The sequence below is a fragment of the Tabrizicola sp. genome, assembly GCF_030373185.1.
GTDB lineage: Bacteria > Pseudomonadota > Alphaproteobacteria > Rhodobacterales > Rhodobacteraceae > Tabrizicola.
Genome location: NZ_JAUCZH010000008.1, coordinates 165,619 through 220,333 on the forward strand (window position 1 = coordinate 165,619; position 54,715 = coordinate 220,333).

The 54,715-nt window shown below is 63.7% G+C and carries 55 protein-coding genes (1 of these 55 cut by a window edge); 32 read left to right on the forward strand and 23 right to left on the reverse strand.

Going from position 1 to position 54,715, the window contains the following annotated elements; all coding sequences use genetic code 11:
- A protein-coding gene (locus QUV21_RS15995; RefSeq protein WP_300856401.1) for an aldo/keto reductase crosses the window boundary here: on the reverse strand, positions 1–247 show its 5' end (the start). 794 nt of this gene lie to the left of the window's left edge; only the first 247 of its 1,041 coding nucleotides appear in the window; its start codon is at positions 245–247; the stop codon falls past the left edge of the window.
- A gap of 179 nt (positions 248–426) precedes the next feature.
- Between QUV21_RS15995 and QUV21_RS16000 the strand changes: the two genes are divergently transcribed.
- The 3 genes from QUV21_RS16000 (at position 427) to QUV21_RS16010 (ending at position 3,256) form a co-directional block, all read left to right on the forward strand.
- A complete protein-coding gene (locus QUV21_RS16000) occupies positions 427–1,008 on the forward strand; it encodes a hypothetical protein (RefSeq protein WP_366908198.1) in 582 nt (193 codons plus the stop codon).
- Positions 1,009–1,141: 133 nt separating this feature from the next.
- The gene (gene metG, locus QUV21_RS16005) at positions 1,142–2,860 is read left to right on the forward strand and encodes a methionine--tRNA ligase (protein ID WP_300856263.1); all 1,719 of its coding nucleotides are present in this window, start codon (positions 1,142–1,144) and stop codon (positions 2,858–2,860) included.
- 237 nt (positions 2,861–3,097) lie between these two features.
- The gene (locus tag QUV21_RS16010; protein WP_300856264.1) at positions 3,098–3,256 is read left to right on the forward strand and encodes a hypothetical protein; all 159 of its coding nucleotides are present in this window, start codon (positions 3,098–3,100) and stop codon (positions 3,254–3,256) included.
- Between the two features lie 75 nt (positions 3,257–3,331).
- Here QUV21_RS16010 and katG read toward each other — a convergent pair whose 3' ends face one another.
- Positions 3,332–5,500 (reverse strand): catalase/peroxidase HPI, encoded by a 2,169-nt coding sequence (gene katG, locus QUV21_RS16015; RefSeq protein ID WP_300856265.1) that lies wholly within the window; start codon positions 5,498–5,500, stop codon positions 3,332–3,334.
- A gap of 163 nt (positions 5,501–5,663) precedes the next feature.
- Between katG and QUV21_RS16020 the strand changes: the two genes are divergently transcribed.
- The 8 genes from QUV21_RS16020 to QUV21_RS16055 all read left to right on the forward strand — a co-directional run bounded on the left by QUV21_RS16020 (position 5,664) and on the right by QUV21_RS16055 (position 12,773).
- Positions 5,664–6,581 (forward strand): hydrogen peroxide-inducible genes activator, encoded by a 918-nt coding sequence (locus tag QUV21_RS16020; RefSeq protein ID WP_300856266.1) that lies wholly within the window; start codon positions 5,664–5,666, stop codon positions 6,579–6,581.
- A gap of 64 nt (positions 6,582–6,645) precedes the next feature.
- The gene (locus tag QUV21_RS16025; protein ID WP_300856267.1) at positions 6,646–6,990 is read left to right on the forward strand and encodes a hypothetical protein; all 345 of its coding nucleotides are present in this window, start codon (positions 6,646–6,648) and stop codon (positions 6,988–6,990) included.
- 225 nt (positions 6,991–7,215) lie between these two features.
- Positions 7,216–7,701: a copper chaperone PCu(A)C gene (locus QUV21_RS16030; protein WP_300856268.1), complete on the forward strand. Its 486-nt coding sequence runs from the start codon at positions 7,216–7,218 to the stop codon at positions 7,699–7,701.
- Positions 7,702–7,888: 187 nt separating this feature from the next.
- Positions 7,889–8,707 carry a phosphonate ABC transporter ATP-binding protein gene (gene phnC, locus QUV21_RS16035; RefSeq protein WP_300856269.1) on the forward strand — a complete coding sequence of 273 codons (819 nt, stop codon included), beginning with the start codon at positions 7,889–7,891 and terminating at the stop codon, positions 8,705–8,707.
- A gap of 32 nt (positions 8,708–8,739) precedes the next feature.
- Positions 8,740–9,636: a phosphonate ABC transporter substrate-binding protein gene (gene phnD / locus QUV21_RS16040; protein ID WP_300856270.1), complete on the forward strand. Its 897-nt coding sequence runs from the start codon at positions 8,740–8,742 to the stop codon at positions 9,634–9,636.
- 62 nt (positions 9,637–9,698) lie between these two features.
- Entirely contained in the window at positions 9,699–10,577 is an 879-nt protein-coding gene (gene phnE / locus QUV21_RS16045; RefSeq protein ID WP_300856271.1) for a phosphonate ABC transporter, permease protein PhnE, read from the forward strand.
- 3 nt (positions 10,578–10,580) lie between these two features.
- A complete protein-coding gene (gene phnE / locus QUV21_RS16050; RefSeq protein ID WP_300856273.1) occupies positions 10,581–11,903 on the forward strand; it encodes a phosphonate ABC transporter, permease protein PhnE in 1,323 nt (440 codons plus the stop codon).
- 189 nt (positions 11,904–12,092) lie between these two features.
- On the forward strand, positions 12,093–12,773 hold the full coding sequence (locus tag QUV21_RS16055; protein WP_300856274.1) for a chloramphenicol acetyltransferase: 681 nt from the start codon (positions 12,093–12,095) through the stop codon (positions 12,771–12,773).
- Positions 12,774–12,795: 22 nt separating this feature from the next.
- On the opposite strand, the gene phnF is transcribed toward QUV21_RS16055, so the two are convergent.
- Positions 12,796–13,506, reverse strand: coding sequence for a phosphonate metabolism transcriptional regulator PhnF (phnF, locus tag QUV21_RS16060; RefSeq protein WP_300856275.1), 711 nt, complete (start codon positions 13,504–13,506; stop codon positions 12,796–12,798).
- Positions 13,507–13,620: 114 nt separating this feature from the next.
- On the opposite strand from phnF, the gene phnG reads away from it, so the two are divergent.
- The 7 genes from phnG to phnN are packed head-to-tail and all read left to right on the forward strand — an operon-like array spanning position 13,621 to position 18,614.
- Positions 13,621–14,064 (forward strand): phosphonate C-P lyase system protein PhnG, encoded by a 444-nt coding sequence (gene phnG, locus QUV21_RS16065; protein ID WP_300856276.1) that lies wholly within the window; start codon positions 13,621–13,623, stop codon positions 14,062–14,064.
- On the forward strand, positions 14,061–14,642 hold the full coding sequence (gene phnH, locus QUV21_RS16070; RefSeq protein ID WP_300856277.1) for a phosphonate C-P lyase system protein PhnH: 582 nt from the start codon (positions 14,061–14,063) through the stop codon (positions 14,640–14,642). The genes phnG and phnH overlap by 4 nt, the downstream gene beginning before the upstream one ends.
- Positions 14,642–15,727, forward strand: coding sequence for a carbon-phosphorus lyase complex subunit PhnI (locus QUV21_RS16075; RefSeq protein ID WP_300856278.1), 1,086 nt, complete (start codon positions 14,642–14,644; stop codon positions 15,725–15,727). The genes phnH and QUV21_RS16075 overlap by 1 nt, the downstream gene beginning before the upstream one ends.
- Positions 15,724–16,587 carry an alpha-D-ribose 1-methylphosphonate 5-phosphate C-P-lyase PhnJ gene (locus tag QUV21_RS16080; protein WP_300856279.1) on the forward strand — a complete coding sequence of 288 codons (864 nt, stop codon included), beginning with the start codon at positions 15,724–15,726 and terminating at the stop codon, positions 16,585–16,587. The genes QUV21_RS16075 and QUV21_RS16080 overlap by 4 nt, the downstream gene beginning before the upstream one ends.
- Positions 16,584–17,390 (forward strand): phosphonate C-P lyase system protein PhnK, encoded by an 807-nt coding sequence (phnK, locus tag QUV21_RS16085; RefSeq protein ID WP_300856280.1) that lies wholly within the window; start codon positions 16,584–16,586, stop codon positions 17,388–17,390. Before QUV21_RS16080 ends, phnK begins: the two co-directional genes overlap by 4 nt.
- Positions 17,391–17,394: 4 nt before the next feature.
- Positions 17,395–18,093, forward strand: a complete 699-nt coding sequence (gene phnL / locus QUV21_RS16090; RefSeq protein WP_300856282.1) for a phosphonate C-P lyase system protein PhnL — start codon at positions 17,395–17,397, stop codon at positions 18,091–18,093.
- Positions 18,090–18,614 (forward strand): phosphonate metabolism protein/1,5-bisphosphokinase (PRPP-forming) PhnN, encoded by a 525-nt coding sequence (gene phnN / locus QUV21_RS16095; protein ID WP_300856283.1) that lies wholly within the window; start codon positions 18,090–18,092, stop codon positions 18,612–18,614. Before phnL ends, phnN begins: the two co-directional genes overlap by 4 nt.
- On the opposite strand, the gene QUV21_RS16100 is transcribed toward phnN, so the two are convergent.
- On the reverse strand, positions 18,596–19,258 hold the full coding sequence (locus QUV21_RS16100) for a DUF1045 domain-containing protein (RefSeq protein WP_300856284.1): 663 nt from the start codon (positions 19,256–19,258) through the stop codon (positions 18,596–18,598). The two genes, phnN and QUV21_RS16100, sit on opposite strands and share 19 nt — an antisense overlap.
- 95 nt (positions 19,259–19,353) lie before the next feature.
- On the opposite strand from QUV21_RS16100, the gene QUV21_RS16105 reads away from it, so the two are divergent.
- A complete protein-coding gene (locus QUV21_RS16105; RefSeq protein WP_300856286.1) occupies positions 19,354–20,496 on the forward strand; it encodes an alpha-D-ribose 1-methylphosphonate 5-triphosphate diphosphatase in 1,143 nt (380 codons plus the stop codon).
- 236 nt (positions 20,497–20,732) lie between these two features.
- Here the strand turns inward: QUV21_RS16105 and QUV21_RS16110 are convergent, their stop codons facing one another.
- The gene (locus tag QUV21_RS16110) at positions 20,733–21,284 is read right to left on the reverse strand and encodes a hypothetical protein (RefSeq protein ID WP_300856288.1); all 552 of its coding nucleotides are present in this window, start codon (positions 21,282–21,284) and stop codon (positions 20,733–20,735) included.
- Between the two features lie 2 nt (positions 21,285–21,286).
- Positions 21,287–23,239 (reverse strand): DNA topoisomerase IV subunit B, encoded by a 1,953-nt coding sequence (gene parE / locus QUV21_RS16115; RefSeq protein WP_300856289.1) that lies wholly within the window; start codon positions 23,237–23,239, stop codon positions 21,287–21,289.
- A 123-nt stretch (positions 23,240–23,362) separates the two neighbouring features.
- On the opposite strand from parE, the gene QUV21_RS16120 reads away from it, so the two are divergent.
- A complete protein-coding gene (locus tag QUV21_RS16120) occupies positions 23,363–24,250 on the forward strand; it encodes an NAD(P)-dependent oxidoreductase (protein WP_300856291.1) in 888 nt (295 codons plus the stop codon).
- A 341-nt stretch (positions 24,251–24,591) separates the two neighbouring features.
- On the opposite strand, the gene QUV21_RS16125 is transcribed toward QUV21_RS16120, so the two are convergent.
- Positions 24,592–25,251: a glutathione S-transferase family protein gene (locus QUV21_RS16125; RefSeq protein ID WP_300856292.1), complete on the reverse strand. Its 660-nt coding sequence runs from the start codon at positions 25,249–25,251 to the stop codon at positions 24,592–24,594.
- Between the two features lie 148 nt (positions 25,252–25,399).
- Here QUV21_RS16125 and ppk2 point away from each other — a divergent pair, with 148 nt between their 5' ends.
- From ppk2 to QUV21_RS16145, 4 genes are all read left to right on the forward strand, one after another.
- Positions 25,400–26,326 carry a polyphosphate kinase 2 gene (gene ppk2 / locus QUV21_RS16130; protein ID WP_300856293.1) on the forward strand — a complete coding sequence of 309 codons (927 nt, stop codon included), beginning with the start codon at positions 25,400–25,402 and terminating at the stop codon, positions 26,324–26,326.
- A gap of 75 nt (positions 26,327–26,401) precedes the next feature.
- Positions 26,402–27,055: a DUF1007 family protein gene (locus tag QUV21_RS16135; protein ID WP_300856403.1), complete on the forward strand. Its 654-nt coding sequence runs from the start codon at positions 26,402–26,404 to the stop codon at positions 27,053–27,055.
- Positions 27,040–27,984, forward strand: coding sequence for a hypothetical protein (locus QUV21_RS16140; protein ID WP_300856294.1), 945 nt, complete (start codon positions 27,040–27,042; stop codon positions 27,982–27,984). The genes QUV21_RS16135 and QUV21_RS16140 overlap by 16 nt, the downstream gene beginning before the upstream one ends.
- 76 nt (positions 27,985–28,060) lie before the next feature.
- Positions 28,061–29,395 carry an MATE family efflux transporter gene (locus QUV21_RS16145; RefSeq protein WP_300856296.1) on the forward strand — a complete coding sequence of 445 codons (1,335 nt, stop codon included), beginning with the start codon at positions 28,061–28,063 and terminating at the stop codon, positions 29,393–29,395.
- Positions 29,396–29,398: 3 nt separating this feature from the next.
- Here the strand turns inward: QUV21_RS16145 and QUV21_RS16150 are convergent, their stop codons facing one another.
- From QUV21_RS16150 to QUV21_RS16160, 3 genes are all read right to left on the reverse strand, one after another.
- Positions 29,399–31,369, reverse strand: coding sequence for a capsular polysaccharide biosynthesis protein (locus QUV21_RS16150; RefSeq protein WP_300856298.1), 1,971 nt, complete (start codon positions 31,367–31,369; stop codon positions 29,399–29,401).
- Between the two features lie 94 nt (positions 31,370–31,463).
- Positions 31,464–32,576, reverse strand: coding sequence for a polysaccharide biosynthesis/export family protein (locus tag QUV21_RS16155; protein ID WP_300856404.1), 1,113 nt, complete (start codon positions 32,574–32,576; stop codon positions 31,464–31,466).
- A 106-nt stretch (positions 32,577–32,682) separates the two neighbouring features.
- Positions 32,683–33,972 (reverse strand): capsule biosynthesis protein CapA, encoded by a 1,290-nt coding sequence (locus QUV21_RS16160; protein ID WP_300856405.1) that lies wholly within the window; start codon positions 33,970–33,972, stop codon positions 32,683–32,685.
- Positions 33,973–34,120: 148 nt separating this feature from the next.
- On the opposite strand from QUV21_RS16160, the gene QUV21_RS16165 reads away from it, so the two are divergent.
- A complete protein-coding gene (locus QUV21_RS16165; RefSeq protein ID WP_300856299.1) occupies positions 34,121–34,717 on the forward strand; it encodes a riboflavin synthase in 597 nt (198 codons plus the stop codon).
- Positions 34,718–34,919: 202 nt separating this feature from the next.
- Here the strand turns inward: QUV21_RS16165 and QUV21_RS16170 are convergent, their stop codons facing one another.
- From QUV21_RS16170 to QUV21_RS16190, 5 genes are all read right to left on the reverse strand, one after another.
- Positions 34,920–35,429, reverse strand: a complete 510-nt coding sequence (locus QUV21_RS16170) for a CarD family transcriptional regulator (protein WP_300856300.1) — start codon at positions 35,427–35,429, stop codon at positions 34,920–34,922.
- A 292-nt stretch (positions 35,430–35,721) separates the two neighbouring features.
- The gene (gene fdxA / locus QUV21_RS16175) at positions 35,722–36,060 is read right to left on the reverse strand and encodes a ferredoxin FdxA (protein ID WP_300856301.1); all 339 of its coding nucleotides are present in this window, start codon (positions 36,058–36,060) and stop codon (positions 35,722–35,724) included.
- Positions 36,061–36,111: 51 nt separating this feature from the next.
- Positions 36,112–36,354 carry an RNA-binding S4 domain-containing protein gene (locus QUV21_RS16180; protein ID WP_300856302.1) on the reverse strand — a complete coding sequence of 81 codons (243 nt, stop codon included), beginning with the start codon at positions 36,352–36,354 and terminating at the stop codon, positions 36,112–36,114.
- An 84-nt stretch (positions 36,355–36,438) separates the two neighbouring features.
- The gene (locus QUV21_RS16185; protein ID WP_300856303.1) at positions 36,439–39,321 is read right to left on the reverse strand and encodes a helicase-related protein; all 2,883 of its coding nucleotides are present in this window, start codon (positions 39,319–39,321) and stop codon (positions 36,439–36,441) included.
- A gap of 5 nt (positions 39,322–39,326) precedes the next feature.
- On the reverse strand, positions 39,327–39,815 hold the full coding sequence (locus QUV21_RS16190) for a tetratricopeptide repeat protein (protein ID WP_300856304.1): 489 nt from the start codon (positions 39,813–39,815) through the stop codon (positions 39,327–39,329).
- A gap of 139 nt (positions 39,816–39,954) precedes the next feature.
- Between QUV21_RS16190 and QUV21_RS16195 the strand changes: the two genes are divergently transcribed.
- On the forward strand, positions 39,955–40,242 hold the full coding sequence (locus tag QUV21_RS16195; RefSeq protein WP_300856305.1) for an SCP2 sterol-binding domain-containing protein: 288 nt from the start codon (positions 39,955–39,957) through the stop codon (positions 40,240–40,242).
- A complete protein-coding gene (locus tag QUV21_RS16200; protein WP_300856306.1) occupies positions 40,239–41,171 on the forward strand; it encodes an alpha/beta hydrolase in 933 nt (310 codons plus the stop codon). The genes QUV21_RS16195 and QUV21_RS16200 overlap by 4 nt, the downstream gene beginning before the upstream one ends.
- Here the strand turns inward: QUV21_RS16200 and QUV21_RS16205 are convergent.
- The 6 genes from QUV21_RS16205 to cobS all read right to left on the reverse strand — a co-directional run bounded on the left by QUV21_RS16205 (position 41,168) and on the right by cobS (position 45,413).
- A complete protein-coding gene (locus tag QUV21_RS16205; protein ID WP_300856407.1) occupies positions 41,168–41,941 on the reverse strand; it encodes an ion transporter in 774 nt (257 codons plus the stop codon). The genes QUV21_RS16200 and QUV21_RS16205 overlap by 4 nt on opposite strands.
- Before the next feature lie 81 nt (positions 41,942–42,022).
- A complete protein-coding gene (locus QUV21_RS16210) occupies positions 42,023–42,475 on the reverse strand; it encodes an META domain-containing protein (protein ID WP_300856307.1) in 453 nt (150 codons plus the stop codon).
- 39 nt (positions 42,476–42,514) lie between these two features.
- Complete coding sequence (gene nusB / locus QUV21_RS16215; RefSeq protein ID WP_300856308.1) at positions 42,515–42,985, reverse strand: transcription antitermination factor NusB; 471 nt, start codon at positions 42,983–42,985, stop codon at positions 42,515–42,517.
- A complete protein-coding gene (locus QUV21_RS16220) occupies positions 42,982–43,482 on the reverse strand; it encodes a 6,7-dimethyl-8-ribityllumazine synthase (protein WP_300856309.1) in 501 nt (166 codons plus the stop codon). The genes nusB and QUV21_RS16220 overlap by 4 nt, the downstream gene beginning before the upstream one ends.
- Positions 43,483–43,484: 2 nt before the next feature.
- Entirely contained in the window at positions 43,485–44,567 is a 1,083-nt protein-coding gene (ribB, locus tag QUV21_RS16225) for a 3,4-dihydroxy-2-butanone-4-phosphate synthase (RefSeq protein ID WP_300856310.1), read from the reverse strand.
- An 84-nt stretch (positions 44,568–44,651) separates the two neighbouring features.
- Positions 44,652–45,413 carry an adenosylcobinamide-GDP ribazoletransferase gene (gene cobS / locus QUV21_RS16230; RefSeq protein WP_300856312.1) on the reverse strand — a complete coding sequence of 254 codons (762 nt, stop codon included), beginning with the start codon at positions 45,411–45,413 and terminating at the stop codon, positions 44,652–44,654.
- Between the two features lie 78 nt (positions 45,414–45,491).
- Between cobS and cobT the strand changes: the two genes are divergently transcribed.
- On the forward strand, positions 45,492–46,499 hold the full coding sequence (gene cobT, locus QUV21_RS16235; protein ID WP_300856314.1) for a nicotinate-nucleotide--dimethylbenzimidazole phosphoribosyltransferase: 1,008 nt from the start codon (positions 45,492–45,494) through the stop codon (positions 46,497–46,499).
- A gap of 54 nt (positions 46,500–46,553) precedes the next feature.
- Here the strand turns inward: cobT and QUV21_RS16240 are convergent, their stop codons facing one another.
- On the reverse strand, positions 46,554–49,793 hold the full coding sequence (locus QUV21_RS16240; RefSeq protein WP_300856315.1) for a hypothetical protein: 3,240 nt from the start codon (positions 49,791–49,793) through the stop codon (positions 46,554–46,556).
- 160 nt (positions 49,794–49,953) lie between these two features.
- On the opposite strand from QUV21_RS16240, the gene QUV21_RS16245 reads away from it, so the two are divergent.
- The 3 genes from QUV21_RS16245 (at position 49,954) to QUV21_RS16255 (ending at position 52,637) form a co-directional block, all read left to right on the forward strand.
- On the forward strand, positions 49,954–50,643 hold the full coding sequence (locus QUV21_RS16245) for an SIMPL domain-containing protein (protein WP_300856317.1): 690 nt from the start codon (positions 49,954–49,956) through the stop codon (positions 50,641–50,643).
- 108 nt (positions 50,644–50,751) lie between these two features.
- Positions 50,752–51,861, forward strand: a complete 1,110-nt coding sequence (locus QUV21_RS16250; protein ID WP_300856318.1) for a hypothetical protein — start codon at positions 50,752–50,754, stop codon at positions 51,859–51,861.
- Entirely contained in the window at positions 51,861–52,637 is a 777-nt protein-coding gene (locus tag QUV21_RS16255; RefSeq protein WP_300856319.1) for a hypothetical protein, read from the forward strand. Before QUV21_RS16250 ends, QUV21_RS16255 begins: the two co-directional genes overlap by 1 nt.
- 21 nt (positions 52,638–52,658) lie before the next feature.
- Here QUV21_RS16255 and QUV21_RS16260 read toward each other — a convergent pair whose 3' ends face one another.
- Positions 52,659–53,951 carry a PLP-dependent transferase gene (locus QUV21_RS16260; protein ID WP_300856408.1) on the reverse strand — a complete coding sequence of 431 codons (1,293 nt, stop codon included), beginning with the start codon at positions 53,949–53,951 and terminating at the stop codon, positions 52,659–52,661.
- 226 nt (positions 53,952–54,177) lie between these two features.
- On the opposite strand from QUV21_RS16260, the gene QUV21_RS16265 reads away from it, so the two are divergent.
- Entirely contained in the window at positions 54,178–54,591 is a 414-nt protein-coding gene (locus QUV21_RS16265) for a VOC family protein (protein WP_300856320.1), read from the forward strand.
- Positions 54,592–54,715 lie beyond the last annotated feature (124 nt).

The following is a 54,715-nucleotide window of genomic DNA, read 5'->3' on the forward strand; positions in this document are numbered from 1 at the left end:
CCCGGTCGCGCCCGCCCCGCGCGGCCAGCCATGAGCCGATGATTTCTTCCGTCCGGCCCATCGTTTCGGCGCGGACGGGGTTGGTCGGATACATTTCGGCCGTGTCCCAGAAGGTCACGCCCCGTTCCAGCGCCATGTCGGCCTGCGCATGACCTTCGGCTTCGCTGTTCTGGGTTCCCCAGGTCATCGTGCCAAGGCAAAGTTCGGAAACCGTCAGGCCGGTCTTACCAAGGGTCAGGGTCTTCATCATGCCTCCGCCGCCATGCGGCAAATCTTTTGTGCTGCTCTGTGGTGCAAGCTAGGCCGGATCGCCGCCGGGGCAAAGGGTCACGCTTGAGAACGTAAAGCGAACGCGCTACTCTTTTCACTATGAGTCTGCCGATCCGGAATGACAGCGCCCGGCACCGGGACGCAGGGCAAACGCTTGTGGGCGATCTTGCCCTGCGGCGGGCGCGGCTGCATGAGTTGTGCGGTCCGGCACGGGTGATGCTGGCGGCGCTGGTCATGGCGAAATCCCGTGGCCCGGTGGTCTGGATCAGGCCCGGCTGGTGGCCCGAACGGCTGAACGCGGCGGGGCTGCAACCCCTGGCCAACCCCGCGCGGCTGCTGCTGGTCCGGGCTGACCGGGATGAGGCAGCCCTTTGGGCCGCGGAAGAGGCGCTGCGGTCCGGTGCTGTGCCGCTGGTCATCGCGGAAACCGCCGCCCCCCCCGGCCTGACCCCAATCCGCCGCCTGCATCTTGCCGCCGAAGCCGGGGCCGAGACCGCGCGGCGCGATGGTGGCACCGCGCCCTTGGGGCTGCTTCTGTTGCCGGGGCAGGGGGGGGCGCCGGGGGTGGAAAGCCGCTGGCATCTGACCCCTGCGCCGAGCCGCAGCCTGCTGTGGTCGGGCGGCGAGATCTGGACCCTGACCCGCCTGCGCGCCCGGCTGGCCCCGCCGGCCCGCTGGCACCTGACGCATGAGCCGCAAGGGACCGAGCGGCTGGAATCGATTGCCGCGCCCGACTAGATGGCAGTCTGCCCGCCGCTCACCCTGCGCTTGCAGAAGAATTTTCGTCGAAAATTCTTCGTCACCCCGCCGCTGGCCCTTTGTCGCGGCATCGGCTAAACCGACGCCGGACTCATGGACCAAAGGGGCGCACATGGCTCGGATTCTCATCACCTCCGCCATTCCCTATATCAACGGGATCAAGCACTTGGGCAACCTCGTGGGCAGCCAGCTGCCCGCTGACCTTTTCGCCCGCTTCAACCGGGCGATGGGGCATGAGGTGATGTTCATCTGCGCCACCGACGAACACGGCACCCCGGCTGAACTTGCCGCCGCCAAGGCTGGCAAGCCGGTTGAGGAATACTGCGCCGAAATGCACGCCGTTCAGGCCGAAATCGCGCGCGGATTTCGCCTCTCCTTCGATCATTTCGGCCGGTCCTCCAGCCAGAGGAACCACCGCCTGACCCAGCATTTCGCGGGCAAGCTGGCCGAGAATGGGTTGATCGAGGAGGTCAGCGAAAAGCAGGTCTATTCGATCGACGATGGCCGCTTCCTGCCTGACCGCTACATCACCGGCACCTGCCCGAATTGCGGCTATGAGGCCGCGCGCGGCGACCAGTGCGAAAACTGCACCAAGCAGCTTGACCCGACCGACCTGATCAACCCGCGTTCATCGATCAGCGGCTCCACCAATCTTGAGGTGCGCGAGACGAAGCACCTTTACCTGCGGCAGCGCAGCTTGCGCGACAAGCTGGAAGCCTGGATCGACAGCAAGCATGACTGGCCAATCCTCACCACCTCGATCGCCAAGAAATGGCTGAACGACGGTGACGGGTTGCAAGATCGCGGCATCACGCGTGATCTGCACTGGGGCATCCCGGTGAAAAAGGGCGACCAGCCGTGGCCGGGGATGGAAGGCAAGGTCTTCTACGTCTGGTTCGACGCCCCCATCGAATACATCGCCGGCACCGCCGAATGGGCCGATGCGAACGGGCTGGACGATGCTGCGTGGGAACGCTGGTGGCGCACCGACAAGGGCGCCCAAGACGTCACCTATTACCAGTTCATGGGCAAGGACAACGTCCCCTTCCACACCCTGTCGTTCCCAGCCACGATCCTTGGGTCGGGTGAGCCGTGGAAGCTGGTGGATTACCTCAAGTCCTTCAATTACCTCAATTATGACGGTGGCCAGTTCTCCACCAGCCAGGGCCGTGGCGTCTTCATGGATCAGGCCCTGTCGATCCTGCCCGCCGACTACTGGCGCTGGTGGCTTCTGTCGCATGCCCCCGAAAGCGCGGACAGCGAGTTTACCTGGGAGAATTTCCAGGTATCGGTGAACAAGGATCTTGCCGATGTGCTGGGCAACCTTGTCTCCCGCGTCACCAAGTTCGCCGTCTCGAAATTCGGCAATGATATCCCTGCCGGCGGCCAGTTCGGCCCGCTTGAAACCGCCCTCATCGCCGATCTTGGCGCAAGGATCACCGACTACACCGCCCATATGCAGGCGATGGAGGTTCGCAAGGCCGCCGCCGAATTGCGCGCCATCTGGGTGATTGGCAACGAATACCTGCAAGCCGCAGCGCCGTGGTCCGTGGTCAAGACCGACCCCGAACAGGCCGAGGCGATCATCCGCCTCGCGCTGAACCTGATCCGCGTCTACGCCATCCTCTCCGCCCCCTTCATCCCCGACGCCGCCGCGACGATGATGAAGGCGATGGGGTCCGATGACTGGGCCTGGCCGCATGACATCTCGGCTGCGATGCGCACGCTGCCGGCAGGCCACGCCTTCACCGTGCCGGAAAACCTGTTCCGCAAGATCACCGATGAAGAGCGTGCCGACTGGCAGGCCCGCTTTTCCGGTGTTCGCGCCTGAAGGTTCTTTCGCGGTCCGTCGGCCGCGTCGGGCCAGCGGTTGGCCCATCGCCGCGCTGCGGAAAAAATCCTTGCGCAGGCGCAGAAACGCCCGGATAGTGCGCGGATGTCCGCCTGTTTGATGGTTTGTAGGGAAGAAATTCCGCCTTTGGCACAATCTATGGAAATCACGCCACGCCCTCCGGTGGTATTGTCTGCGCATCGGACCCGAGTCGCTGCCATATGAGGAGAGCCCGAGATGCCCGAAGTTCTGCCTTCGCGCGCCAGATCCAGACGGACCTATGCCGCGATAGTAATGTTCCTTGTTGTCTATCTGGGTGTGCTGGTGCTGGTCTTTGCCCCACGGGACATGATCGCCGCCCAATCAGGTGCCGCCTTCTACGGCGCCGACAACTGAACCTGTAGCCCCATAAAATCAGAACGGCCCGGGCGAATAGCCCGGGCCGTGTCTTTTGCGTCACCGCAAGCCCGATCAGGCGCGCAGGTCGAAGCGGTCGGCGTCCATGACCTTTACCCATACATCGACAAAGTCGCAGACGAACTTGCCCGCGTTGTCGTCCTGCGCATAGACCTCGGCATAGGCCCGCAGGATCGAGTTGGACCCGAACACCAGATCCGCCCGCGTCGCCGTCCACTTCACGGCGCCGGTCTTGCGGTCGGTGAGTTCGTAAAGGTTTGTCCCCTTCGGCACCCACTTCAGGGCCATGTCCGTCAGCCCGGTGAAGAAGTCGGTCGTCAGCGCGCCAACCTTGTCGGTAAAGACGCCATGCGCCGTCCCGCCGTGGTTGGTGCCGATCACCCGCATCCCGCCCAGAAGGCAGGTCATCTCATGCGCTGTCAGGCCCATCAGCTGCGCGCGGTCAAGGAGGAGTTCCTCGGCGGTGACGGCATAGTCCTTCTTCATCCAGTTGCGGAACCCATCCGCCACCGGCTCCAACACTGAAAAGCTGTCAGCGTCGGTCTCGGCATCCGTCGCGTCGCCACGGCCCGGGTGGAACCGGACCGTCACGTCAAAGCCCGCAGCCTTGGCCGCGTGTTCAACGCCCACGTTCCCGGCCAGCACGATCACATCGGCCAGTGAGGCGCCTGCTGCCTTGGCAATCGGCTCCAGCACCGACAGGACGCGCGCCAGACGGGCGGGCTCGTTACCCTCCCAGTCCTTTTGCGGGGCCAGACGGATGCGCGCGCCATTCGCGCCGCCCCGGTTGTCCGACCCGCGGAAGGTGCGCGCCGAATCCCATGCCGTCGCCACCATGTCGGACACCGAAAGGCCCGATGCCGCGATCTTCGCCTTGACCGCCGCCACGTCCCAGCCGGTCGAACCCGCCGGAACCGGATCCTGCCAGACCAGATCTTCAGACGGCACCCAAGGCCCCAGATACCGGACCTTCGGCCCCATGTCGCGGTGGGTCAGCTTGAACCATGCCCGGGCGAAAGCGTCCGAAAACGCCGCCTGATCCTTGGCGAAGCGTTCCGAGATCTCGCGGTAGACCGGGTCCATCTTCATCGCCATGTCGGCGTCGGTCATCATCGGCATCACGCGGATCGTGGGGTCTTCCACGTCAACCGGCATGTCTTCTTCCTTGATGTTCACCGGCTCCCACTGGAACGCGCCGGCGGGGGATTTCTTCAGCTCCCAGTCGTAGTTCAGAAGAAGGTGGAAATAGCCGCCGTCCCATTTCGTCGGATGCGTGGTCCAGGCACCCTCAAGGCCCGAAGTGATCGTGTCACGACCGATGGAGCGGGTCGAATGGACGTTCCAGCCCAGACCCGCTTCCTCGATCCCGGCGCCTTCCGGTTCGGCCCCGATGAGTGCTGCATTGTTGTTGCCATGCGCCTTGCCGACGGTGTGGCCACCAGCGGTCAGCGCCACGGTTTCTTCGTCATCCATCGCCATCCGGGCGAAGGTTTCACGCACGTCATGCGCGGTCTTCAGCGGGTCGGGCTTGCCGTCAACGCCTTGCGGGTTAACGTAGATCAGCCCCATGACCACGGCGGCCAGCGGGTTTTCAAGGCTGGTCCGGTCTTCCTTGGTCGGATAGCGCTGGTCGGTCAGCCACTCCTTTTCCGACCCCCACCATGTATCCTTTTCGGGGTGCCAGATATCCTCGCGGCCAAAGGCGAAGCCATAGGTCTTCAGGCCCATGGATTCGTAAGCCACGGTTCCGGCCAGAACCATCAGGTCAGCCCAGGACAGGCGGTTGCCGTATTTCTTCTTCAGGGGCCACAACAGACGCCGCGCCTTGTCAAGGTTGGCGTTGTCCGGCCATGAGTTCAGCGGCGCAAAGCGGTGATTGCCTGTGCCGGCGCCGCCACGGCCATCGGCCATCCGGTAGGTGCCGGCCGCGTGCCACGACATGCGGATGAAAAGCCCGCCGTAATGGCCCCAGTCCGCCGGCCACCAATCCTGGCTGTCGGTCATCAGGGCGATCAGGTCACGCTTCACCGCGTCAAAGTCCAGCTTCTTCACCTCTTCGCGGTAGTTGAACCCGGTCAGCGGGTTCACCTTGGTGTCATGCTGGTGCAGGATGTCGAGGTTCAGCGACTTCGGCCACCAATCCATCACCGTGGTCCCGGTTTCGGTGATTGCGCCGTGCATCACCGGGCATTTTCCCGACCGTCCAACGTCATTGCCGTCCATCTTGCTCTCCTCGTATGGCTTGGTGCCAGGCACAGATATGAAGCCGAGAGCCTACCCGAAAGGGTTTGCCGCCGACTCGCCAGGTCTCATCATGCCCGATGGATAGCACTGACATTCGATAAAGGGAATTTTCATTTTCCAATCGTAATGATAAGTATTGCAAATGACTCAGTTGACCATGAAGCACCTGCGCTATTTCGAGGCACTTGCCCGCAATCGCCATTTCGGTCGTGCTGCCGAGGCTTCGTCAATCTCGCAACCGGCGCTGTCGTTGCAGATCAAGGAGCTTGAGACCATCCTCGGCGCCCCGCTTGTGGAACGCGGCCCGCGTCAGATCCGGCTGACCGCGCTGGGCGAGGATTTTGCGCTGCGGGCCAGGGCTGTCTTGCGTTCTGTAGACGAGTTGGCTGCCCTTGCCCGCGCGTCTACCGGGCCGTTGGTCGGCCAGTTGCGGCTTGGGATCATCCCCACGGTTGCGCCCTATTTCCTGCCGCAACTTCTACATCGCCTGTCGCGCGATTTCCCCGGTCTCGACCTGCGCCCGAGAGAGGCGGTTACCCAGCGGCTTCTGCGTGATCTGGCCGAAGGCAGGCTGGACCTTGCGCTTGTGGCATTGCCGGTCTCAGAACCCTCGCTGGTGGAATACCCCCTGTTCGAGGAAGAGTTCCTTCTGGTCCGCCCGATTGCGCAGGCAGATGCCGTGGTGCCTCGGCTGGAGGATCTGTCTGCCCTGCCATTGCTACTGCTGGAAGAGGGGCATTGTTTCCGCGATCAGGCCATCGCGGCCTGCAAGTTGCCCCGCGCACCGGCGGGTGAGATCATGGAAGGCTCGTCGTTGTCCACGTTGGTCCAGATGGTCGGCGCCGGGATCGGGGTGACGTTGATCCCGGAAATGGCGGCCAAGGTAGAGGCGCGTTCGGCACCGGTGGCGGTTCAGCGGCTTGCGGTGCCACGCCCGGGCCGCAGCATCGGTCTTGTCTGGCGGCGGACGAACCCGCTGGCCGACAGGCTTGCCGATCTAGCCTGCGCGCTTGCCGATCACGACCCGATGTCGCAGGCCGATGCGCCCAAGCGCAGTTGACCACGCCAACACTTTGCGGCATTCCCTGCCCATGCTTATGCGGGTTTTGTCAGGTCTGCGGAAGATGGCGCTTCTGGCCCTACTCACGGTCGCCTTGACCGCGACCGGCTTTGCGCATCGCATGCCTGCCGTGACTGATCAGGCTCAGGCCGAGGCGGTAGCCTTCTTGCTGGCCAACGGTGGCGGCATTGCCGATATCTGCGGCAACGGATTTCCCGGCAGCGAAACCAAGACCCCCAGCTGCCTTGCCTGTCAGATTGCCGGAACGGCCGATCTTCCTGCGCCGGCACAGGGGCTGATTGATGCTGACCTTGCCTTCATTGCCCGGGTAGTAGCACCCCGTGAAAGCCGCGCCCTTCTGCGCGTGCTGGACGTGGCGAATACCCCACAGGGTCCGCCGGTCGCCTGACCGGCGGCGCAGACACTCTCGCTGCCTTTCCGTGCCATTCCACAGACCCCCGGTCTGCGGTCATCGCTGCGCATACTCAAAGGCATCCCCATGTTCACCGATACCCAAGCTCAGACTCGCCTTTGTTGCGCCCGGCGTCGGCACGTCGTTGACGGGCCGAACCCCCGCCCTTTCCGGCACCTTGCCGGCAGGGGCCTTTTCCTCACCATGACAAGGAACTCCCTCATGAAACGTATCCTCGCCCTTGTGGCATCGCTTTTCCTTACCGTGCCGGCTTTTGCACATGACTTCACCGCGGGGAATTTGCGGATCATCCACCCCCACATTCCCCAGCCCTTTGCCAGCGCCAAGGCCGCCGGGGGCTTCATGGCCATCGTCAACAATGGCACCGAGCCCGATCGTCTGATTGGCGTGGAAAGTGATATCGCGATGAAATCCGACGTCCACGAAAGCAAGGTCGACGCCAACGGTGTCGGCACCATGGAACACGTCGATTTCATCGAGATTCCGCCGGGCGGCACGGTCAGTCTGGAACATGGCGGCTATCACATCATGTTTATGGGCCTGAAAGGAACCCTGACCGAAGGCGAGACGCACAAGGGTGTCTTGATCTTTGAACGTGCGGGCCGGGTAGAGATCGATTTCAGCATCGATCCGCCGACAGGTCAGGGCAGCACGGGGCAGATGGATCATTCCACGATGGACCATTGATCTACCGATCATAGAAACGGGGGGCGGGATGCACATCGCATGCAGGCCCCCCGTTCATGAATGCGGACCACCTTGTCGATGCGCCCTTGCCTGATCCGGGCAACCCGTCACGGAACCTTCATCAGGCTGCGAAACTTGTGTCATGAACGCCCGCTAATGCTCCCCCAGCAAAACGGGGGTTGTCGGCATGCTTCAGGTTCAGACTGTGACGCGGATGTTCGGGCAAAAGGCCGCTGTCGACGCAGTCAGCTTTACCGTGGACGGCCCCGCCTTCGTCGGCATCATCGGTCGGTCCGGTGCCGGGAAGTCCACTTTTCTGCGCCTGATGAACCGGCTGATCGATGCCACCTCGGGCGAGATCCTTGTCGATGGCCGCAATGTGCTTGCCCTCAAAGGCACCGAGGCCCGCGCCTGGCAAAGCCAGTGCGCGATGATCTTCCAGCAGTTCAATCTGGTGCCACGGATGGATGTGGCCTCGAACGTTCTGCACGGCATCCTGAACCGCCGCTCCACGCTTCAGACCATGTTCAACCTCTGGCCCCGTGCCGACATTCTGCGTGCGCTGGATATCCTTGACCGTCTTGGCATCGTCGAACAGGCCCCGAAGCGGGCCGAGGCGCTGTCGGGTGGTCAGCAGCAGCGCGTCGCCATCGCCCGGGCGCTGATGCAGGATCCCAGGATCATTCTGGCCGATGAGCCCATCGCCTCGCTTGACCCGATGAATGCGCAGGTGGTGATGGACACGCTCAAGCGGATCAACGTCGAAGACGGCCGCATGATCATTGCCAACCTCCACACCCTTGATACCGCGCGCCGCTATTGCGACCGGGTGATCGGGATGCGCGACGGCCGCATCGTTTTTGACGGCACGCCCGATCAGCTTTCCACCTCTGTCGCGCGCGACATCTACGGCGCCGACGAGACCTTCAACGAGGCCGCCACCTCGACCTCGATCCCGACCGACACCGCAGCCGACCGGTCCTATGCGGACCTCATGCTGTCGTGACCCGTCATTGTCTGCCAACCCACGGAGATACCATGCAAAAGCTGCTGACTGCTACCGCACTGACCGCCATCCTTGCCAGCTCTGCCACGGCGCAGGAGCTGACCGGTTTCAACATCGGCATCCTTGGCGGCGAAAACGCCCAGGACCGGATGACCAACCTCGAATGCTTCCGCGCCAAGGTGGAAGCCGAGCTTGGCGTGCCGACCAAGCTTTTCACCCCCGCCGACTATGACGGCGTGATCCAGGGCCTGCTCGGCGGCTCGCTCGACTTCGCCTGGCTGGGTGCCTCGGCCTATGCCAAGACCTACCTCACCAACCCCGAAGCCGTGGACGTGATGCTGACCAAGCAGAACACCGACGGCACCACCGGCTACTATGCCATCGGCTTTGCCAAGGCTGACAGCGGCATCACGTCGATGGACGACGCCAAGGGCAAGACCTTCGCCTTTGCCGATCCGAACTCCACCTCCGGCTACCTTGTCCCCGGTGCCGAACTGCGCGAGGCCTATGGCACGCTGGAAGACTATTTCGCCGAGGTGAAGATGTCCGGTGGCCACGAACAATCCATCGTCGGCGTGGCCAACGGTGACTTCGATGCCGCCGTCGCCTGGGCCGATGGTCTTGGTAACTGGGAAGACGGCTTCTCCTCGGGCGCGTTCCGCAAGGCAGCCGACTCGGGCCTTGTCGACATGACCACGCTGACGGAAATCTGGCGCTCGAAGCTGATCCCCGAAGGCCCGATGGTTGCCCGCAAGACCCTGCCGCAGGACGCCAAGGACAAGATGTTCGCCATGCTCGACACCATGTGGGAAACCGATCCGGAATGCGCCTATGCCGTCGCCGCCGGTGAGGCACAGGACTTCGTTCCGATCAGCCACGAGGATTACCTGGGCATCATCGCCGCCCGCAAGCTGCAAGAAGGCATGTAAGATTTCAATGACGTGCCGCCGGGCCTCAGAGATGAGGCCCGGCGTATTCTTTCGGGGGACACATGGTCGATATCGCTTTCGGACCAGAAAGGGGCAAGCGCCCTGATCTGGCAAACAACCGCGAAGCCTACATGGAAATGGTCCGCCGCAAGCGGATGTATGGCGGGCTCTTGCTTGTCATATTCGTGGCCCTCATGGCCTCGGGCTGGATGCTGGCCGATGACCGCAATGCTGGCGGCTTCTGGCAGGGCCTGCATCAGGTGTTCGAATTCCCCTCGGAAGTCTTCGCCGAGGCTTGGCAGAAAAGCGCCAACCTGCCCGCGCTGTTCTGGAAACACCTTCCGGCGCTGATCGAGACGCTCAACATCGCCGCCGTCGCCACCCTGATCGGCGCGCTTGCCGCCATGGCCTTGTCTCTGCTTGCCACCCGCGGCCTGGCCCGCTGGCCCCGGATGATCCCGGTCTTTCGCCGCACGATGGACGCCCTGCGCGCCGTGCCGGAAATCGTGATCGCACTGGTGCTGATCTACATCCTCGGCGGTGGCCCGGTCCCCGCCGTCATCGCCATCGCGCTTCATACCGGGGGCGCCTTGGGCAAGCTGTTCTCCGAGGTCGCCGAGAATGCCGACCTGAAGCCGGTCGAGGGTCTGGCCTCGGTCGGCGCCAACTGGTCGCAGCGGATGTGGCTGGGGGTGATCCCGCAGGTGGCCCCCAACTGGCTGAGCTATGCGCTCCTCCGGTTCGAAATCAACGTCCGCGCTTCGGCCATTCTGGGCTTCGTCGGCGAAGGCGGTATTGGCCATGATCTGAAGCTGGCGATGCAATGGGGCCAGGGACGATACGATCAGGTGGTGGCGATCTTCCTTCTCCTCTTTCTCGCCATTGTCGCCATCGACCGCGTTTCCGACCACTACCGCCACAAGCTGGTAAAGGGGCATTAAGCCATGACCGCCACACTCGCCCCCACACTGGCCGATACCGTCACCCGCGGCTTTGCCCGCAAGCGCCGCATGGCCTTCGCCATCCCGGCCGCGATCCTTGCCTATCTGGTCTACGCCGCGATCAGCTTTGACGTGGCCAGCCTTGTCCAGCGCGCCCGCTTCGACAATGCCGCGATCCTTCTGTCGGACTTCTGGTCGCACAAGACCCATGTCACCCGCGACAACCGCACAGGCAAGCTGACCGTCGCGATCGAGGGCGAATCGAAAGGCACCTATCCGCCCGGGATGCTGCCCGACTGGGTGAGCGTTTCAGGCAATGTCACGACCATCGACCTTGGGACCGGGCATGTCGTGACCTATGACGACGCCGGCGCCAGGATGGTCGTGCCGGGCTACGGCACCATCGACATTCGCCCGGACGGTGACAAACCCGTCCTGACTGCGCCCGAACCGATCCCCGACTGGATTGCGGTCGCTGAAAACCGGATCGGCGTCACCACCCCGGCAGGCCGCTTCACCTACACCCGTTCCAAGGTTGAGACCTTCCGCTATCAGGCTGGGTGGGAATTGTGGTTCTTCACACTCGACAGCCCGTTCTACGGCAAGGGCTTTGGAGAACTGGTTGCACTCACCACCACCGGGGACCGGATCGATCCGTTGCGCTCCAACCTTGGTTACATGGTCAGCGAGTTCTGGACCAACCGCATGTGGCGGCATGGCGATGTGGTCTGGGCAATCTTCGAGACCATCCTGATGGCCTTCCTTGGCACCATGGCCGCCGCGATCGTCGCGCTGCCCCTGTCCTTCCTTGCAGCGCGCAACTTCATGCCGCTTGGCCCCCTTCGCTTTGCCGCGCGCCGGGTCTTCGACTTCATCCGCGGCGTGGATGGTCTGATCTGGACCATCATCCTTTCGCGTGCCTTCGGCCCTGGGCCGATGACCGGTGCCATTGCCATTGCCATCACCGACACCGGCACCTTCGGCAAGACCTTCTCCGAGGCGCTGGAAAACATCGACGAGAAGCAGGTCGAGGGCGTCCGGTCCACCGGAGCGAACGGCCTTTTGCGCGCCCGCTTCGGGGTCATCCCGCAGATCACGCCGGTCCTCCTTAGTCAGGTGCTTTACTACCTTGAGTCCAACACCCGCAGCGCCACCGTGATCGGGGCCATCGTCGGCGGCGGAATCGGCCTGCTGCTGACGCAGGCGATCATCACGCAGAAGGATTGGGAAGAGGTCGCCTATTACATGGTCCTGATCATCCTGATGGTCATGCTGATGGACAGCCTGTCCGGCTGGCTCCGCAAGAAACTGATCAAGGGAGAATAGTGCGTGGCATAGGACGGCGTCGCCAAGGTTTGTGCGGCGCATCCTGCCCCCCTGCTCCTTTCCGAGATACTCCCCGTGGGTCTGTTGGCAGGATGGTCCCCGGCGTTGAAAGGCGACCGCGCCCAGATCACCTCGCCCAGATCGCCGCGCCCAGATCGCCGCGCCCGGGCGGCCAGACCAGAAGGCAAGTTGACGATGAATGCTCTGAACCAGCCGATTGATGAGCCGAAAACGGATCAGCCCGCCCGACCCGGGACACGCCTGTCACCGCATGGGGCGATCATTCACCCCACTGCCCATGTCGCCGCGTCGCATTTCGAAGCCTGGACCGAGGTGGGCGAGGGCGCCCGCATCCTCAACTCCACCTTTGAGGCCTATGCCTATTGCGACCGTTTTGCCGACATCGCGAACACGACCGTGGGCCGTTTCTCCAACATCGCCGCAATGACCCGTATCGGGCCGACCGACCACCCCTTCACCCATGCGGCCCAGCACCATTTCCTGTACCGGTCCAGCTACTATTGGGATGATGCCAGCGACGACCCCGCTTTTTTCGCGGCCCGCGCCGCCCGCCGCACCGTCCTTGGGGCTGACTGCTGGATCGGTCATGGCGCGATCATCAAGCCTGAAATCACGGTCGGCATCGGGGCCATCGTGGCCGCTGGCGCGGTGGTGACCAAGGACGTATCCCCCTTCATGATCGTGGCAGGTTGTCCGGCGCAACCGATCCGCGCCCGCTTTTCGCAACCGGTCATTGACCGTCTTCTGGCGCTCTCCTGGTGGAACTGGGACCATGCGCGCCTGCGGACGGCCCTTGAGGATTTCCGCAGCCTCAGTGCCGAAGCCTTCCTTGAAAAGCATGGCGCCTAGTCCGGCTTACTGATCCGGCTGCCTAATCCAGATTAACCGTCAACGTGATCCGGTCCCCGGCAAACCATGTCGTCCCATATTCCACCGGTACCCCCCCGCCGTCGAGGTTGACCGCCACGCTGCGCAGCACCGGCGCCCCGGGCTGGACCTGCAAGGCCAGCGCCAGCACCGGGTCCGCCAGCTTGGCGGTCAGCCGCGTTTCGGCCCGGGTGTAGTCTGTCACCCCGCAGGCCCGAAGGGCGGCGGTGACGGAAGCCTCGGCATCGATCGCCGTCAGCAGGCCCGGCACCCGTTCCGCTGGAAAGATTGACTGGAAGGCTCCAAGCGGCTGGCCGTCGGCCAGCGAAACCCCCTCGACGACATGAACCATTGCCCCGTCCGCCAGTCGCAGCGCCTCTGCCTCGCGCGGGGCGGCGGGGCGGGTTTCGGCCCGGGTGATCCGGCGCGACGGGGTCTGGCCCGCCGCAAGAACGTTCTGGTGAAACCGGACCCGCCGCCCCAGCCGGTATTCTGTCGGCCGCGCGGTCACATAGACGCCCGACCCCCGTCGCGAATGCACCACCCCACCCTCGGCCAAGGCCGCAAATGCGTGTCGGACGGTATGCCGGTTCACCCCGAAGCGCGCGGCCAGCGCCGCCTCGGTCGGCAACTTGTCACCCGGACGATAAAGCCCCTCGGCGATCTCTGCCGTCAGTGTCGCTGCGATCGTTGTCCAGAGGGCGGTTTTGGTCAAGCTGTTCCCCGTCATGAAAAATTCACAACTCTCCGATTGGCCAAACCGACCAGAGACGCTATGATTTGTATAGTTGTATAGACGACTAGACAACCCGAAAAGAAGTGTAGACCGATGACCGATGCTTCCCCCATTGCCCGCAAGGACTGGATGGCCGTTCTCGCCAAGGCGGCGCCCGCAAGGCTTGCCGCGCTGATGCCCGACCTGCCGCCCCACACGACTTTGCGCAACCCCGAGACGGGGGCGGTCATGGTCCGGGGGCGGGTCAGCGCGACCGGTGCGCCGTTCAATCTGGGGGAAATGACCGTCACCCGCTGTTCTGTCCGGCTGGAAGACGGCGCGGTCGGGCATGCCTGGGTGCAGGGCCGCGACAAGGCGCACGCCCGGCGCGCGGCGATTGTCGATGCGCTGATGCAGACCGGTGCCGCAGCGGCGATGCGGGCGCATATCATCGCCCCCCTTGCTGGCGAGGCCGCCGCTGCCCGCAGCCAGCGGGCCGAAAGGGCCGCCGCAACCAAGGTCGATTTCTTCACCATGGTCAGGGGGGAAGACCAATGACAGCCACGATCTCCGGCGACACCCTTTCCGGCGGCTTCACCGAAGCCCCGATGCAATCTGCCCGTGCCTTCCGCGAAATCCTGGAGGTGCTGGCCCGGCCCGGCCTGATCCGCACGGTCACCGGGGCCGCGCCGCCGGCACCCCTGTCCATTGCCGCCGGTGTGGCGCTTCTGACGCTGACCGATCCGACCACGCCGCTGCACCTGGCCGGGGCGGCCGATTGCCAGCCGGTGCGCGACTGGGTGGCTTTCCACATCGGCGCCCCGCTGGTTGCGGCCGAAGAGGCGGACTTCGCCCTTGGCACCTGGGACGCGCTGCAACCGGTTGCCCGGTTCAGGATCGGCCAGCCGGATTATCCCGACCGGTCCGCCACGCTGATCGTGGAGCTTGACCGGCTGACGAACCACGGCCCGGCCCTGTCCGGCCCGGGGATTGCGCTGTCGACCTGGCTTTCCCTACCCGAAACCGCAGCCTTCCGGGCCAATCGGGCGCTGTTTCCGCTGGGCTATGACTGCCTCTTCACCTGCGGCGACCGGCTGGCCGGTCTGCCAAGATCCACCCGAGTGGAGAATATCTGATGTATGTCGCCGTCAAGGGTGGCGAACGCGCCATCGACAATGCCCATGCCTGGTTGGCCGAAGAACGCCGGGGTGATCCCGCCGTGCCAGAGCTGACCATTGCGCAGATCCGCGGACAGATGACTCTGGCGGTGAACCGGGTCATGGCCGAAGGCTCGCTTTATGATCCGGACCTTGCCGCCCTTGCCATCAAGCAGGCGCGCGGCGATCTGATCGAGGCGATCTTCCTGATCCGGGCCTACCGGACGACGCTGCCACGTCTTGCGGGATCGAACCCGGTGGATACAGGGGCCATGACAGTCGACCGCCGGATCTCGGCCACGTTCAAGGACTTGCCTGGGGGGCAGGTGCTGGGGTCGACCTTTGACTACACTCACCGCCTCTTGGACTTTGCCCTGATGGCCGAAGGGTCCGAAGTGCCTTCCGGCGCCAGCGCTCCCGCCACTCCTGGCCCGATGCCGCATGTGACCAGCTTTCTGAACCGGGACGGGCTGATCGAAACCGCGCCGCCGTCCGACACCACACCGCCTGACCTGACGCGTGAGCCCCTGGAACTGCCGGCCGACCGGTCGCTGCGCCTTCAGGCGATCACCCGTGGGGATGAGGGGTTCATCCTGTCGATGGCTTATTCCACCCAGCGCGGCTACGGGCGCACCCATGCTTTCGTGGGTGAATTGCGGATCGGCACCGTCGCGGTGGAGGTCGACATCCCCGAGCTTGGTTTCGCTGTGGAGATCGGCGAGGTCGAACTGACCGAATGTGAGACCGTGAACCAGTTCAAGGGCAGCCGGACCGAGCCGCCGCAGTTCACGCGCGGCTATGGGCTGGTCTTCGGCCAAAGCGAACGCAAGTCCATCGCGATGAGCCTTGTCGACCGGTCGCTGCGCTGGAAAGAGCTTGGCGAGGACTTCACCGGCGCCCCGGCGCAGGATGAGGAATTCGTGCTTTACCACTGTGACAACATCCAGGCGACCGGGTTTCTGGAACATATCAAACTACCGCACTACGTTGATTTTCAGGCCGAGCTGGAACTGGTCCGGCGACTGCGGGCCGAGGCGCAGGCAATGCAGGAGGCCGCGGAATGACCGATCAGGCTTACAACTTCGCCTACCTAGACGAACAGACCAAGCGCATGATCCGCCGCGCGATCCTGAAGGGCATTGCGGTGCCGGGTTATCAGGTTCCCTTTGCCAGCCGCGAGATGCCGATGCCTTATGGCTGGGGGACGGGCGGCGTCCAGGTGACGGCCGCCTGCCTTGTGCCGGAAGACCTGCTGAAGGTCATCGACCAGGGCGCTGATGACACCACCAACGCGGTATCGATCCGCAAGTTCTTCCAGCGCACCGCAGGGGTTGCCACCACCGAGGCCACGGCCGAGGCGACCGTGATCCAGACCCGCCACCGCATCCCCGAGGTGCCGCTGACCGAGGGTCAGATCCTTGTCTATCAGGTGCCGATCCCGGAACCCCTGCGCTTTCTGGAACCACGCGAGACCGAGACGCGAAAGATGCACGAGCTGGAGGAATACGGGCTGATGCATGTCAAGCTTTACGAAGACATCGCCCGACATGGCGAGATTGCCACCAGCTATGCCTATCCGGTCAAGGTCGAGGGGCGCTATGTGATGGACCCTTCGCCGATCCCGAAATTCGACAACCCCAAGCTTGGCCAAAGCCCTGCGATCCAGCTGTTCGGCGCGGGGCGTGAGCAGCGCATCTACGCCCTGCCGCCCTATTCGGATGTGGTCAGCCTTGATTTCGACGATCACCCGTTTCAGGCGTCGAAAGCGCCGCATGACTGCGACCTTTGCGGTGCGAAGGACAGCTATCTGGATGAGGTGATCACCGATGACGCGGGTGGGCGGATGTTCGTCTGTTCCGACACCGATTTCTGCGCTGGACGCCGGGCCGAAGGCCATGTCGGACGGCTGGGAGAACCGGTATGACCCTGCACCCGAGAAATCCCGAAATTTCGCATGGAACAGCGACGCCCGATCAGCCCTTGCTCAAGGTCGAGGGCCTGACCAAGCGCTACGGCCCCCGGATCGGCTGCCTTGATGTCAGCTTTGATCTTTACCCCGGCGAGGTGCTGGGAATCGTGGGCGAAAGCGGGTCGGGCAAGTCCACGCTTCTGTCCTGCCTCGCCGGACATCAGCGCGCCGATCTTGGCCGCATCGCCTATGATGGCCGCGATGTGCTCGCGATGTCCGAAACCGAACGCCGCCGCCTTGGCCGCACCGATTGGGCCTATGTCCACCAGAACCCGCGCGACGGGTTGCGGATGGGGGTCAGCGCCGGTGGCAATGTCGGTGAACGGTTGATGGCCGTGGGCGCGCGCCACTACGGTGACATCCGGGGCAAGGCCGCCGACTGGCTGGGCCGGGTGGAGATTGCGGGCGACCGGATCGACGACCGACCGTCAGCCTTTTCCGGCGGCATGCAACAGCGGCTCCAGATCGCGCGGAACCTTGTGACCTCGCCGCGCCTCGTGTTCATGGATGAACCCACGGGCGGGCTTGATGTGTCCGTTCAGGCCCGACTTCTGGACCTTTTGCGTGGGCTGGTGCGTGACCTTGGCCTTTCGGTCATCATCGTGACGCATGACCTTGCCGTGGTCCGGCTGCTGGCCCACCGCCTGATGGTGATGAAATCGGGCCGCGTGGTTGAACAGGGCCTGACCGATCAGGTTCTGGACGATCCGCAGCATGCCTATACGCAACTTCTCGTCTCTTCTGTCTTGCAGGTGTAACCCCATGATCCGGATTGAAAACCTGTCGAAATCCTTCACGATGCACAATCAGGGCAGCGCCACGATCCCGGTCATGGTGGGGGCGCGCCTGACCATTGCCCCCGGCGAATGTGTCGGCCTGACCGGCCAGTCCGGCGCGGGCAAATCCACTCTGATGCGGATGGTCTGGGGCAACTACCTTGCCGCCGGGGGCAGCATCATGGTTGGGGAAACCGACGTCGCCACCGCCCAACCGCGCCAGATCATTGCGCTCCGCCGGGAAACCCTTGGCTATGTCAGCCAGTTCCTCCGCGTCGTCCCGCGCGTGCCGACGCTGGACGTGGTGGCGGAACCACTTCTGGCCCTTGGTACCCCCTTGACCGAAGCCCGCGACCGCGCCGCCACCTTGCTCGCCCGCCTGAACATCCCCGAACGGCTCTGGTCCCTGTCGCCCACCACCTTTTCGGGGGGCGAACAGCAGCGTGTCAACATCGCGCGCGGCTTTGCCCATGCCTACCCGGCGCTTTTGCTGGACGAACCCACCGCCAGTCTTGATGCGGCGAACCGAGAGGTCGTCCTGTCCCTGATCGACGAGGCCAAGGCGCGCGGTGCCGCCATCCTTGGCATCTTCCACGACGAAGGCGCGCGGTCCCGCGTCTGCGACCGTCTGGTCGATGTGACGGGATTCACGCCGCCAAACATCAAAGCCGGGGCTGCCGCATGATCTTCGCCATCGTCGGCCCCTCAGGTGCAGGCAAGGACACGCTGATCGAAGGCGCGCTGCGGCTGCGCCCTGACCTCCGACTGATCCGCCGCGTCATCACCCGGCCAACCGGGGCAGGCGGCGAGGATTTCGAGGGCGTGACCGAGACCGACTTCGCCACCCGGCTGTCGCGTGGCGAATTTGCCCTGCACTGGCAGGCGCACGGCCTGTCCTACGGCATCCCGAAGGCGCAACTTGCAGCCCCCGGCGGCGTGATCTTCAACGGCAGCCGTGCCGCCTTGCCGCAGGCCGTTCAGGTCTTCCCCAACCTTCGCGTGATCCTTGTAACCGCGCCGGACACCATCCTTGCAGCACGCCTAGCCGCCCGAGGACGTGAGAGTGAGGCCGACATCCGCCAACGCCTGACCCGTGTCGCCTTCACCCTGCCCGCAGGGATCACAGCGGAAACGGTGGTCAATGACGGTGCGCTGGAAACCGGCATTGTCCGGCTTCTGGCCACCCTTCAGCCGGTCAGAGCGTAGCGGTGCAGAAGATGAAAAGCGCCCGCAGCATCTTCGCCGAACAGGCACAGATCCTTAATCACGAAGGGGCGGGGCAGCGCGTCGGCGAAATATGCCTGAAGGGCCACCAGCACCGGCAGAGCCTCTGCCTCGGGCAATCGGTCGGTCAGGGTCAGGTGGAACCGAAACTCTTCCATTACATAGGGATAGCCCCACAGGTCCAGCAGCGCCCGCTGGCGCGAGGACAGGCTTTCGGGCCGGCGTCGCGCAATTTCAGCCGGGCCAAGCGGCGCGCGCAGGGGATTGGTCGCTTCGACGACTGCCGCGCCAAGCTCCAGCAGCGCCGCCTCGCAACCGCTTGGGGTCAGGGCCAGAAATCCGTGCAGGTTCTCCAGCACCAACCCGTCGCAGCGGACGGGTGCCAGCCGGGCGGCAAGGGCGGCAACGGCGTTTGCGATTGCGGCTTCATCCACGCCTTCACCGGGCCGGAATGGCGCGCGGATCGTGCCGTGAAAGCCGTATCGGCGCGGATCGGTGGTGATCTCTGCCGCTGGCCGGGGCAGGCCGGGAAGCGCTTGGCCGCCCGACAGCCACGCCTTTGCCCGGTCGGCGAAATCCCCGGGACGTGGGGCGAAATAGACAGCGTAGCGTTTCATCTGGTCCATGGTCGGCGGCCTACAGGGTGCGTGTCACACGGGTGTGACAGGTCCATGGCAGTCAGCCTCTCCTCCGGGCCAGTTTCAAGACAGGATATGGGAAGATGACCGAGACAATCCTAGCCAATGCCACGCTGGTCCTTGAAGGCGAGGTTCTGCGCGGGCAGATCAGGCTGGCGGAAGGCCGCATTGCCGACATCGCCGAAGGCGGCGTGATCCCGCCGGGGGCCATTGATTGCGGCGGCGATCTGGTGATGCCGGGTCTGGTGGAGTTGCACACCGACAACCTCGAACGCCATATCGAGCCGCGCCCCAAGGTCAACTGGCCGCATCAGTCGGCCATCGTGGCGCATGACGCGGAACTGGCCAGCACCGGGATCACCACGGTGTTTGACGCGCTGCGGGTGGGATCCTTGGTGGCGGCGGGCAAGACCAGCTACGGCGAATACGCCCGGGCGCTGGCCGACGAAATTCTGGAACTGCGCCGCGATGGGGCCTTGAAGATCAGCCACTTCCTGCATTTGCGGGCCGAGGTCTGCTCTGAAACGCTGGTGGCCGAGCTTGCCAAGTTCGGCCCCGAGGATCAGATCGGCATCGTCAGCCTGATGGACCATACCCCCGGTCAGCGCCAGTTCCGCGACATCTCGAAGCTCAAGGAATACTACACCGGCAAATATGGCCTGTCCGAGGCCGACTGGTCGGACCATGTGACCACGCAAAAGGCCCTGCGTGACCGGGTGGGTGACGCGCATGAGGCGGCCGTTGTGGCCGAATCCCGCCGTTTTGGGGCCGTTTTGGCCAGCCATGACGACACCACGGCGGATCAGGTGGCCACCAGCGCCAGCCACGGTGTCCACTTTGCCGAGTTTCCGACTACGACAGAGGCGGCGGCGGCCTGCCGCGCGCATGGCATCAAGGTGATGATGGGCGGGCCGAACCTGATCCGCGGTGGCAGCCACTCCGGCAATGTCGCCGCCAAGGAACTGGCCGAGGCGGGGCTGCTGGATATTCTGTCTTCGGATTATGTGCCGTCGTCGCTTTTGTCGGGTGCGCTGTTTCTGGGCGACCTGTGGGGCGATGTCGCGCGTGGGGTGGCGACAGTCACCACCGCGCCGGCCACCGCCACCGGGCTTGCCGACCGGGGCGCGCTGCGGCCCGGGTTGCGCGCCGATGTGATCCGCGTGGCCCGGGTGGGGCGCGCCGCCGCGCTGCGCGGGGTCTGGGTTGGAGGCGGTCGGGTTGGCTGACTTGGCCAAGCCCTTGCGAACGCTGGGGTAATCGGCCTTCCGCCGGGGTTGTCCGGCACCTTATTCCCGTCTTGCACGCGTCTTTCTTCCGTCTCTGCGCACGGGGGAGTGGCGGGGCGTTAACCAGCCTTGGCGAATCAGCTGTGCCGGGAGCCCCCCCACCCCATCCCTATGAGGGGGAGAGGAGGCAATTTGCGACGCGGGGGTGCAAAGCTGACGGGGTGCAAGCACGACCTCTATGTGCGAACTAGTCGCGAGATCTTTTCCATTAAGGCGCCTTTATTCAACATCTCAAATTCCGGTATTCGGATTGTTGGAGAAAGGCCATTGCGCAAAGGAAGGATGTCGCGAAGCGTATCGAAGAATGCTCTCTGGAAATGCCTCCCGCCTACAAAAGGAAACTCTGCTGTAGGTCTGCGGTAGCCTGCCGCGCCTTTTTTCGCAGCTATGGTCCCATACCTTTTGCACAGAGAAATGTATGAGTCCCGCTCATATCCAAAACTAAGCCCGTCAGGATAAAGAGATAGTGCAATTTCTCTTTGAGAAGTAAAGTGTTGCACCTCATCGAATTCAATAAGGCAGTTCAAATCTGGAAGAAATGCATCCGGTCTCAATTTCATTTCCTTTTTGCCTGCAAGGCCTTGAAGATCCCCATTAAGCGCGGAAAAGACATTCTTGATCGGTATGTCATCAGCCCCGAATTTATTTATAAGCCAGGGAAATGTGCGAGGTTCTACTCGCGTGAGTGAACGCAACAAATCAATGAAGATCTTCTCAGATTGCCCCACGACTAAACATCCAACTCCTCCACAAACCGCGCGTTCTCCTGAATATACTGAAACCGCAATTCCGGCTTCTTGCCCATCAGCCGCTCCACGAGGTCAGACGTATCCCCCGGTTCGTCCTCGTCGATGCTCACCCGGATCAGCTTCCGCGTCGCGGGGTTCATCGTGGTGTCTTTCAGATCCTTGGCGTCCATCTCGCCCAGCCCCTTGAAGCGCTGGACGTCGATCTTGCCCTTGCCGCCCAACCCCTTGGCGAGCCAGACCTCTTTCTCGGCATCGTCGGATACATACATCCGGCGCGCGCCTTGGGTCAGGCGGTAAAGCGGCGGGCAGGCGAGGTAGAGGTGGCCCTTGTCGATCAGGGGGCGCATCTGGGTGAAGAAGAAGGTCATCAGGAGCGAAGCGATATGCGCGCCGTCGACGTCGGCGTCGGTCATGATGATGATCTTTTCATAGCGCAGGTCTTCGACGTTGAAGCGGGTTCCCATGGAAACCCCCAGCGCCTCGCAGATATCGCGGATTTCCGAGTTGTCGTTCAGCTTGGAAGACGCCGCACCCAGCACGTTCAGGATCTTGCCCTTGAGCGGCAAAAGCGCCTGCGTTTCACGGGACCGCGCACCTTTGGCGGAACCGCCGGCGCTGTCACCCTCGACGATGAACAATTCGGTGCCTTCGCGGGTTTTTGACGAACAGTCGGTCAATTTGCCGGGCAGGCGCAGCTTCTTGGTGGCGGTCTTGCGCTGGGTTTCCTTTTCCTCACGCCGCTTCAGGCGTTCCTCGGCGCGCAGGACGAGGAAATCGAGGATGGAACCTGCGGATTTCGGATCGGCGGCAAGCCAGGTGTCGAAATGGTCGCGCACGGCGTTTTCGACGTATTTGGCGGCTTCCTCGGTGGCGAGGCGGTCCTTGGTCTGGCCGACGAATTGCGGCTCGCGGATGAAGACCGAGATCAGCGCGCAGCCCCCGGTGAGCATGTCGTCGCGGGTGATGAGGTCGGCCTTGCGGTTCTTGACGCGTTCGCCGTAGGCGCGGATGCCTTTCAGGATCGCGGCCCAGAATCCGGTCTCATGCGTGCCGCCCTCGGGGGTGGGGACGGTGTTGCAGTAGGAATGGATGAAGCCGTCGCGGGCAGGTGTCCAGTTGATCGCCCATTCGACCGAGCCGGGGACGTTGTATTTTTCCGGAAAGCCGACCTTTCCGGCGAAGGGGTGGTCGGCGTAGGTGGTTGTTTTCAAAAGCGTGTCGGACAGATAGTCGGCCAGCCCGCCGGGGAAGTGGAAGGTCGCCTCTTGTGGCGTCTCGCCGTCACTTAGGCTGGACTTCCAACGGATTTCGACGCCGGAGAAGAGGTAGGCCTTGGAGCGGGCCATCTTGAGCAGGCGCGCGGGTTTAAGGGTCTGGCTGCCGAAGATGTCGGGATCGGGACGGAAGGTCACACTGGTGCCGCGTCGGTTCGGGGCGGGGCCGACCTTGACGATCGGGCCTTGCGGGATGCCGCGCGAGAAGGACTGGGTGTAAAGCTCACGGTTGCGGGCGACCTCGACCCGCATCAGGTCGGAAAGCGCGTTTACGACGGAGGAGCCGACACCGTGCAGGCCGCCCGAGGTGGAATAGGCGTCGCCGCCGAATTTGCCGCCGGAGTGGAGTGTGGTCAGGATCACCTCCAGCGCGGATTTGTCGGGGAACTTGGGGTGCGGATCGACCGGGATGCCGCGGCCGTTGTCACGGATGGTGACGGTGTTGTTTTCATGGAGCTCGACTTCGATCCGGGTGGCGTGGCCGGCGACGGCCTCGTCCATCGCGTTGTCGAGGATCTCGGCCACAAGGTGATGCAGGGCGCGTTCGTCGATGCCGCCGATATACATTCCGGGGCGGAGGCGGACGGCTTCCAGCGGCTCAAGCACCTCGATCGAGGAGGCGTCATAGGTTTGCGCGCCGGAGAGGAGGTCGTTGGGCATGGGGGGCTCACGTCTTGGGATGCGCAGGTATTAGATCACCCAAGGGGGGTGGGGCGCAAGATGTGGGGGGTGGAAGGGTTTGGGCCGCGGGCGTAGGATCTGGCGAAATCAGGAGGATCGGCGATGCGGATATTGTTCACGGGCGGGTCGGGCAAGGCGGGAAAGCATGTGTTGGCTTACCTTGCGGCCAAAGGGCACAGGATCTTGAACTTTGACCGGGTGCCTTTGGGGCTGGACGGGGTGCATGATCTGATCGGGGATATCACCGATGCCGGACAGGTCTATTCCGCGATGCGGACCCATGCCGGATATGACGAGATGGACAATGCGGCCGGCGCGCAACTGTTCGATGCGGTGGTGCATTTCGCCGCCGTGCCGCGCCATCTGATGACGCCGGACACCGAGACTTACCGGGTCAACGTGCTTGGCACCTACAATGTGCTTGAGGCGGCCCTGAAGATGGGGATTCGCAAGGTCATCATCGCATCGTCAGAGACGACCTATGGGGTCTGTTTCAGCGATGGGGTGGTGGATCCGAAGGTGCTGCCGCTGGAAGAAGACTATGACATCGATCCGATGGACAGCTACGGCATGTCAAAGAAGGTGAACGAGGTCACTGCCCGCGGCTTCCAGCGCCGTTTCGGGGCGGATGTCTACGCGCTGCGGATCGGAAATGTGATCGAGCCACATGAATATGCAACGCTGTTTCCGCCGCTGGCCACGGATCCGGGCCTGAGGCGGAGGATCACCTTCAGCTACATCGACGCCCGTGATCTGGGGCAGATCGTGGATCTCTGTCTGCAAAAGGACGGCCTTGGGTTTCAGGTCTTCAATGCGGTCAATGACACCAACGCCGTGCCGCAACCAAATTCGGAGTTGTTGCCGCAGTTCTTCCCGAAAGTCCCCTTGAGCAGATCGGTAGGCGCGCATGAAGGGCTTTTGTCCAACCGCAAGATCCGTGAGGTTCTTGGCTTCAAGGAAGAACATGACTGGCGGAAGTATGTGCCTTGAATTGCCGTCGCAACGGGGGGCCGTCTGCCCCCCGCGGCCCGTTCCGGGCCTGCCCCCCGAGGATATTTCAAGAAGAGAAAGCCGCCAGGGTTAATCAGGCGTTTACCCCAATCGGCCCATACTGGCCGTGCGGTACAGGCGGGGACGCCGATGACCGTGAAGGGAAAGACACCCCGCGGCTGGCCTGATCCGGCCGCCCGCGGGGTGTTGAATTCCTCTTGTGGTCGGGGGTGTCCGGCTATGACATTGTAGTGGAAGGCAATGCTGCAAGCCTTTCTCTTCTCCAAATATCCCACGGGGGGTGCGGGGGGTGTGAAACCCCCCGCTCCTGTCAGTCGGGCCTAGGCAGGCTCGGCCACCCGGCCATCCCACATCTTCTTGAACGCCGGCCGCGATTGGCTGGTTTCAAGCCATGTGGAAACCGCTGGAAACTCACCGATCAGGGTCGGGTGGCTTTGAGCGTAGCGCAGGCACTCGGCCACATTGAGGTCGGCCACGGTGAACCGTCTGCCGACCAGATGGCCATGGGCCGCAAGATGCGCTTCAAGCCGGGCCAGCGGGCGGCGGAGTTTCTCGGCGGCAATGGCTATGGCCCCCTGGCCTTCTGGCGTCTGGTCGCCGCCCCCGGTGGTAATCATCAGGATCTCCAGCGCCGGGCTTTCGATGGCTGTGGCGGCCAACAGCGTCCATTGGTCGATCAGTGCGTGTTCGGCAGGGTCTTGCGGGGCGAGCGGGCCGCCATGCTGGCGGGCGATGTGGCTGGTGATCGCAAGGGATTCGGTCAGCGTCAGGTCACCCTCGACGTAGGCCGGGATCTGGCCAAGCGGGTTCACCGCCAGGAACGCGGGCGAAGCGGTGTTGAACGGGGCATCGGGCGCGCTGGCCTGGGGCAGACGATAGGCCTGGATCACCGGGACGTGGGTAAAGGGCAGCCCCAATTCATAAAGCAGCCAGATCGGGCGCGACGCGCGGGACCGGAAGGCGCCATAGAGGGTGATCATCGTCGTGACTCCGTTGGATTGGCTGGCAGCCTATGTCCGGCGTGGCGAAAGGAAAAGAGGCTGGCAGCAGGGATTTCTTGATCGGGATCAAGGCGGAGAACCGCAAGATCTGCTTTAATCAAACAAATGTGGAGAGGGAGAGCGACCCATGGAAGAAAGTCAGCCAATCGAGACGCACGCAGAAGCCGCAGTCGAGGTGCAGACAGGGCCGAAACGGTTTCCGGTTGCGCAGACTCCGCTGCATCAGGCGTTCGAGGCCGGGCGCTACCCCTATGCAAGGCTGATGGGTCGGGCCACTTACGAGGCCGAAAAGGCGCGCTTGCAGGCCGAGCTTCTGAAGGTGCAGATCTGGGCGCAGGAGACGGGGCAGAAATTCGTCATCCTGATGGAAGGGCGCGATGCGGCCGGCAAGGGCGGCACGATCAAGCGGTTCATGGAACATCTGAACCCGCGCTATGCGCGGGTCTGTGCGCTGTCCAAACCCTCGGACGTGGAAAAGGGCCAGTGGTTCTTTCAGCGCTATATCGCGCATCTGCCGACGGCGGGTGAAATGGTGTTTTACGACCGCAGCTGGTACAACCGAGCAGGTGTTGAACGGGTGATGGGCTTTTGCAAGCCGTCGGAATACCTTGAATTCATGCGCCAAGCGCCGGAACTGGAGCGGATGCTGGCCCGCTCTGGCATCCGGCTGCACAAGTACTGGTTCAGCGTCACCCGTGAAGAACAGCGCGCCCGGTTCCTTGCGCGCGAAACGGACCCGCTGAAGATGTGGAAATTGTCGCCGATCGACAAGGCAAGCCTTGATAAATGGGATGACTACACCGAGGCGAAAGAGGCGATGTTCTTTTACACCGACACCGCCGATGCGCCTTGGGTGATCGTGAAGTCGAACGACAAGAAGCGGGCGCGGCTGAACTGCATGAAGCATTTCCTGTCCACGCTCGACTATCCGAACAAGGATCCTGCGGCCATCGGCACGCCCGACCCGTTGATCGTGGGGCGCGCCGCGCAGGTTCTGGGAACGGTGGAGGACATCTATGATGCCGCCACCCATCCGGCGATGCAGCGCGGCTGAACTTTCGGCAATCTGGTGCCGGGGAGGGAGAGGCGCCCCTTGGCGAAGGCGCAAGGTGCAACTACCTTGCGTGCCATGCGTGAACTGATCCTGATCGGCGGCATGATGATGGCGGGCGCTGGCCCGGCCTTGGCGCATCCGCATGTCTTTATCGACACCGGAATCGAGATCATCCTGAACGCCGACAATGCCGCCACCGGGGTGCGGATCAGTTGGACCTATGACGATCTCTATTCGCTCTATGTCGTCGGGGACATGGGGCTGGACCCCGATTGGGATGGCGTTCTGACACCCGAGGAAGAGGCGCGGCTTGCCGGGTTCGACATGAACTGGGATGCGGATTTCCCCGGTGACACCTATGCCTTGCTGAATGATGCCGAACTTGCCCTGTCGCGCCCGCAGGACTGGGGGGCAAGCTATGCCGGGGGCCGGATCACCTCGACCCATTTGCGGCTGTTCGATGCCCCCGTCGCGCTGGCCGACGTGCCATTGATCGTGCAGGTCTATGACCCGGGCTTTTACACCGCCTATACCATCGCCCATGACCCGGTTTTGACCGGGGGAAGCGGTTGTCTTGCGGAAACCTATATCCCCGATCTGGATGCGGCGGATGAGGCGCTGAAGGCGGCCTTGGCCGAATATTCGGCGGACATGGATCTTGAGGCCGACTTTCCCGCCATCGGCAAGAACTACGCCGAGGAGGTCCGCGTTTCATGCGCCAAGCGTTGATCTATGGCGGTCTGGGCGTGGTGGCGCTTTTGGCGGTCTTGTGGCTGGCGGGCGGGCTGGACGCGGTGGCCGGGTGGCTGCAAGCGGCACAGCGTGCGACGCAAGACCGGCTGGCGGCGGCGATCCGCGCCCTGCGGGGCGGTGAGCCGGGGGCGCTGGCGGTGTTCTGGGCGGTATGCTTTGGCTATGGCGTGCTGCATGCGGCGGGGCCGGGGCATGGCAAGCTGTTGATCGGCGGCTATGGCGTGGCGCGGCGGGTGCCATTGGTGCCGCTGGCCGGGCTTGCGCTGGTCTCAAGCCTGGCGCAGGCGGCGGTGGCGGTGGCGCTGGTCTATGCGGTGGTGGCAGTCCTGGGGCTGTCGCGGCTGGCGGTGGAAGGCGCGGCCGAGGCATGGCTGGCCCCGGCAAGTCACGCGATGATCGCTGGGCTGGGCCTGTGGCTGGTCTGGCGCGGCGCGCACGGAGTGCAACGGTTGCGGGTGATGGCCGCGCATGGACGTTCGGGCCATGATCCCCACGATCACGGCCACGCTCACAATCACGACCACGAACATTGCGCGACCTGCGGCCATGCCCATGGCCCGACGCTGGAACAGGTGTCGTCCCTGACCGGCTGGCGTGATGCGGTGGCGATGGTGGCGGGAATTGCCATGCGGCCCTGTTCGGGGGCGCTGTTCGTGCTGATCCTGACCTGGCAGCTTGGCATTGCGTTGGCGGGGGTGATCGGGGCCTTCGTGATGGGGCTTGGCACGGCACTGGTGACGGCAGGGGTGGCGGCCCTTGCGGTCTGGGCGCGCGAAGGGGCTTTGGCAGGGCTTGGCGCAGGCAAGGGTGGTGCGCGGATGGCGCGGGCCTTGCCGGTGATCGAGCTGACGGTCGGCGGAGTTATAGCGGCGGCAGCGTTTGGGCTTTTGGCACAATCGCTGTGACCACGCTGCATTGCGGCGGAAAGCCTGCCTTGTGAAGGCCCTGCGGCGCGGGTAATCCCCAGCCATGACAACCGCAATGACCAAAACCACCCATGTCAGGGAAACCCTTGCTCTGGGCTTGCCCCTTGCGGGGTCAAGCCTTGCGCAAATGGCCCTGCATGTGACCGATACGGTGATGCTGGGCTGGTATGGCGTGTTGCCCTTGGCCGCGGTGGTGCTGGGGGCCTCGTCCTTCTTCATTGTCTTTGTGCTGGGCTCGGGGTTTGCCAAGGCGGTGATGCCGATGGTGGCCGCAGCGCTTGGCCGGGGTGATGAAGCGCAGGTTCGCCGCGACACGCGCATGGGTCTGTGGCTGTCGATCGCTTATGGTGTCGTGGTGCTGCCGATCTTCTGGTGGTCCGGGCCGATCCTCTTGGCACTGGGGCAAGACCCGGAGGTCTCAGCGATTGCGCAGGCCTATATGCGGATCGTGGGCTTTGGCATGGCGGCGGCGCTGTGCGTGACGGTGCTGCAAAGCTACCTGTCGGCCCTTGGCCGGACGCAGGTGGTCTTGTGGGTGACGCTGCTTGCGGTGCTGCTGAACATCGCGGTCAACTGGGCGCTGATCTTCGGGAACTGGGGCTTCCCGGAGCTTGGTGCGCGGGGGGCGGCGGTGGCGACAATCTCGACTCAGGTGCTGTCGCTGGTGGTCCTGGGACTTTACGCGCATTTTCTGCCCGCGTTGCGGCGGTTCCACCTGTTCCAGCGCTTTTGGCGGCCGGACTGGCAGGCGATGCGGCAGGTCTGGCGGCTGGGCGTGCCGATCGGGCTGACCGGCTTGGCCGAGGGCGGGCTGTTTCAGGCCTCGGCGCTGATGATGGGCTGGATCGGCACGGTGGAACTGGCCGCGCATGGCATTGCACTGGAAGTGGCGGCGCTGACCTTCATGCTGCATGTCGGGCTGTCGAGTGCTGCGACGATCCGGGTGGCGCGGTTTGACGGGCAGGGCGCGCGACCTGCTTTGCGAATAGCGGCGAAGGTCTCTGTCCTGATGTCCCTTGGGGTGGCGCTGGCGTCGGTGGTGCTGTTCGTTTCGATCCCTGAGTTGATCATTGCGCTGTTTCTGGACCTGTCGAAGCCGGAAAGTGCTGCGATCATCGCCTATGGTTCGGTTCTGCTGGTTCTTGCAGCGTTGTTTCAACTGGCCGACGGGATGCAGGTCATGGCGCTGGGCCTGTTGCGCGGGGTGCAGGATACCCGGGTGCCGATGTGGCTGGCGGCGGTCAGCTATTGGCTGATCGGCATCCCGTGCAGCTATGTGCTTGCCTTCCCGATGGGCTATGGCGGCGTGGGGCTCTGGCTGGGGCTGGTCGTGGGGCTGGTGGCCGCCGCGGCGAGCCTGATGTGGCGGTTCTGGCGGTTGGTGGGCTGACGGCTAACGCCAGAGATGGGCAAAGCTGGCAAACTGGCCCTGCGCCTTTGCCGTCAGGCGGTTCAGAAGGCCGGGGCGCGGGATCGTGCCGCTGGCAAGCCGGTCAAGAATTACCTCGGGCGGGCAGGGACGGCGGCTGACCGGATCCCAGTAGCGCGGATAACTGATCAGGGCTGCATGGGCGAGCGTGGCAAGGTCTGCCTGCCCGCGCCAGCTTGGTACCGGGCCAAGGTCGCGGGTCAGCCCCCGGCCAGCGTAAAATGGCGCCCCAAGGCAGGTCACGGGAACCCCCCGGATCAGCGCCTCGAACCCCAGAAGCGAGGTCATGGTCCAGACCTCTTGGACTTCGGCCAGCAGGGCCACGGGGTCGGCCTTGGCAACGGTGATATCGGCCAGACCTTCCAGCGCCGTGTCCGGAATGGCACCGGGGCGCAGACCGGCCAGCACATCGGGATGCGGCTTGTAGATCAGGATTGCCCCGGAGTTGGCCTGCCGCACGGCCTGCAAGAGGCCAAGATTGGTCCGCACCAGACCCGCGCCCTTGGTGATCGAGGCGTCATCTTCCACCTGACCAGGGACAAGGATGCGGTGGCCCTTTGGCAGGGCAGGCAGCGGTTGGCCTTGCAGATTGTATTTCGAAAGCCCCCCATCGCGCAGGCGGGCCAACAGCGCCTCGGCCCGCGCGCGGCCTTCAGGGGGAAGGGGGGCGCTGACCAGGGCATCCAGTTGCGATGGACGGCTTGGATCATAGTAGATGCCCCGGTCATCCGCCACGAGCGACAGCGGCGGGATCAGATCTGCTCCCAGCCCGCGTGACCGCAGAAACCCATCCTCGACGCGCAGGCATGGGGATTGCGGTTTGAAATCGGCGGGCTCCTTGCCGGCCCAGACCAGCAGCCCCCGGCCGGTTGCCGTGGCGAGCCGGTCGGCGCGGACCGGATCGTCGCAAAAGCGCAGCGCCTTTGGCGAGCCGAAAAACGCCTGCAACCGACGACGTTTCCACAGCCGCATTCCGGCTGCGACATGGCCGGAGCAATTCTGGCGAAAGGCCCGAACCTCGGCTTCCAACTGGTCGATGACCGTTTCCAGCGGGCAAAGCCGGTCACGACACGGGTCATACCAAAGAGGGGCCATGAGCATCGTCCCGGCGAAAAGCTGTTCGGCGGTCAGGGTGCGGCGGCGGCGCGGCAGGGGCTGTTCGTCCCGGGTCAGCCCCCAGCCGGCATAGAAGGGCTGCCCGAAAACCCGGGGGCGGCGGCCGTGCAGGATTGCCTCGAACCCAAGCTGGGAGGAGACGGTATAGACCTCGGCTGCGGCCGCCAAAAGGTGGTGCGGCGAAACCGGGCTGGTCAAAAGCGTGACACGACCCCCGGCATCGGCAGGGCCGAAGTGGCCGGCGCGCAGATTGGCAGCCGTTTCCGGGTGGGTTCGGATGACGATGCGGGCGTCGGGGTGGTCTTGCAGCGCGGCAGCCAGCATGGCGCGGAACGTGGCTTCGGTCGCACCGGCATGACGGATGGCGGCGTCGCCCCGGGTCTGGTCAACGATCAGGATGAAGCCGGGATCGGGGGCGGTCAGGGCAGGGTCATGATTGTTGTATTTTGAAAGGTGCAGGTGCTTTAATCTGGCGATCGCGCTGTTGGATCGGGTAATAATGTTCGAATCCTGCAAATCCGCCGCAGACAGAATCTGCTCCAGCCGCGAAGGTTGGCTGGAATCGAAATGCACGCCGACGGGATCAATCAGCAGGCCCATGGGCGGTTCACCTTTGGCGCGCCCGGGAAAAAGCGAGCGCAGAAAGGCATCCTCGACCCGGATCAGGGGCAGGTGGCGACGGGCAGCAATGGCTTCGCCCCGCCATGCGGTCGGGCTGCGGCCCCAGACCAGAACCCCGTCACCCGGTCCGGGAAAGCCAAATCGAAGCTCATGACCGGCAAGCGCAAGCATCCGGTGCAGGCGGCGGTTGCGCAGCATGGACAGGTTCTGGTGCCACAGACGCCGGGGAAGTCCCGGGGGTGCAATTCCTTCTGGCAGCGTCTCTGGCCAGATCGCGCCGGGCATGGCGCGGTCAGTTGGCGGTATTGGCGATATTGCTGGCAGCACCCGTCGTTCCGGTGATCGCCCCAAGGGTCTTTTGCCACTGCACGAAGGGGGCTTCGGTGACATAGAGCGTGTCGCCGTCGCGGATCTGGAAATCTCGGGCTTCGAAAAGGCCGGTCGGATCTGTCAGGTCCAGCACATAGACAAGGCGCTGATCGCCGATCAGATCGTTGCGGCCAAGCACAGCCCGGGCGATGGCTTCTGTTTCGTCGCGCAGGATGAACACGCCGGTCGGGTCGGCGGCATTGGTTGAAAGACCTCCCACCGTAGCAATCGCTTCCAGTGCCGAAAGGGATTCAGACTCGAATGGCACAAGGTTCTGTGCGCCCGTCGCGCCAAGGGCAATGAAGCTGCGGCTGTCTTCTTCGATCACGATCCGGTCGCCGGTGCGCAGGGCAATGTCGAGCCGGGGGTTCTCGTAAAGGTCGTTAAGCCAGATCCGTCCGGTATGGGTGCCACGGGTGACCCGCACGATGGCGACATCGGCGTCAATAGCCACGCCGCCCGCATTGGCCAGCATTGTTGCAAGGGTCCGCGTCGGCGCCTCGATGGGATAGACGCCGGGACCGGCTGCTTGCCCGGCTATCGACACGCTGGAGCCGTCGCCGGCAACCCGTGTCACGGTAATCTGCGGATCAGGGGTCTGGTTTTCCAGCTGGCGGGTGATTGCCTGACGCAAACCTTCGGGCGTCTGGCCGGCAGCGCGGATCCGGCCGGCATAGGGAATGTAGATGTAGCCCTGACCATCGACCTGAATTTGGCTGAGTGCCGAAACGCGCTGACCGGTATTTCCCAGCAGCGGGTCATCCTTCACGTTCTCGAACACGGTCACGGCCAGTGTGTCGCCCGCCGAAATCGTGTCTGCCCCGACGATGCCCGCATTCTGGAAGGCTGCGCTGAATCCAAAGCTGGGCTGCACGGACGCGGCGCGCGATACGGCGGGGGTGACCGGGACAATGAAGGCGTCGCCCTTCTTGTCCACCGATCCCGAAAGGATTTCCCGCTTGTTCGGGCCGGATCGCGGCAACCCGCAAGATGCAACCATCGCCAGAGATACCAGCAAGGTCACCGCTTTGACCATGTTCGAGCCTGTGAACTGCACCGCCAACATCCCTGTATTCGCCTTGATTTTTGTTGCCCCGAAGTTAGCCAAGCCAAGGCAGCTTAGCCAGCGCACTTTGAGGAATTCAACCTACGACGCGCAACTGTTGCCTCGGAGCCGCTGTTCCCGACTTCAACGCCTGATAAGGATCTTCTGGCGCAAGCATCATGTCGACGACCTGACGCAGGAGCGCGCGCCGCCCACGCACCGAATAGAACCCCCCCACGACCTGGGAGGTCTCCAGCAGAAAGTGCCGGTAGTCGCGGTAGGCGCGGGTATCGGGACGTTCCGGGGCGGCAAAGAACTGGTCCATCGGTTGCAGGGACACGAATTCGGGCTTGGCGTAGACCGCGGCCCCGAAGCTGCGCAGTGGCAATCCGCGCCAAAGCGCCTGCTGCCCGGCGGTGGAGTTCACGGTGACAGCCGAGCGCGCGTCGTTCAAGAGCTGGGCCAGTTTCCCGCCACGAACGAAATGGACACGGTTTTCAAGGCCATGCTGGGCGGCAAGGCGGCGGATCTCCGAGCGCAGGGGGGTGCGGCCATCCTCCAGCGGGTGGGCCTTCAAGACCAGATGATGATGCTGCGGCGCGCCGATGGCAAAGCCTGCCATCACCAGGGCCAGAAACTCGGTCATGGACGAGAAGCTGGAATGGTCGCGAAAGCTGGCGTCATGTTCCAGTTGCAGGATCGCAAGATGATAGGGAAACCCGCCGCGCCGGATCCGGCTGGTGGCAATGCTGCGTTCCAGCCGGTGCAGCGGCATCAGAAGAAAGCGTTTCAGGTAGAGGACAAATTCCTGCCCGACGGTCAGCGCCCGGTGCGGCCGGAAATTCCGGTAGGCCCGAAGACCAAGCGCCACGCAGCCATGATAAAGCGCGCCCCAGAACATATGCTGGCGCATGTCGCCCCAGGTGCCGGGGGTGTCGGGAAGATCAAGATCCACCGTCGCGAGCGCCGATTGCATTTCGAGGACTGACAGGGACATCAGGCGGGAATGGCCGTTTGCGCCGTCTCGTTCATAGGTGACCCAATAGGGCCGGAGATACCCCTCTTCGAACACATGCACGGTTATGCCGCGCGCCCGTGCGAGTGCGGCGGCCCGGGCATGGATCGGACGGGTGTCGCCATAAAGCACAAGATCGGTAATCTGGTGACGGGTCAGCAAATCATCGCAGGTGTCAGGCCATGTGTCATGATCGCCGTCAAAGGCGATGTAGCCCGGACCGGGCCAGAACAGCCTGTCGCCCAGATTGAAGCCCACGCGCCAGACCTTTGCCCCCGCAGCCCGCAGATGCGTGCCAAGCCGGTGGAACCAAGGCCCGTGCGGGCCTTGCAGCAAAAGGAAGCGGCGGTCTTTGTCTGTCACGCGGTTGATCCCGGCATTTTGTCTTTCTTGCACGGTGATGCCAGAGAACTACAGCGAAATTCGCATGAAAGGGTGAAGAGATCATGGCAGCTTTCCGAGCCGGACTTGCATGGATCGGCAGCGGGGGCTAGGTCGGAACAAAGCGAAAGGGGCTGCCATGTTCACCGGAATTGTCACCGATATGGGCCGGATCGTCGAGACGAAGGTCACCGGCGATCTCAGGGCGCGGATTGCAACGGGTTATGACGTCAATGGCATCGATATTGGGGCAAGCATTGCCTGCGACGGTGTGTGTCTGACGGTCGTGGCGCTGGGGTCTGAGCCGGAAAACTGGTTCGATGTGGAAATCTCGGCCGAAACGGTGTCGAAGACCAACCTTGGAACCTGGGTTCCGGGCAAGCGGGTGAATCTTGAACGGGCGTTGAAGGTCGGGGATGAGCTTGGCGGCCACATCGTTTCGGGCCATGTTGATGGGCTGGCCGAAGTGGTGAAGGTCGCGCCAGAGGGCGGATCAGTCCGCGTGACCTTTCGCGCGCCACGGGCGCTGGCCCGCTTCATCGCGCCGAAAGGCTCGGTGGCGCTGAACGGCACCTCACTGACGGTGAATGAGGTGGAAGGCTGCGATTTCGGGGTGAACTTCATTCCCCATACTCAGGCAATGACGACCTGGGGCGCTGTGAAACTGGGCGACATGGTCAATCTGGAGATCGACACGATGGCGCGCTATGTGGCGCGGCTGCGCGAGTGGGACTGACGCCCGCGCCCGTTGGCTGACGGCCGGGGGTTTCACACCCCCGGACCCCCGCGGAGTATTTGTGAAAAGAGCAGGTCCAATTTTAATCAAATGCCGGGTATTTTGAGAGGGGTTGGGCCTTGATTGCAGGTCTGGTCGCAGGCGCCCCAACGAAAAACGGCGGCCCGTTTGGGGCCGCCGTCAGTTGTGATTTGAGGCTGGCTCAGGCCGCGCGGCCGACCAGAACGCTGTCAACCTGCTTTGCCGCACCGGCCTCATCCACGCCAGAGACGGCGGCGACTTCGCGGGTCAGCCGTTCAAGGGCGGCTTCGTAAAGCTGACGTTCGGAATAGCTTTGCTCGCGCTGATCATCGGTGCGGTGCAGGTCGCGGACGACTTCGGCAATGGACAGAAGGTCGCCAGAGTTGATCTTCTGCTCGTATTCCTGCGCACGACGCGACCACATGGCGCGCTTGACCTTGGCCTTGCCTTTCAGAGTGTCGAGCGCCTTGGTCACCACATCGGGTGCCGACAGGGCGCGCATGCCGATCTCGGTGGCCTTGTGGGTCGGAACCCGGAGTGTCATCTTGTCCTTCTCGAACGAGATGACGAACAGTTCCAGCTGAATTCCGGCAATCTGCTGCTCTTCGATCGAGATGATCTTGCCCACGCCATGCGCAGGGTACACCACGAAATCGTTCGGGCGGAATTCAGGCTTCTTCGATTTGGTCATTCGGCGCGATCCCCAGATGGGAAACCTGTTTTCAAGACAAAGGGACCAAGTCCGGAGCATATTGCCCTGGCCATTGGACCTCAGATGTCACAAAAAATTGGGCTCAGGCGCGAGGCTCCAAGCCGTGTGTCAGGCTTCCATGCTTGTTTGTAAACAAACTATAACACAAAAAGCCGCTGATTCCAACTGGCGCAAAAATCGGCAAACAGCGCTTATGCCGTTGATCCGAAAGCATACTTTCAGAAGGTGTCGATTCGCGACAATTGCCGGGTTGCCGAATCGGCTGATCGTCTCAGCCGCCAGCACCAGGCGTTTCCGAGAAATACTTGTCCAGCTTTCCGGTTTCACCGTCGCGGTCTTCATAGCCGGGCAGCGGGTCTTTCTTGGTAACGATCACCGGCCATTGCACCGCATATTTGCGATTGAAGGTGACCCACTGTTCCATGTCCGGTTCGGTATCCGGGCGGATGGCATCGGCAGGGCATTCGGGTTCGCAGACGCCGCAGTCAATGCATTCATCAGGATGGATGACGAGCATGTTCTCGCCCTCGTAGAAGCAGTCCACCGGACAGACCTCGACGCAGTCGGTGTATTTGCAGGCGATGCAGTTGTCGATGACGACATAGGTCATGGGCTTGCTCTGATCCGGATCGTTTGCGCTTAGCTAGAGCAGGCAGGCGGATCATTCAAGCGGGTCCGGCACATCGGCCGCCGGATCAAGGTCAAGATACAGCATCTGAGCCTCGCTGGCCGGGCCGCGGCGCAAGCCAAGCGCAAGAATCCGGATCACCCGGATGCGGGTGCCTTGCGGGAAAGTCAGGACATCGCCAGCCATGATGTCACGGCCGGGTCGGCTGATCCGGGTGCCGTTCACACGGACGGCACCCGAAGCGATCAGGTCCGAGGCAATGGCGCGCGATTTCATGAAGCGCGCCTGCCAGAGCCATTTGTCGAGCCGAAGGGTCGGCGCGGCAGCGGGGTCAGGTTTGCCGGAAGGCCCGGCCAAGCCTCAGACCTTGCCCTTCAAGGCCAGCAGGGCCGCAAAGGGATTATCGGGGTCAATCGGCTTTTCGGCGCGCGGGGGGCGGGCCTCATATGTCTTCTGGCGGTCGTCGCGCGGGGGCTTGCCCTTGTGGTCACCCTTGGGCCAGTCACCTTTGGGCCTGTCACCTTTTGGACGGTCACCTTTGGGCCGATCACCCTTTGGACGGTCGCCGCGAGGACGATCGCCTTGCGGGCGATCACCCTGCGGTCGGGTTTCGCCTTCGGTCTGCGGTTTCCGGTCTGGCCGGGGGCCGCGCTCGGGGCGTTGGAAGCGCGGCTTGGGCGCCCAGGTGAAGGTGTAGAAAACCTCCATCTCCGGGGCTGCCTCTGACTCGGGTTCCGCTTCGGGTTCCGGGGTCGGGGCCATGATCGAGACCTCTTCCGGAATTGGCACGCCTGCGGCAATCGACGCGGCGGCTTCTTCGGAAATCTCGGGGGCCTTCGGGGCCTCGACAGTCTTTACTTTCACGCGCTCGGACTTTTCGCCCTTGTAGCCCAGACCGGCCATCAGGTCGGCGAACTGGTCCAGCGTCATGCCGGTGATCGACAGCATGTCAGGCGTGGCTTCAAACCCGGCGCGGCTGTCTTTCTGGCGCAGGATATCGGCCAGCCGTTCCAGCATGTCGATTCGGATCGCGCGGGTGCCTGCGGGGTGGTAGCCGGCCAGCGTGTAGTGCTGCTTTGGCACCTCGGCCATGTTGGGGATGGTCACAAGTCCCGGGGGTGGGCTTTCGGGAAATTCCTGCAAGTCATTCCAGAGCGACCACAGCACCAGCCGCAAACGAGTTGGCGCAGGCTTCAGAAGCGCGGGAAGGAAGATGGTGAATTGGCCGAAACGGACGCCATGCTTGCGCAGGGCGGCGCGGGCTTCCTGATCCAACTCCTTGACCTCGGAGGCCACGGCGTCGCGCGGCAGGACGCCCATCGCTTCGGACAGACGGAACGCAAAGCCGCGGGCAAGGCCAGTGAGTGCTTCGTCCCGACCCATGGCCAGCAGGGGTTCGAACTGTGCCGCGACCTTGCGGTCGATGAAGTGTTGCAGGCGCCGGCGGACCTTTTCGATCACATCTGGCCCGGCCTCTTCGTCGACAAACGCCTCAACCCCCGGTTTGGCGGCTTCGGCACCCTTGACCAGCTTGCCCACCGCGTTGGAGCCCCACATGAGGCCGCCCTGTTCGGTAAAATCAAGTTCGGTGTCCGGCGCGTTGTAGAAGCGGTCGGCGCGCAGATGGAATTCGGGCTTCAGCGCCTGAAGCGCCGCCTGCGCGAGTGTCCGCGCGGCATCGGGCGTGGTACTGGCGTCCTGCTTGAAGCGGAACCCTTCCAGCCGGCCGGCGAATTCGCCCTCGACCGTGACTTCGCCCTTGTCGTTCACTTCGGCCACGAGGACCTCCTTCTGTTTCAACCGGCGAAGGAGGACAGATGTCCGCCGGTCGACAAATCGTTGGGTCAGCGCCGCGTGAAGCGCGTCCGACAGGCGGTCTTCTACAGCGCGCGTCTCATCGCGCCAATGGCTTTCGTCTTCAACCCAGTTTTTCCGCTGGGTAACGTAGGTCCAAGTGCGGATATACGCCAATCTGCGCGACAATGTGTCGATATCGCCCTCGGTCTTGTCGATGCGGGCGATGGCCTTTGCCAGCCAGTCGGCCGGAATACGCCCACCACCAAGACCGCGACCGACCAGAAACTCGAAAATCCGGGTCAAAAGCGTGGTGTGTTCAACGCCGCTGGAGGAACGGAAGTCGGGAATCCGGCAGACATCCCACAGAAGTTGCACCCGCTTTGGTTCGGTCAGCCGATCCTGCACCTCGGGCAGCGCCGACAGCGCTTTCAGCGCCAGCACGTCGTCAGCGTCGCGCGCACGGGTAAGCCATTCGTTCGAGGTGGGGTATTCAAGGCTGCGGATCAGCCGGTCGGCGGTGCCGAAATCCAGCGATTCGTTGCGCCAGTGCAGTTTCTTGACCGGGGCAAAGCGGTGCGTCTCGATCGCCTCGACCAGATCTTCGTCGAAAGGCCGTGCCTCCCCCGTCACGCCAAAGGTGCCATCTTCGGTGTGCCGGCCGGCGCGGCCGGCGATCTGGGCCAGTTCCTGCGGGTAAAGCAGGCGCATCCGGCGGCCGTCAAATTTTGCGGTGGCGGAAAAGGCCGCGTGCTTGATATCAAGGTTGAGCCCCATGCCGATGGCATCGGTGGCGACAAGGTAATCCACATCGCCATTCTGGTAGAGCGCGACCTGAGCGTTTCGGGTCCGCGGGGACAACGCGCCCATCACCACCGCGCATCCCCCCTTCTGACGGCGGATCAGCTCAGCGATGGCATAGACATTTTCAACCGAAAACCCGACAATTGCGCTTCGTTCCGGCATCCGGCTTATCTTTTTCGAACCTGAGTAGGTCAGGGTCGAGAATCTGTCGCGCTTGACGAAGGTGGCATTCGGCACCAGCCCCGCAATCGCACCGCGCATGGTGTCGGACCCAAGAAACAGCGTCTCATGCAGGCCGCGGGCCCGCAGCAGCCGGTCCGTGAAGACATGGCCACGGTCGGCATCGGCGCAAAGCTGGATTTCATCCACCGCCACGAAATCGGCGCCGATCTCCAAGGGCATAGCCTCGACGGTGCAGACCCAGTATTGCGTCCTTTCGGGGACAATCCGCTCTTCTCCGGTGACCAGTGCCACGACCGACGGGCCAACCTTGGCGACGATGCGGTCATAGACTTCACGCGCAAGAAGTCGCAGAGGCAAGCCGATGACGCCGGTGCGATGGGCCAGCATCCGTTCGATCGCATGGTGGGTCTTGCCGGTGTTCGTCGGCCCAAGGACCGCCGTCACCCGCCGCTGGGCGTCCATCTGGATTAAAGCTCCTGACCCTCGGCCTCGGATTCAAGGCGGGCCACGGCGGCTTTTACGCCTTCAAGATTGGGATGCAAGGTGAGAGCGGCCTGATAGACCGCCAAGGCGCGATCCAGCTTGCCGGTTTCTTCAAGAATCATCCCCAGACCGGACAAAGCCCCGAAATGCCGCGGGTTCAGCGTCAGAAGCTGTGCAATATCCGCGACACAGGGGCCAAAGTCGCCGCTGTTGTAAAAGGCGGTCGCGCGGGCATTCCAGGCTTCGGCAAACTCGGGCGAATGATCGATGATGGCAGAGAAATGATCAATCGCTGCCCTGTTGTCACCCAAGGCCATGGCATCTCGGCCGCGCTGCAACAGAAGATCCATCGCCGGAGAGCCGGATTTCGACCATTCGATCCAGATTTCCCGCTCGATCCGGCTGGATTCCCCGGCCTCGGCGGTCTTGAGCCGGGCAAAAAGATCGTCAAGTTTCGCGGTGTCCTGTGCCATCGCTGCGACACAAGTCAGGAAAAGCGGCAGAAGTGCCGCAACGATACGATTGAGAATGCTTGCCCGGATATTCATAAGGGAAAGGTAGACGATCCGCAGAAGATTGCCAGAGGGCGCGGGTCACGAAGGAGAGACTTGCATGAGCGAGATGATTGAGGCCGCAGTAAAGGCGCTGAGCGCCAAGGTGGCGGGCAGTTTTGACGGGGTGGCCAAGTTCGTCATCACCGGTGAAGGGGCGATCATGCTGGACGCCTCGGGCGTGCGGGCGGGCGACGAAGAGGCGGATGTGACGCTGACGGCGGATGCCGATGTGTTCCGCGCGATTCTGGATGGCGAGATGAACGCGACCAGCGCCTTCATGACCGGCAAGCTGTCGGTGGATGGCAGCATGGGGATGGCGATGAAACTTGGCTCGGTTCTGGGGTGATCGAGGCCCCTTTTCACGCGGCACTGGCCGATGGCCCCCCGGGGGCGGTGTGCGTCTGGCTTGAACCGGGTGCCATGCGAATCCGCGTGGCGCATTGGAAGGCGGGGGACAAGGGGACAGTCCTGCTTCTTCCCGGCCGTACTGAATGTATCGAGAAATATGGCCGGGCGGCGGGCGATATGGTCGCGCGGGGCTATTCGGTCATCACGATCGACTGGCGCGGACAGGGACTGGCCGACCGGGCCTTGCCGGATCGCAATGTCGGCCATGTCGATGATTTTGCCGAGTATCAGGAAGACCTTGACGCAATGCTGGCCGAGGCGGACCGCGCAGGGCTGCCAAGGCCGTGGTTCCTGATGGCGCATTCCATGGGCGGCTCTATCGGCCTGCGCGCGCTGGCGCGGGGCTTGCCGATCCGGGCGGCCGTCTTTTCCGCGCCGATGTGGGGCATTTCCATGTCGGCATGGCTGCGCCCGGTGGCGCAGATGATCACGGCGCTGGCTGGACCGTTCCGGCAGGCGCATCGCTATGCGCCCACGACCGGGCCGGAAACCTATCTGTTGCAGGTGCTGTTCGAAGGCAATGTGCTGACCACCGACCGCGAGATGTGGGCCTATATGAAAGCGCAGGTCGAGGCGGTGCCGGATCTGGCACTTGGCGGGCCGTCGCTGGCGTGGCTGCGGGCCGCGCTCAAGGAATGTTCGGCGCTGGCGGTGCTGCCCGCACCATCCGTGCCTGCGATCTGCGCGCTTGGGACGGCGGAAAAGGTGGTGGACGTGCCGCCTATCCACCTGCGCATGGCCGGGTGGGGGCGTGGGCAACTGGACCTTTACCCCGGGGCGGAACACGAGATCATGATGGAAGGCCCAGCCGCCCGGCAGCGGTTCTTTGACCGCGCCGCATCCCTTTACGACGCCAACCGGGGTTAATCCTTCCGGTCCAGCTTCCGCTCGATCTCGGTCAGGCGGGCAAGGACGGCTTCTTCGAAGACATGCGCCTCGGCCCGCTGATCTTCAGAGGCGGCCTCCTGCATCGAATTCACGATCAGACCAACGATCAGGTTCATCACCGCGAAGGTGGTCATCAGGATGAACGGCACGAAGAAGGCCCAGGCATGGGGATAAACCTCCATCACCGGGCGGACGATGCCCATCGACCAGCTTTCCAGCGTCATGATCTGGAACAGCGAATAGGCGCTGGACCCAAGTGACCCGAACCAGTCCGGGAACTTCGCGGCGAAAAGCTTGGTCGCGATAACGGCGGCAATGTAATAGATCAACAGGATCAAGAGAAACACCGATCCCATCCCCGGCAGTGCGCGGCCAAGGCCATCAACCACCCGCCGCAAACTGGGCGTGACCGACACGACGCGCAGGACACGCAGGATGCGCAAGGCCCGAAGGACCGAAAACCCGGCCCCCGCAGGCACCAGCGAGATGCCGACAATCACGAAATCAAAGACGTTCCAGCTGGACCGGAAGAAGCGCCAGCCAAGCGCATAAAGCCGCGCCGCAAGTTCAGCCACGAAAATCGCAAGGCAGGTCCGGTCGAGCAGCAGCAAAAGCCCCCCCGCCCGGTCCATCACGAAAGGCGAGGTTTCCAGCCCAAGCGTCACTGCGTTCAGCAGGATCACCGCGATCAGAAACTTCGCGATCTGTGGGCGATCCAGGAAACTGGCGACGGCAGTACGGCTGAACATCATGACCCCGGATCGGTTGCGTAGCCCCGCCGATATGGAGTGTCCGACGACAATGATCCAGCCCCCGGATGCAGAGTATTTTCAGGGACTTCTCTCGCCTGCTTCTCCTTTGGTCTGGCAGGTCTTGCAGACGGTCTGGCTGTTTGCCACGTCCAGCACGAATTCCATGCTGCGGCCAACCGGGCCGGTGAGGATCAGGTTGCTGTCGCCCTCGGCCTGCACAGTGGTCATCCCGGACAGTGTGTCGAAGAAAACCTGTTCTTCGGGCAGCTTGTCGCAGGCCATGCGCGTTGCGCGGATAGCTTCGATCCGAAGCTCGGGAAGGAAGGCCGCGTTCATCGTGGACCAACGGTTGCAGGGTGCCTTCCCGGACATCGTACCATCCGATTCGATCCGCAGGCTTGCGGGTGCGTTGGTCAGGCTGCCGTCAATGGCCAGAAGCTGCCAGTCAATCCCGGTGATCGGGTGTTCAGGGGTCTGCGCGCTGGTCATCATGGGCAAGAGCGCGAGGGCGAGGGGCAGCAGGCAACGCATGGGCAACTCCTTTTCAAGCGAAGATGACCATTGGACGCATCAGAATGCCTCAGGCTTGGCCTCGCGCGCCATATGGTCAAGGACGGCGTTCACGAACTTTGGTTCCTTGCCGTCGGGGAAGAAAGCCTTGGCCACGTCGACATATTCGTTGATCGCGACCTTGGGCGGGGTGGCCATGTCCACCAGTTCAGCCCCTGCGGCGCGGAACAGGGCGCGCAGGACCGGGTCGATCCGGTCGATCGGCCAAGCCGCCACCAGCGCGCGGTCGGTCAACTGGTCGATCTTGGCCTGCCAGTTCACGGCAGCCGCGACCACGGCACGGAAATGGTCGACGTTGCCTTCGGCAAATTCGCCCTCTTCATAGGTCGCACCAAAGCGGTGGGTCTCGAACTCGCGCGTGACGGAGTCAACCGTCTGCCCCGAGCTTTCCATCTGGAAAAGCGCCTGCACCGCATAAAGCCGCGATGCGGATTTCATCTGGCGCTTGTCGTCACGTTTGGCGGTGGTCATGGGCGAAAGCCGATCCCCTTGGATGCTCCGGCCCATTTGCGCGAAAGCGCCACAAGGTGCAAGGCCGCCGCTGCGGCACCACCGCCCTTGTTCTGCCCGGCAGGGTCGGCGCGCACCTCGGCCTGCGGGCGGTTTTCGACCGTCAGGATGCCATTGCCGATGCAGGCACCTTGCAGACCCAAGAGGCTGATCGCGCGGCTGGAGTCATTGCACACGGTGTCATAATGCGTGGTTTCGCCCCGGATCACGCAGCCAAGGGCGACATAGCCGTCATATTCGGCCAGCCGCTCGGCCAGCGCGATGGCCGATGGCACCTCCAAGGCGCCCGGCACCTCGATCAGGTCAACCTCGGCCCCGCAGGCGGCGCCAACAGCCCGCGCCCCGGCGACCAGATTGTCGGCGATGTCCTTGTAGTAAGGGGCCACCACGATCAGCAGCTTGACCGGCCTGTCAAAGCTGGGCAGCGGCAGGGTGTAATGTGTCTCGGCGGTTGCCATGATCAGTCCTTGATTGCGCGGGTGCCGGCGATGGTCAGGTCATACGCCTCCAGCCCGACAAAGCGCGGGGCGGCGGAATTGGTGACCAGCGTGATTGCGGACAGGCCCAGAGCCGACAGGATCTGCGCCCCAAGCCCGTATTGCCGCAAGGTCTGCGGTGAATGTTCGCCGGGTGTCACCATCTTCATCGTCGTGTCACGCAACAGCACGACAACCCCGCGCCCCTCGGCGGCAATCAGGCGCATGGCGGCGGGCAATTCGCCTTCGCCCCCGATGCCCAGCACATCTTCCAGAGGGTTGAGCGCATGCACCCGCACCAGAACCGGGCCGGGGGCTGTCAGATCGCCCTTGGACAGGACAACATGTTCATCGCCATGCGTCTCGTCCGAGAAAACCCGCATCAGCCAGTCGCCGCCATGGGCAGAGGCGACCGAGTTGACTGCCTTTTCGGTGATCAGGTTATCATGCCGGCGACGATAGGCGATCAGGTCGGAAATCGTGCCGATCTTCAGCCCGTGGCGCTGGGCAAAGGAAATCAGGTCGGGCAGGCGGGCCATGGTGCCGTCATCGTTCATGATTTCGCAGATCACGCCTGATGGGTTCAGCCCGGCCAGGCGCGAAACGTCAACCGCCGCTTCCGTATGCCCGGCGCGGACCAGAACGCCGCCTTCACGGGCGCGCAGAGGGAAGATGTGGCCCGGCGTGGCGATGTCGGCGGCACCCTTGGTCGGGTCGATCGCCACTGACACCGTCCGGGCGCGGTCTGCTGCTGAAATGCCGGTCGTCACCCCTTCGCGCGCCTCGATCGACATGGTGAAGGCGGTCTCGTGGCGGCTGGAGTTCTTCGGGCTCATCAGCTGCAAGCCCAGCGCGTCAATCCGGTTTCCCGGCAGGGCAAGGCAGATCAGCCCACGGCCATGGGTGGCCATGAAGTTGATTGCCGAGGGCGTACACATCTGTGCTGGGATCACCAGATCGCCCTCATTCTCGCGGTCTTCATGGTCCACAAGAATGAACATCCGCCCGTTGCGGGCATCTTCGATGATCTCCTCTGTCGAGGAGATGGCGTCCGAGAAATCGGTCATGGGTCGTATCCTGCAAACTCTCGCGGGTTGTCTACCGCGACCGGCTGCCAAAGGCCAGAGGCAGGCGCGTGCAGCGGCGCAGGGTCAGCCTGCGCGGGCGGCAAGAACGGCAAGGCAGGCGGCCTCGGCCAATTGCTGTGCCGCGCCAAGGATGTCGCCGGTCTGCCCGCCGATCCGCTTGTGCGCCGACCGGGCCAGCAGGAGCGTGGCAATTGTCGCAAGGGCGAGCATGGGCAGGGTGGCAAGGCCGGTGAACAGGAAGGCGATGGCCAACGCCAGCGCTGCCCCGGCAAGCGCCATCTGTCCCGGTGGCTGCCCGGTGGTGTGCGAAAGCCCCGCGCCCCGGGCGTTGGGCATCGCGGACATGATCAGCGCCATCGGAGCGCGGCTGACCGCCCCGGCGGCGATCAAGGCCGCCCATGGGCTTTCCAGCGCCAGGATCGTCGCCAGCGCCGACCAGCGCGTCAGCGTGACCAGCATCAGCGCCAGCATGCCGTAGCTGCCGATGCGGCTGTCCTTCATGATTTCCAGCCGCCGCTCTTTCGTCCAGCCGCCAAACAACCCGTCTGCGGTGTCGGATAGCCCGTCTTCATGCAGCGCACCGGTCATCAGCGCCATCAGGCCCAGCGTCCCCGCCGCAGTCACCCCCGGCGTCAGGCCAAGCCACAGCGCCACACTGGCAAACCCGGCGGCAATCGCCCCAAGGGCTGCGCCGACCAAGGGCCAGGCCCAGGCCGAAGCGGCCCCGCTGCTGCGGTGATCCGGCAAGGGCAGGCGCGACAGAAGCGCGAAGGCCGAAAGCACATCCGGCAAAAGCCGCGTTGTGATGTCGCGAAGGGGGGTCAAAGCGGCTTATCCCGGCTGGCGTTCCCGAAGGCTCTGGGGTAGCCCCAACTGCATCAAGGATCAACCGGAGACACGTCGATGCCGTTCCAGACCCTCGCCGAATTTCGCGACCTTCTGGGCCGGTTTCCGGCACCCGACAGCGCCGCGATTGCGGCTGCCGAGGCGCGTAACGGCCAGTTGACCAAACCGCCCGGTGCCTTGGGCCAGCTGGAACGGCTGGCGATCTGGATGGCTGGCTGGCAAGGCACCGACAAGCCACGCGCCGATCACCCTCAGATCGTCATATTCGCCGGGAATCACGGGGTTACGGCGCAAGGCGTTTCGGCCTTTACGGCAGAGGTTACCGCGCAGATGGTGGCGAACTTTGCCCATGGCGGGGCGGCGATCAACCAACTCGCCAAGGCGTTCGGGGCGAAACTTGACGTGCAGGCGCTGGATCTTGACCGCCCGACCGCCGATTTCACCAAAGGCCCGGCGATGACCGAGGCCGAAGTGGTCGTGGCGCTGCGCCGGGGGTTCGAGGCGGTGGATCCCAAGGCACATATCTTTGTTGCCGGGGAAATGGGGATCGGCAACACCACGGTTGCCGCGGCGCTTGCGGCGGCGCTGTTTGGCGGCAGCGGCTGGGCTGGGCGCGGTACCGGGGTCGATGACGCGGGCCTTGCGCGCAAGGAGGCGGCCGTGATGGCGGGCGTCGCCCGTCACAAGGCGATTCTGGGCGACCCCCTGGAGGTTCTGCGCTGTCTTGGCGGACGCGAGATTGCCGCGATGGCCGGCGCGATTGCCGCCGCGCGCATGGCGCGGGTGCCGGTGATCCTTGACGGCTTCATCGCCTGTTCGGCGGCTGCGGTGCTGGCCAAGGCAGCACCCGGCGCACTGGATCACTGTGTCGCAGGCCACCTTAGCACAGAAGGCGCACATGGGCGCTTGCTGGCAGAACTGGGCAAGGAGCCGCTGTTGTCGCTTGGCCTGCGGCTGGGCGAAGGGTCGGGCGCGGCATTGGCAATTGGCGTGCTGCAAGGTGCGGTTGCCTGCCATTCCGGCATGGCCACCTTTGCCGAGGCAGGGGTTTCCGCCGGGGCCTGACGATCAAGCCCAGGTTTTTCCTGACGAAAGATCTTGGGCCGCCCAACAGGACATTCAGGCTTTCGGCATCGTCAGCGACAAAAGCTTGCCGCCCTTCTGATACCGGACTTCGGTTTCGGTGATTGCCTTGATCGTGCCGCCGTCGATCTTGTCGCCGACCCTGACCTTCTTGTAGCTGCCGTTTGATTGCCGGATCAGCGCATAGCGCCGCGAATCGGTGCCATAGGTACCGATCAGGTTCAGCTTCTTCAGGTTTATCGCCTTGGTATAGGTCGCCTGCTTGGCAACACTGGCCTTCGTCGGGATCGAGGGCGCGACCTGCGCCGTCTCTGGTTCGTCCAACTCGTCCAGTTCTTCGGGCTTGAGCTCGGGTGCCGGTGCGGCAGCGGCTGCAACGATGACTTCCGGCTCTGGATCTGCCGCGCGGACAGCGGCGGCCACGGCGGCCTCGACTGCGCGGCTAAGGTCACGCGGGCGGGCGGAGGGGCGCATCGAAATTGCGACGACCGACGGATTCTGCGCTTCAATCGCGGCGGCGGCGGCAAGCTGCGCTTCGGCCTGAGCGGCCAGCGAGGCACCTTGCGCGCCAAGGGCCACAACGGCGGGTTCTGCCGCCGGGCGTGAAGCCGAGGCAACGGCGATCACGCTGGCAGGGCGCGGCAAGGGCCGCAGCGTGGCCACATCGCTTCCGCCGTCCGTGGCAAGGCGGGCGTCGTCGTCGGCCACTGCGGGGTCGGTCGCAGCGGGAACAAGCCCGGCGGGCCGGGCGCGTGGGCGAAATCCGGCAAGCGCCGGATCGGCCGGCGCAGGGAGGATTTCGGCGGCTTCCGGCGTCACTTCGCCGGCTGTCACAAGCGAGGCATCTGCCGCCGTGGGGACATCAGCTGACGCATCGGCAACTGCGCCCGCAGCAGCTTCGTCTGGCAGTTCCTGTGGCAGTTCTTGTGGCGGTGCCGCAGCGGCTGCCAGCGTGGCAGCGGCCTCGCTGCGCGAGGGTGGCAGCAGCGGTGGCTTTCCGGCGATCAGCATTACCCCTTCAGGTGACAGGATGCCGGCCGGGGTCGGCTTCAACATGCCGTTTGCATCAAACTGGTAGACGGTGCCGAAAGGCGGAGGCGGCATCGAGGCTTCGGGCAGTGTGTCAGCGGTGGGGATTGGTGTTGGCAGGGCTAGGGCATCCAGAGCCGGGGGCGGTGTGTCCATGGCCGACAGGAAGATCTCGTCCTGATCCTCAACCAGCGCGGGGGCTGCGGAAAGCTCGGTCGTGACTGTGGTATCCGGTGCAGGTTCTGGACCTGCCTCTGGCGCCGGGACAGCGGCAACCTCGGTCAACGAGGACGGCTCTACCTCGGCCAGAGCCTCGGCTTCGGGCGCGGCTACGGTTTCAACTGCGGTTTCAACTGCGGTTTCGGCCAGCGCGTCTTCCGCGATGGCGTCCTCAGACACTGTGGCCGCGATTTCGGTTGCGGCTTCGCCCGCACTCGGATCAACGGCTTCGGCCAGAGTGTTCGTCGACGGTTCGGGATCTGCCTGGCCAGCGATCTCAGCAGGCAGGCTCTCGGTTGCCAAGGCCGCGGCAGCACCGACAGTGTCGGTCGACGCGGCGGCTTCCGGCAGCGGATCCATCATCCCTTCCGGGTCTTGCATGTCGGCAAGCATTTCGTCGTCGATCCCGGGAACGCTGTCGGCAACGCCGTTGGTGGTGACATCCACAGTCAGTCCGGTATCGTCGTTTCCACGGGCAAGGTAGAAGGACGACCATGCGCCAACCAGGGCAAGGAACAGCAACAGAAGAGCAACCAACACCATGAAGACGATACCCGACCGGTTGCGCGGCGGGGCCGAGGTGCCGAAGGTGCCACCGGGACGGGCAGGTGACTTTACGGTCGTCGGACCACCAACCACCGGACGCGGGATATCGCCGACGGCCAGCTTGGCCTTCGGCTTCACGCGTGTCCCGGGAATTGTCGGCGCCGTCACTGGGCCAGACATGCCCTTTGCGGCGGTTGCGCGCGCTGCGGCTGCACCCAGTTTCGCGCCGGGGCCAGACCCGGCGTCAGATCGGGTGGCACCCTCTACCGGCCGAGACGGGGCGGGCGGCAAGACCACGCCCGCACCCCCGGCTGCACGGCGGCTGGCAAAGGCCACCATGGCCGCAGAAGGCAATGCGGGCGGCAGATCGGCGTCCTCATCATCAAGCACATTCGTCGGCTTTTCAGCGGCGGCAGGCCGGTCATCTTCGCCGTCCGGAAACGCGACGGTATCTGTGACATGTGCAAAGGGGGCTTCGTCCGCGTCGGTTCCGGACGCCGCCGCCACAGGGACGGCCGCAGATGCGGAAGTGTCGGACACCGGGATATCGGCACCGGTCTTGGCAGCGGCAAATTCCCTGGCCAGTTCCGCTTCCAGGGTATCCTGCAAGCTGGCTTCGCTGGCCAATTCGGGCACCTGACCGCCGGGCAGGGTATCGCCCTGCTGGTCAAGGTCCGGGGTCAGGGATTCGGTGGTCAGGGGCTGGTCGGTCAAATCTTCGGCGCCAAGGGCTTCTGGTGCCGTTTCCGATCTTTCGGATGAAGCTGGCTCGAAATCTGGCAGATCGGCGTTCAGTGCCTCTTCCAGCCCGGGCAGCGGGGCGTCATCGGCAAGTGGAGCGGGCGTTGTCGGGGCTGCGGCCTCTGCACCGCCTGTTCCCGCGCTGGCCGCCTGGGTCTCTGTCGTCACTTCTGCTGGCGCAGCGGAGGGCAATTCGCGGTGCAGGATCGTGACCGGATCCCGGTCGCGTTCGACCTTTTCGCCGGAGGCAAGGATGCTGGCAGCAGCGGCAGTCGGGCCGAACCAGGCCTCGCCGACAAAGGTGCCTTCCTCGGGGATTGCCACGAAAGACACCGGGTTCAGCCGGTGAACGATTGCGAACCCTTCCGCCTCTTCGAGTGTTTCGCGGGCAACGACAGCCACCTTGACCGTCGCGCCCTTGCCTGACCAGTCAAACACCAGATCCTCGACGGGATAGGGCGTGCGCCCCTCAAGACCCGCAGCGATCTGCCGGCGCTTTTCGTCGCGGCTTGGACCGGGGGCGTGAACTTCGGTGTAAAGGATCTGGCTGGCCGGCAGGATGATCTTGGTGGCCATCCCCATCGGCGACAGGCCCAATGCCGTCTTGCGCAGGTAATCCAGCGCCTCTTCAAGGTCTGGCGCGTCGAAGGCAACTTCGCCTATCAACAGCCAGCCCTTTGGTGTGCGGTGCAAAAGGGCGACAGTGTCGCGGGTCAGGTCGAGTGCGAATGTTGGTTTCATGACACGGGTCTAGCACGAATTGTGAAAGCACGGGAACGTGGCCCGGACAGATGGCGAACAACTATAGCAGCTTTTTGCCGAAAGAAAGCGAAACGGCCAAGGATGTCCTTGCGAGGCGCGTCACAACCCTGAACACTTGACCCAACCGAAGGAGAAACCCATGCGCGTGCTTTCCGCAGTTTTGCTGTCAGCAGCCCTTGCGCTGCCGCTTCCGGCTATGGCCGAGGATGCCATGCCCCCGATGATCACCGTGACTGGCACCGGAGCCGTCGAGGCTGCGCCTGACATTGCCACGCTGACCATTGGCGTGACCACGCAGGGCGACACCGCAGCCGATGCGCTGGGCGCGAATACGGTGGCACTTGAAGCGGTCATGGCACGGTTGACATCCGCCGGAATAGAGCCGCGCGACATCCAGACCTCCAACCTGTCGCTGAACCCGAACTGGACCGGCTACGAGAACAACAAGCCGACCATTTCGGGCTATGTCGCGAACAACATGCTTACGATTCGTGTCCGCCAGCTTGATGGTCTTGGCACCGTGCTGGATGCCGCAGTCGCGGATGGGGCGAATACGTTGAACGGGCTCAGTTTCGGGCTTGCCGACCCTGACCCGGTGCTGAACGAGGCCCGCAGGGAGGCGGTCGCTGACGCCCGCGCCCGGGCCGAACTTCTTGCCTCGGCGGCGGGGGTGAAACTGGGCCGGATCATCTCGATCAGCGAGGCGGGCTTTGCAAGCGATCCGGTGCCGATGTTCCGCGCCGAAGTCGCAGCCGCACCGGTTCCGGTTGCGGCGGGCGAGCTTGGCATGTCCGCCAATGTGACGATTTTCTACGAGATCGTCGAATAAGCCGGTCCGAAACGGTGGAAAACCATACAGTACCGTCGTTTCGGCCTTATTTTGCCCAAGTTGGCAGGCAAACGTCATGTCAGGACGCAAGTGCAGGAGACGTCAGGGATGAGGCGCGGCCCGGTCGGTATTGTGGTCGTCAGCATTGTCTTGCTGGCGGTTGCGGCGGTAGTGGTTGCCCGCCCCGACCTGAGGGAAAAGGTGCTGCCGCCGTCTGCAATCACTTTCATTGAGGGGTATGGCGGAGTGGTCGGCGTGGCGCCCGCGTCCAGTCGGGCGGTGCGCGCCGAGGACTCCCCGGCGGATTTGCTGGTTGCATCAGAGGAAGGGCTACAGGCCCAAGGTCCGATCGCGGCGCGTCCGGGAAACGAGCCGGTCTTCATCAAGGATGTGATCACCGGCTATTCCACCAGCGTCAGTGCGGCAATTCCGGCCGAGATCACGACGATCAGACCGATTCTCGGCTGTCTTCTGACGCCGCCGCAACCGGGGACATTGGTTGGACACGCAACCGCGGGGCGCAGCAACTTGCCTCTGGCCTTGTCCACCTACAATGACCAGCATCTTGCCGAGGCCGTGCAGGCTTTCGTGGACCAGTATCGTGAGGCCGGTATGCCCAATGCCCCGGCAAGCGACCATCTGGCCTATGAGATCCATGACGTCGCAGTCACGGAAACCTCGGCGCCTGTCTTTCTGGTGCTGGAAAACCGGCTGGGAAACCGGCTTTGGAACATCCACCTTGCCGAAGGCGCCCGGATCGAACGCGTGGTTCTGCTGGGGGGCGATCAGGCCGGGGTTGCGAACCTTGATCCTGTAGTGCCGATCGAGGTGATCCTGAACAGCGGACTTGCCGCCTGCAATATCGCACCTGCCTATGAGATTGACCCACAGGGCGATGCGCAACTGACCGAGATATATGCCCGGGCTGATGCCTATGACATATGGTTCCGCGACAGTTTCGGCGTTCGTGCCGGACAAAGCCGCGCCGGATTTGACATCGGGACCATTTCGCATATCGGTCCGGTTCCGGGGGACGCCGAACCCAAGGCGAAATATTCTCCGATCGGAGGTGCCAAGATCCGGACGACACAGGACAAGTTCTTCGAAATCGCCGGTCAGGTGGCCGAGGGCGCGGATTTTGCTTCTCGGGTCGTGGCGATCGCGACGGCCTTTGCCTTTGGCAATCTGGCAACCCTTGAACAGGGAGTGGACTTCTGATGCTGCGCTTGCTCATCGGAACCGGTGCGCTGCTGATGGTCGTGGGCTTTGGCGCAGCTGGCTGGCAGGTCTGGCAAGGCCGGACCGATGCTACCCCGGACGAGGTGGCCGAAGAAAATCCGGGTGGCCTCCAGCAGGCATGGCTGGTGTCGCCGTCTGGCGGGGTCGTGCCGCGTGAGGATGTCGGCGCCTATCTGGTGCAGGAACGCTTCGTTCCCGGCCGAACTGTGACAATCACCACGACAGCCCCGCTGACCGATCTTCTGTCCGATGGCGAGACACTTCCCGAGACGCCCTACCTGGAAGTTCTCGCCGATATTCGCGCCCCCAAGGCTGCCGACGGTCTGTGCAAGGTTCTTGTGGCGCGCGTGGCGCAGGATTGTGCGATCCTTTCGGCGCGGGTGGTGCCAGGCAGTGTCGATGCCCTGCGTGGGACCGCAGCATTCCGGATTGAACTGGTCTACCGGCTCAGGCCTGAGGCGGCGGATCTGCCGGACCTTGCGGCCAATGTGCTGCAAACCGAATGGTTGAGCCTTGATCTTGACCCGAGTGCGGCCGAAGCGCCCACCGCCGAGGCTGCGCTTGCCGCGATTGTCGATGCGGCAAGCGTAGCTTGTGGCGGAAAGGCTGCGGCGCAAACCTGCCGGATCATGCGTCTTGCGCTGGAATGGCCTGCGGGCAGCGGACCCAATGCAAAGGCTTTGATCGGCTGGCTTGACCCCTTGCCGGTCGGCATGTTCCCCGCGCCGCCGCTCGATCCCGCGCCCAAAGGCTGAGCGCGGGACGTTCGGGCAGCGTCAGGCCGTCGCCTTTGCCAGTGCCTGATCCAGATCGGCGATGATATCCTCGACATTCTCGATCCCGATCGATAGCCGGACCACATCCGGCCCCGCCCCGGCCTTGACCTGAGCTTCTTCGGAAAGCTGGCGGTGGGTGGTCGAGGCAGAATGGATGATCAGGGATCGGGTATCGCCAAGGTTCGCCACATGGCTGAACAGCTTCACATTGTCGATCAGCTTGACACAGGCCTCATACCCGCCCTTGACGCTAAAGGTGAACAGCGCCCCCGGCCCCTTTGGCGTGATCTTCTGGGCAAGGTGATAGTAGGGCGAAGACTTCAGCCCAGGCCATGTCACCGCGCCGACCCGCGGATCTTGTTCCAGCCATTCGGCCACGATCTTGGCGTTCTCGACATGGCGTTGCATCCGAAGGGCCAGCGTCTCGATCCCCATCAGGGTGTAATGCGCGCCTTGTGGGTTCATCGTCATGCCAAGGTCACGCAAGCCGATGGCGATGGAGTGGAAGGTGAAGGCCATGTTGCCAAGGGTCGGGTGGAAGACGAGGCCGTGGTAGGCCGGTTCCGGCTGGGAAAGCGAGGGGAACTTGTCCGACGCCGACCAGTTGAATTTGCCTGAATCGACCACGATCCCGCCGGTCACAGTGCCGTTGCCGGTCAGGTATTTGGTGGCAGAATGGACGACGAGGGTGGCCCCATGCTCGATCGGGCGGCAGAGGTAGGGGCTGGCCGTGGTGTTGTCCACGATCAGCGGGATCCCGGCGTGGTCGGCGACCCGGGCGATGGCGTCAAGGTCGGAAAGCGCGCCGCCGGGGTTGCAGATCGTCTCGCAAAACAGGGCGCGGGTGTCATCGTCGATGGCGGCGGCGATGGCCTTCGGGTCATCGAAATCGACAAACTTTGCCGACCAGCCGAACTTGCGGATCGTGTTGGAGAACTGCTGGATCGTGCCGCCGTAAAGCCGGGTCGAGGCGACGACATTGCGCCCCGGGGCCATGATCGGGAACAGCGCCATGATCTGCGCGGCATGGCCCGACGAACAGCCGATCGCCCCCGCCCCGCCTTCCAGCGCGCAAACCCGGCTCGCCAGCGCCGAAACGGTGGGGTTGGTCAGGCGCGAATAGATGTATCCCACCTCTTGCAGGTTGAAAAGCTTGGCCGCGTGATCCGCGTCACGAAAGACATAGGCCGTGGTCTGGTAGATCGGCACCTGCCGCGCACCCGTCGCGGGGTCGGGCGCGGTGGCGGCGTGGATGGCAAGGGTGTCAAAGCCCATGGGTCTGTCGGTCATGATGTCCTCCCTGAACATGTTTGCGGCTGAGGGTAGGGGAGGATGTGGGGCATGGCAACGGGCAGCACCCCAAGATAGCACATTGGGGCGAAGATAAGGAAATCAATCGTTTGGAGCCACTTTTCGAAAGAACGTTCGTCTTTGGCGCGGGACGTTGGTGGTAAATCCGTTGCGGCCCGATCTTTGCCCATGCTTTGATCGGCGCACGCAACGCCGAGGAGCAGCGCCGATGCCGACCCCCTTCCATCTGGCCTATCACGTCACCGACCTCAACGAAGCGCGGGCTTTCTACGGCGCCGTGCTTGGCTGCCCCGAGGGGCGTTCGACCGAGACCTGGGTCGATTTCGATTTCTTCGGCCACCAGATCAGCCTGCATCTGGGCGAGCCGTTCAAGACAACGAACACCGGCAAGGTGGGAGGCCACATGGTCCCGATGCCGCACCTGGGGCTGGTCCTTTTGCTTGAGGACTGGCGGAGGTTGGCGGACAGGTTGACGGCGGCGGGGGTGGACTTCGTCCTGCCGCCCTCGGTGCGGTTCAAGGGGGAGCCGGGCGAACAATGGACGATGTTCTTCCGCGACCCCTCCGGCAACCCGATCGAGGTCAAGGGGTTTCGGGACATGGAGGCGGTGTTTCGGGGGTGAAGGGCAAAGGCTTGAGGCCCGAGCGGGGAGTTGGCCCGGGTTCCAGCAGACTGCGCGCGCCCTTCACCTTGGGCGGATGCGGGACGGCAGGTTTGCCCTTGGGGCCGGGCCAACGGGGAAGGCA

What these genes read in the sequence shown, in the direction of transcription:
- metG (WP_300856263.1), top strand. Translation starts at nt 1,142, where the DNA reads ATGGCTCGGATTCTCATCACCTCCGCCATTCCCTATATCAACGGGATC.
- QUV21_RS16010 (WP_300856264.1), top strand. Translation starts at nt 3,098, where the DNA reads ATGCCCGAAGTTCTGCCTTCGCGCGCCAGATCCAGACGGACCTATGCC.
- katG (WP_300856265.1), bottom strand. Translation starts at nt 5,500, where the DNA reads ATGGACGGCAATGACGTTGGACGGTCGGGAAAATGCCCGGTGATGCAC.
- QUV21_RS16020 (WP_300856266.1), top strand. Translation starts at nt 5,664, where the DNA reads ATGACTCAGTTGACCATGAAGCACCTGCGCTATTTCGAGGCACTTGCC.
- QUV21_RS16025 (WP_300856267.1), top strand. Translation starts at nt 6,646, where the DNA reads ATGGCGCTTCTGGCCCTACTCACGGTCGCCTTGACCGCGACCGGCTTT.
- QUV21_RS16030 (WP_300856268.1), top strand. Translation starts at nt 7,216, where the DNA reads ATGAAACGTATCCTCGCCCTTGTGGCATCGCTTTTCCTTACCGTGCCG.
- phnC (WP_300856269.1), top strand. Translation starts at nt 7,889, where the DNA reads ATGCTTCAGGTTCAGACTGTGACGCGGATGTTCGGGCAAAAGGCCGCT.
- phnD (WP_300856270.1), top strand. Translation starts at nt 8,740, where the DNA reads ATGCAAAAGCTGCTGACTGCTACCGCACTGACCGCCATCCTTGCCAGC.
- phnE (WP_300856271.1), top strand. Translation starts at nt 9,699, where the DNA reads ATGGTCGATATCGCTTTCGGACCAGAAAGGGGCAAGCGCCCTGATCTG.
- phnE (WP_300856273.1), top strand. Translation starts at nt 10,581, where the DNA reads ATGACCGCCACACTCGCCCCCACACTGGCCGATACCGTCACCCGCGGC.
- phnG (WP_300856276.1), top strand. Translation starts at nt 13,621, where the DNA reads ATGACCGATGCTTCCCCCATTGCCCGCAAGGACTGGATGGCCGTTCTC.
- phnH (WP_300856277.1), top strand. Translation starts at nt 14,061, where the DNA reads ATGACAGCCACGATCTCCGGCGACACCCTTTCCGGCGGCTTCACCGAA.
- QUV21_RS16075 (WP_300856278.1), top strand. Translation starts at nt 14,642, where the DNA reads ATGTATGTCGCCGTCAAGGGTGGCGAACGCGCCATCGACAATGCCCAT.
- QUV21_RS16080 (WP_300856279.1), top strand. Translation starts at nt 15,724, where the DNA reads ATGACCGATCAGGCTTACAACTTCGCCTACCTAGACGAACAGACCAAG.
- phnK (WP_300856280.1), top strand. Translation starts at nt 16,584, where the DNA reads ATGACCCTGCACCCGAGAAATCCCGAAATTTCGCATGGAACAGCGACG.
- phnL (WP_300856282.1), top strand. Translation starts at nt 17,395, where the DNA reads ATGATCCGGATTGAAAACCTGTCGAAATCCTTCACGATGCACAATCAG.
- phnN (WP_300856283.1), top strand. Translation starts at nt 18,090, where the DNA reads ATGATCTTCGCCATCGTCGGCCCCTCAGGTGCAGGCAAGGACACGCTG.
- QUV21_RS16100 (WP_300856284.1), bottom strand. Translation starts at nt 19,258, where the DNA reads ATGGACCAGATGAAACGCTACGCTGTCTATTTCGCCCCACGTCCCGGG.
- QUV21_RS16105 (WP_300856286.1), top strand. Translation starts at nt 19,354, where the DNA reads ATGACCGAGACAATCCTAGCCAATGCCACGCTGGTCCTTGAAGGCGAG.
- parE (WP_300856289.1), bottom strand. Translation starts at nt 23,239, where the DNA reads ATGCCCAACGACCTCCTCTCCGGCGCGCAAACCTATGACGCCTCCTCG.
- QUV21_RS16120 (WP_300856291.1), top strand. Translation starts at nt 23,363, where the DNA reads ATGCGGATATTGTTCACGGGCGGGTCGGGCAAGGCGGGAAAGCATGTG.
- QUV21_RS16125 (WP_300856292.1), bottom strand. Translation starts at nt 25,251, where the DNA reads ATGATCACCCTCTATGGCGCCTTCCGGTCCCGCGCGTCGCGCCCGATC.
- ppk2 (WP_300856293.1), top strand. Translation starts at nt 25,400, where the DNA reads ATGGAAGAAAGTCAGCCAATCGAGACGCACGCAGAAGCCGCAGTCGAG.
- QUV21_RS16135 (WP_300856403.1), top strand. Translation starts at nt 26,402, where the DNA reads ATGCGTGAACTGATCCTGATCGGCGGCATGATGATGGCGGGCGCTGGC.
- QUV21_RS16140 (WP_300856294.1), top strand. Translation starts at nt 27,040, where the DNA reads ATGCGCCAAGCGTTGATCTATGGCGGTCTGGGCGTGGTGGCGCTTTTG.
- QUV21_RS16145 (WP_300856296.1), top strand. Translation starts at nt 28,061, where the DNA reads ATGACCAAAACCACCCATGTCAGGGAAACCCTTGCTCTGGGCTTGCCC.
- QUV21_RS16150 (WP_300856298.1), bottom strand. Translation starts at nt 31,369, where the DNA reads ATGCTGCGCAACCGCCGCCTGCACCGGATGCTTGCGCTTGCCGGTCAT.
- QUV21_RS16155 (WP_300856404.1), bottom strand. Translation starts at nt 32,576, where the DNA reads ATGGTCAAAGCGGTGACCTTGCTGGTATCTCTGGCGATGGTTGCATCT.
- QUV21_RS16165 (WP_300856299.1), top strand. Translation starts at nt 34,121, where the DNA reads ATGTTCACCGGAATTGTCACCGATATGGGCCGGATCGTCGAGACGAAG.
- QUV21_RS16170 (WP_300856300.1), bottom strand. Translation starts at nt 35,429, where the DNA reads ATGACCAAATCGAAGAAGCCTGAATTCCGCCCGAACGATTTCGTGGTG.
- fdxA (WP_300856301.1), bottom strand. Translation starts at nt 36,060, where the DNA reads ATGACCTATGTCGTCATCGACAACTGCATCGCCTGCAAATACACCGAC.
- QUV21_RS16180 (WP_300856302.1), bottom strand. Translation starts at nt 36,354, where the DNA reads ATGAAATCGCGCGCCATTGCCTCGGACCTGATCGCTTCGGGTGCCGTC.
- QUV21_RS16185 (WP_300856303.1), bottom strand. Translation starts at nt 39,321, where the DNA reads ATGGACGCCCAGCGGCGGGTGACGGCGGTCCTTGGGCCGACGAACACC.
- QUV21_RS16190 (WP_300856304.1), bottom strand. Translation starts at nt 39,815, where the DNA reads ATGGCACAGGACACCGCGAAACTTGACGATCTTTTTGCCCGGCTCAAG.
- QUV21_RS16195 (WP_300856305.1), top strand. Translation starts at nt 39,955, where the DNA reads ATGAGCGAGATGATTGAGGCCGCAGTAAAGGCGCTGAGCGCCAAGGTG.
- QUV21_RS16205 (WP_300856407.1), bottom strand. Translation starts at nt 41,941, where the DNA reads ATGTTCAGCCGTACTGCCGTCGCCAGTTTCCTGGATCGCCCACAGATC.
- QUV21_RS16210 (WP_300856307.1), bottom strand. Translation starts at nt 42,475, where the DNA reads ATGCGTTGCCTGCTGCCCCTCGCCCTCGCGCTCTTGCCCATGATGACC.
- nusB (WP_300856308.1), bottom strand. Translation starts at nt 42,985, where the DNA reads ATGACCACCGCCAAACGTGACGACAAGCGCCAGATGAAATCCGCATCG.
- QUV21_RS16220 (WP_300856309.1), bottom strand. Translation starts at nt 43,482, where the DNA reads ATGGCAACCGCCGAGACACATTACACCCTGCCGCTGCCCAGCTTTGAC.
- ribB (WP_300856310.1), bottom strand. Translation starts at nt 44,567, where the DNA reads ATGACCGATTTCTCGGACGCCATCTCCTCGACAGAGGAGATCATCGAA.
- cobT (WP_300856314.1), top strand. Translation starts at nt 45,492, where the DNA reads ATGCCGTTCCAGACCCTCGCCGAATTTCGCGACCTTCTGGGCCGGTTT.
- QUV21_RS16240 (WP_300856315.1), bottom strand. Translation starts at nt 49,793, where the DNA reads ATGAAACCAACATTCGCACTCGACCTGACCCGCGACACTGTCGCCCTT.
- QUV21_RS16245 (WP_300856317.1), top strand. Translation starts at nt 49,954, where the DNA reads ATGCGCGTGCTTTCCGCAGTTTTGCTGTCAGCAGCCCTTGCGCTGCCG.
- QUV21_RS16250 (WP_300856318.1), top strand. Translation starts at nt 50,752, where the DNA reads ATGAGGCGCGGCCCGGTCGGTATTGTGGTCGTCAGCATTGTCTTGCTG.
- QUV21_RS16255 (WP_300856319.1), top strand. Translation starts at nt 51,861, where the DNA reads ATGCTGCGCTTGCTCATCGGAACCGGTGCGCTGCTGATGGTCGTGGGC.
- QUV21_RS16265 (WP_300856320.1), top strand. Translation starts at nt 54,178, where the DNA reads ATGCCGACCCCCTTCCATCTGGCCTATCACGTCACCGACCTCAACGAA.